Genomic DNA, 55,485 nt, shown 5'->3' with positions numbered 1-55,485 from the left:
GACCCGGCTCATCGACGATCTGGAAACGCCGGTCTCGGCCTATCTGAAGATCGCCCACGGTCGGCCCTACGCCTTCCTGTTCGAGTCGGTCGAGGGCGGCGCGCATCGCGGCCGCTACTCGGTCATCGCCATGAAGCCCGACCTCGTCTGGAGGTGCCGCGGCGACCAGGCCGAGATCGCCGTAGGCCCCGACATCGCCGCCGGCCGCTTCCAGGCCCAGGCGGGCGGCGCGCTGGATTCGCTGCGCGATCTCGTCGCCCGCTCCCGCCTGGACCTGCCGGAGGGCCTGCCGCCGATGTCGGCCGGCGTGTTCGGGGCCATCGGCTACGACATGATCCGGCTGGTCGAGCGGCTGCCGAACATCAATCCCGATCCGCTGGACCTGCCTGACGGTCTGATGATCCGCCCCTCGATGGTCGCGATCTTCGACGCCATCGCCCAGGAGATCATCCTGGTCACCACGGTCCGTCCGTCGGAAATCACCGCCAAGGCCGCCTACGAAGACGCCAAGGCCCGGCTGGCCGAGGTCGCCGCGGACCTGCGGGGCGCCGCCCCGCCGCTGACCGGCGCGGCCCAACCCGAGCCGGACCGCTTCACCACGCCGGTGAGCCGCGAGGACTATCACCGCATCGTCGCCCGGGCGAAGGACTACATCCTGGCCGGCGACATCTTCCAGGTGGTGCCCAGCCACCGCTTCCGCGCGCCCTTCGCGCACGACCCGTTCGCGCTCTACCGCTCGCTGCGGCGCATGAACCCCTCGCCGTTCCTGTTCTACCTGAACTTCGGCGACTTCCAGCTGGCCGGCTCGAGCCCGGAGATCCTGGTGCGGCTGCGCGACGGCAAGATCACCATCCGCCCGATCGCCGGGACCCGCCCGCGCGGCGCCACGCCTGAGGAGGACCGCGCGCTCGAGGCCGAGCTGATCGCCGATCCCAAGGAGCGGGCCGAGCACCTGATGCTGCTCGACCTCGGCCGCAACGACGTCGGCCGCGTGGCGATGCTCAAGAACCAGGGCTCCAACGAGCCGCAGCCGGTCTCGCGCGGGCCGCGGGTGCGGGTCACCGACTCGTACTTCGTCGAGCGCTACAGCCACGTCATGCACCTGGTCTCCAACGTCGAGGGCGACGCGCCCGAGGGACTGGATCCGATCGACGTGCTGATGGCCGCCTTGCCCGCCGGCACCCTGTCGGGCGCGCCGAAGGTGCGGGCGATGGAGATCATCGACGAGCTGGAGCTGGAAAAGCGCGGCATCGCCTATGCCGGCGCGGTCGGCTACTTCGGCGCCGACGGCTCGGTCGACACCTGCATCGTGCTGCGCACGGCCTGCTTCAAGGACGGCCAGATGTACGTCCAGGCTGGCGGCGGCGTGGTCGCCGACTCAGATCCTGACGCCGAGTACGACGAGACGCTGCACAAGGCCCGGGCGCTGCGCCGCGCGGCCGAGGAGTCCTGGCGCTTCGTCTAATGCGCGCGGTCGACCACGTGGGTGGTCGTCACGGGCGGGGCGGTGATCATGGCCGCGGCGAGCGCCAGCGCCGCCACAGCCGCGAACGCCGCAGCGCCCAGGGCCGGCCAGGCCCGCTCGCGCTGGACCGGGGCCTGCAGCAAGCTGCGCGCATAGGCCATCTGGTTCGGGTCGAGGGCGGAATCGGCAGGCGTCATGGACACAGCATCCCGCCAACATGCGGCCCAGGCAATCGGGGCTTGGCGTTGGAGCGGGCCAAGCCTAGAGAACCCTTATGATCTTGGTGATCGATAACTACGACAGCTTCACCTACAACCTCGTTCACTATCTGAACGAGCTGGGGGCTGAGACGCTCGTCTACCGCAACGACGCGCTGAGCGTCGAAGAGGCGCTGGGCCTGAAGCCGCAAGGCGTCCTGCTCTCGCCGGGCCCCTGCACCCCCAACGAGGCGGGCATCTGCCTGGACCTGCTGGCCGCAGCGCCCGACGACCTGCCGATCCTGGGCGTCTGCCTCGGCCATCAGTCGATCGGCCAAGCCTACGGCGGCCAGGTGGTGCGCGCCAAGGCGATCATGCACGGCAAGACCAGCCAGATCGAACACACCGGCAAGGGGCTCTTCGCCGGCCTGCCGAACCCGGTCACCGCGACCCGCTATCACAGCCTGTCGGTCGAACCGTCGACCATGCCGGACGTGCTGGAGGTGACCGCCTGGACCGACGACGGCGAGGTCATGGGCTTCCAGCACAAGACCAAGCCGGTGCACGGCGTGCAGTTCCACCCCGAATCCATCGCCACCGAAGGCGGCCACGCCATGCTGGCCAACTTCCTCAAGCTCGCGGGCGTCCCGCCCCTGGTCGACGCCTAAGACATGTCCGACGCCTTCAAGCCGCTCCTGGGCCGCCTCGCGGATGGCGGGACCCTGACCGAAGACGACGCCGGCGAGTTCTTCGCCGCCTGCCTGCGCGGCGAGCCGACCCCGGCCCAGGTCGCCGCCGCCGTCACCGCCATGCGCATGCGCGGCGAGACCACCGGCGAGATCACCGCCTGCGCCCGCGCCATGCGCAAGGCCGCCGTCACCCTGGACCATCCGTTCCAGGTGATGGACGTCTGCGGCACCGGCGGTGACGGCCTGCACACCCTGAACGTCTCCACCGCCGTCGCCTTCGTCTGCGCCGGCGGCGGCCTGAAGATCGCCAAGCACGGCAACCGCGCGGTGTCCTCGCGCTCGGGCGCCGCCGACGTGCTGACCGAGCTGGGCGTCAATCTGGCCGCCACCGCCGAACAGCAGCTGCGCGCCCTGGACGAGGCCAATGTCGCGTTCTTCTTCGCCCCGGCCCACCACAGCGCCATGCGCCACGTGGCCCCGATCCGCACCGACCTGGGCTTCCGCACCATCTTCAACCTGCTGGGCCCGCTGACCAATCCGGCCAACGCCCAGCGCCAAGTCATGGGCGTGTTCGCCGATCGCTGGGTCGAGCCGCTGGCCCGCGTGCTCGGCGCGCTCGGCGCCGAACGGGCCTGGGTCGTGCACGGCGGCGGTCTCGACGAGATGACCACCACGGGCGAGACCAGCGTCGCTGAATATCGCGACGGCCAAGTGCGGCTGTTCACGATCACCCCGGAGGCCGTCGGCCTGCCGCGTTCGGCGCTGGCCGACCTGACCGGCGGCGCGCCGGCTCACAACGCCGTCGCCCTGCGCGAACTGCTGGACGGCGCCCAGGGCGCATATCGCAACATCGTGCTGCTGAACGCCGCCGCCGCCTTTCTGGTCGGCGAACAGGTCGAGACGCTGCGCGAAGGCGTCGAACTGGCCGGCCAGATCATCGACGACGGCCGCGCCAAGGCCGCCTTGGACAAGCTGGTCGAGGTGACCGCGCCATGAGCGACATCCTCGACAAGATCGCCGCCTACAAGCGCGAGGAAGTCGCCGAGCGGAAAGCCCAGCGGACCCTGGCCGACCTCGAAGCCGCCGCCCAGGCCGCCTCTGCGCCGCGCGGCTTCCGCGCCGCGCTCGAGCGCGCCCACTCGCCCGGCAAGCTGGCGCTGATCGCCGAGATCAAGAAGGCCTCGCCGTCCAAGGGCCTGATCCGCGAGGACTTCGATCCGCCGGCGCTGGCCAAGGCCTACGAGGCCGGCGGCGCGGCCTGCCTGTCGGTGCTGACCGACGGACCGAGCTTCCAGGGCGCGGACGCGTTCCTGGCCGCCGCGCGCGACGCTGTCGCCCTGCCCGCCCTGCGCAAGGAATTCCTGGTCGATCCCTGGCAGGTCGTCGAGGCCCGCGGCTTGGGCGCCGACGCGATCCTGGTGATCATGGCCATGGTCGACGACGCGCTCGCCGCCGACCTGATGTCGGAAGCCGCCCGCCTGGGCATGGACGCGCTGGTCGAGGTCCACGACGAGGACGAGATGGTCCGCGCCGGCAAGCTCGGCGCGACCCTGGTCGGCGTGAACAACCGCAATCTGCGCACCTTCGAGACCGATCTCGCCATCACCGAGCGGCTGGCCGACGCCACGCCCGACAACGCCCTGCTGGTCACTGAGAGCGGCATCTTCACGCCACTGGACGTCACCCGGCTGGAACGCTGCGGCGCGAGCGCGATGCTGGTCGGCGAAAGCCTCATGCGGCAGGCCGACGTCGCCGCAGCGACCCGCGCCCTGCTCGGCTGAGTCGGGCTCCGGCCCCTTCAAGCGATCGAAAAAGCCTAGCTTTTCAAAGGCTCCACGGTAACTTGACATTAACCCAGAACACCTAGAGAACATTCGTGACGTTAGCGCTTTGTTCTCAAGGGCTCGACAGCCATGCTCACCCGTAAGCAACACGAACTTCTCATGTTTATCCATGAGCGGATCAAGGAAACCGGGGTCTCGCCGTCCTTCGACGAGATGAAGGAGGCGCTGGACCTGGCCTCCAAGTCGGGCATTCACCGGCTGATCACGGCGCTCGAGGAGCGCGGCTTCCTGCGCCGCCTGCCGCACCGGGCCCGCGCGCTCGAAGTCGTCAAGCTGCCGCAGCAGGCGACCACCGCGGCCCCGCCCAAGGGCCGCTCGCCGTTCAAGCCGCAGTTGGTCGAAGGCGCCGGCGACGCTCCGGTGATGCCGATCGCCAACGACACCCGCGAACTGCCGATCCTCGGCCGCATCGCCGCCGGTACGCCGATCGAGGCGATCCAGCAGGAACGCGACCGGATCCCGGTGCCGGAGACCATCCTCGGCGCCGGCGAGCACTTCGTGCTCGAGATCGCCGGCGACTCGATGATCAACGCCGGCATCCTCGACGGCGACTATGTGGTGATCCGCAAGACCGACACCGCCAATTCCGGCGACATCGTCGTCGCCCTGGTGATGGGCGAGGAAGCCACCCTCAAGCGCCTGCGCAAGAAGGGCGCGTCGATCGCCCTGGAGGCCTCGAACCCGGCCTACGAGACCCGCATCTTCGGTCCCGATCAGGTGCAGGTGCAGGGCCGTCTCGTCGGCCTGATTCGCCGCTACCACTGACGGCGTCAGCGGCTCCAGGGCCGCTGGCCGCGCAGGTCCTGCGCCCAGACGATCCGCCAGCCATCGGCCGTCCGATAGAGTTCGGCCGATCCTCCGCGTTGGAAGTCGGCGTCGGTGAGGGTGAGCGCCTTCGGACAGGGCGGCGCCTGACCGCGGATAACGACGATCTCAGCCCACTGGCAGAACAACGGCTGCTTCTTTTCGATCGTCGAGGCCCGGCGCGTGAAGATCGCAGCGATGCGCGCGTCCTTGCTCGCCTGCAGCGGCGCGCAGGACCAGCGGTCGCAGTCATAGCCGCCATCGCGAGCGTCGGCGTCCGCCACCGTCAGACCCCGCCGCCGCGACCAGAGTTCGGCGGCGAACAGCTTGGCGTCGGGACGTAGCAACACCGCCTCGTCGCCACGCCTCACGGCGACCGCCGAACCATCGGCGGAGATCCACGCGTCCGGCGCAGGCGGCCGCGGACAGAGCCATACGGCCAGCGCCAGCGGCAGCCCCAACCAGCGCAACGGCCCCTTCCACAGACATAGCCACAGCACCCCGACGAACGCCGCCGGCAGGGTCCAGGCCGGCGCGCTCGCGAAGATCCGCTGGCTGCCGGGCATCCCCGCGACCCACGAAGCGATCATGTTCATGGTGTCGATGGCCAGGCCGGCCGCCGCCAGAGGGAGGCCGCCCAATCCCAGCGGCGCGAGCACCGCCCCGATCGCCAGGGCAGGCATCATCAGGAACGAGGTGATCGGCGCGGTCAGCAGGTTGGCGACCAGGCCGAAAGTCGAGACCCGGTTGAAGTGCTGCATGGCGAACGGCCCGGTCGCCAATCCCGCCACGAAGCTCGCGCCGATGCTGGCCGCGGTCCACACGCCGAGCGCCTGCACCACGCGGATCGGCCAGGGCGTGTTGATTTCGGTCGGCGGCCTTGGCCAGGCCTCGGCCAGCGCGACGAGCGCGGCCGTCGCCGCGAACGACATCTGAAAGCCCGGGGCGGCCACCGCTTCAGGCTGCAGCGCCATGATCACCAGGGCGGCGATCGCCAGGGTGTGCAGGCTGATCGCGCGTCGATCGACGAGGATCGCCAGGAACGCCGCGCCGGCGGTGATCGCCGCCCGCTCGGCCGGCGCCGGCGCGCCGGAGATCACCAGATAGAGCGTGACGGCGGACAGGCCCGCGGCCGCCGCCACCTTCTTGGACGACACGCGCAACGCAGCCCACGGCCAGGCCGCGATTCCCAGACGCACCGCCGCGAAAGTGAAGCCGCCGACGATCGCCATGTGCAGGCCCGAGATCGAGATGATGTGCGCCAGGCCCGATGCGCGCAGATCCTCGACCTGCTCCTTCGGCACGAATGCCTCGTGACCGCTGATCATCGCCGCCGCCAGGCCGCCGCTCTCGACGCCCATCTCCTCGACGATCCGCTGGGCCAGCGCCCAGCGGATCGCGTTGACCTTCATCTCCAAGGCGAGACGCCACGGCGGCGGCGCTGCGGCGATCGGCTCGACCGACGTCAGCGCAAATCCGACGCCGCCGACGCCGTCGAAGAACGCGTCGCGGGCGAAGTCGTAGGACCCGGGGCTGGCGGGCGGCGGCGGCGCATTGACCATGCCCTTCAGCGAGATCGCGGAGCCAGGCGCCGGCAGAATATCGTCGTCGCGCAACGTCACGCGAATCCGGATCGGCGTTTCCTCCGGCGCCAGGCCGCTGATACGGATCGGCGCGATGAGCAGCCGCGGCCCGCCCTGGCCCGGGCTCGCCACATCGACGACGAATCCCTCGATCAGCCGCACACCGCCTCCAGCCGGCGCGATCGGCGCCCGAACCGCTTGGGTGCGAAGCTTGGCCGCGGCGAATCCGCCCAGCGCGAACGCCGTCAGTACGAGCAGCACGACCGCCGGCCGGCCGAGCGTCAGGCGCGATACGCCCGCCAGGATCAGCGCGGCCGCCGCCAGCAGCCCATAGGCCACCAACGCCAGCGGTTCGGATGGGAGCGCCAGATTGATTGCGGCCCCGGCGCCGAACGCGACGGGCGTCCAGAGACTGATCGGTTGCACGGAGGCTTGATCGACAAACCATGTTGCGATGCGGCGAAGGCTAGGACGTGGCGAAAAGGGCGTGTTAAGAGGCGCCGCGCGCACGTCAGGCGCGCCTGCTGCAGACATAGCTTCAATCTCGATGTCCGACCGTCCCGTCGTCACCCGGATCGCCCCCTCGCCCACCGGCTCCATGCACATTGGCACGGCCCGGACGGCGCTTTTCAACTGGCTTTATGCAAAGCACACCGGCGGCCAGTTCCTGCTGCGCATCGAGGACACCGACCGCGAGCGTTCGACCGAAGCCGCGGTGAAGGTCATTTTCGACGGCCTCGACTGGCTGGGGCTGAAGCCCGACGCCGCGCCGGTGTTCCAGTTCGCGCGCGCCGATCGCCACCGCGAAGTCGTGGCCGAGATGCTGGCCCGTGGCGGCGCCTACCGCTGCTACATGACCCCCGCGGAGCTTGAGATCGAGCGCGAAGCTGCGCGCGCCGAGGGCCGCGTGATCCGCTCGCCGTGGCGCGACCGCACCGACGCCGGCAACTACGACGAGGCCCAGCCCTACGTCGTGCGCTTGAAGAGCCCGCTCGAAGGCGAGACCGTGATCGCCGACGAGGTGAAGGGCCAGGTCACGTTCCAGAACAAGACCCTGGACGACCTGATCCTGCTGCGCTCGGACGGCACGCCGACCTACAACCTCGCCGTCGTGGTCGACGATCATGACATGGGCATCACCCATGTGATCCGCGGCGACGACCATCTGAACAACGCCGCCCGTCAGACTCTGATCTACCAGGCGATGGGCTGGGAAGTTCCGGTCTGGGCGCACCTGCCGCTGATCCACGGCCCGGACGGAACCAAGCTGTCCAAGCGCCACGGGGCGCAGGCGGTCAGCGAATTCGACGACATGGGCTACCTGCCCGAAGCCATGCGCAACTACCTGGCCAAGCTCGGCTGGGGCCATGGCGACGACGAGATCTTCTCCGACGAGCAGGCGATCAGCTGGTTCGACGTCAAGGACGTGGTCGGCGCCCCCGCCCGCCTCGACTGGGACAAGCTGAACCACCTGAACAACCACTATATCCGTCAGGCCGAACCGGCCCGGCTGGCCAAGCTGGTCGTCGGCATCCACAAGAGCCGCGACTTCCCGCTGCACGACGGCGACGAGGCGATCATCGAGCGCACCGTGCCGCTGGTGCGCGACGGCGCCAAGACGATGCCGGAACTGGCCGACGCGACGGTCTTCGCTCTCAAGCGCCGTCCGCTGGAACTTCCGGAAAAGGCCAAGGGCCTGCTGACCGACGAGACCCGCGCGCGGCTGAGCCGCCTGCGCGAGCACCTCGACGGCCAAGCCGATTGGACGGTTCCGGCGCTCGAAGCGGCGCTTCGCGGCTTCGCCGAATCCGAGGGCGTGGGCATGGGCAAGTTCGGCCCAGCCTTACGTGGCGTCCTCTCTGGAGGGTCCCCGGCTCCTGATCTGGCCGGAGCCCTTGTGAGCCTTGGAAAACCGGAAAGTTTGGGGCGCCTCGACGACGCGCTTTCACAGTCCGCATAAGGCGCTATAAGGCACCCTGAAACGGGCGTTTAACTCCTGCAAGACGGAAGGAATGGCATGGGCGATACGGCTAAGGTGAGTTTCGACGGCAAGTCGGTCGAGCTGCCGATCCTCAAGGGCACGGACGGCCCCGCCGTCGTGGATATCCGAAAACTCTACGCCGAGGCCGACGTCTTCACTTACGACCCGGGCTTCACGTCGACGGCGAGCTGCGAAAGCAAGATCACCTTCATCGACGGCGACAAGGGCGTGCTGCTGCATCGCGGTTACCCGATCGATCAGCTGGCCGAGAAGTCGAGCTTCCTCGAAGTCTGCTACCTCCTGCTGAACGGCGACCTGCCGAACGCCAAGGAGTTCGAGACCTTCGAGCACAACATCACCTATCACACGATGCTGCACGAGCAGTTCGATAGGTTCTTCATGGGCTTCCGTCGCGACGCCCACCCGATGGCCATCATGGTCGGCGCCGTCGGCGCTCTCTCGGCCTTCTATCACGACAGCACCAACATCGATGATCCGGAACAGCGGATGATCTCGTCGCATCGGCTCATCGCCAAGATGCCGACGATCGCCGCGCGCGCCTTCAAGTACTTCAAGGGCCAGCCGTTCGTGCATCCGCGCAACGACCTGTCCTACTCGGAGAACTTCCTGCGCATGTGCTTCTCGGTCCCGGCCGAGGACTGGAAGCCGAATCCGGTGCTGACCCGCGCCATGGACCGCATCTTCATCCTGCATGCGGACCACGAACAGAACGCCTCGACCTCGACCGTCCGCCTGGCCGGTTCGTCGGGCGCCAACCCGTTCGCCTGCATTGCGGCCGGCATCGCCTGCCTCTGGGGCCCGAGCCACGGCGGCGCGAACGAAGAAGCGCTGAACATGCTCAAGGAAATCGGCTCGGTGGAGAACATCCCCGAGTACGTCCAGGGCGTGAAGGACCGTCGCTATCGCCTGATGGGCTTCGGCCACCGGGTCTATAAGAACTACGACCCGCGCGCGACCGTGATGCAGAAGACCTGCCACGAAGTGCTCGCCGAAGTCGGCCACGGGGATGACCCGCTGCTGAAGGTCGCGATGGAGCTGGAAAAGGTCGCCCTGAGCGATCCGTACTTCATCGAACGCAAGCTCTACCCGAACGTCGACTTCTACTCGGGCATCACCCTGCGCGCCCTCGGCTTCCCGCCGGAGATGTTCACCGTGCTGTTCGCTCTGGCCCGCACCGTGGGCTGGATCAGCCAGTGGAAGGAAATGATCGAGGATCCGTCGCAGAAGATCGGCCGTCCGCGCCAGATCTACACGGGCGCCGGTCCGCGCGACTACGTCGCGGTCGACAAGCGCTAAGCGCGATCGACATCGAAAGACATCAGCCCCGTCCGGTTCGCCGGGCGGGGTTTTTGTTTGGCGCCTAGGTATACGCCTAGGTTGCGACGCACGGCGATGCTCGTAGGGTTTGCTCCGCCAACCCGCATGAGGAGCACGCCCATGGCGTTCATGGCGAAGCTGAACGAGCCCCAGATCACCCGCGACATGTACGAGCTGGTCCGGGCCGAGATCGATTGGGATCACAACCCGCCTGCCGGCTGCCTGCTGCACATCGCCTCGTTCGACGAGGCTGGAGCGCACACGGTCGACATCTGGGACAACGAGGAAGACCTGAAGGACTACCTGGAAGACCGCTTCATGCCGGCCTTGCGCAAGCTGGGTCTGGGGCCGGTCAATCCCACGTGGTCGGAGCTGCATGTCTGCGCGGCGGCCCCCGGGATCCAGCAGTACGTGCTGGACGCCGCGCCGCTACGCTCGCGACCCGAGCACTTCCAGAACGGCGTCGGCCGCCACGTCTGACGGGTCGGCCCCGCCGCGGCCCATCTTCTGCAGGGCCGCCGTCTGGGCTTCGATCTGCCGCTCGCGCAGCGCCGGATCGTCGAGGCGCAGCGCCACCTCGCGCGCGAGCGCCGGCCCGTTGCAGTCGTCCTGCACCAGTTCTGGCGCGACGAAGTCCTTCGCCGCGATGTTGAACAGGGTGATGTAGGGCGTGCGGATCAGCCGCTTGAGGATCGCGTGGGTCATTGCGCCCAGGCGGTAGCCGACGACGATCGGCACGCCGGCCAGCGCCAGCTCGGTCGTGACCGTGCCCGAGCAGGCCAGCGCCACGGTCGCGGCCTTCATGGCGTCGAGCTTGGCGCCCTCGCCTTCGACCACATGCGCCCAGCCTGACGCCTGTTCCTTGACGCTTGCGGCCACCGTCGGCGCCGCCGGGATGATCACCTGCAGGTCGGGGCGCGCGGCCTTGAGGATCGCCACGGCGTCGGCGAACGGCGGCAGCACCCGGCTGATCTCCCCCGGCCGGCTGCCCGGCAGCACCAGCAACACCGGCGCTTCGGAGGCGATCCCCAGTTGCGCCCGCAGCCGCCCGCCGTCCGCCTGCGAGAAGTCGAGCGTCAACGCCGAGTTGCCGACGAAGGTCACCGGCAGACCCTCGGCCTCGAAGTACGGCGCGTCGAACACATGGATCGACAGCAGATGGTCGACGGTCGCCGCCAGGGTCTTGGCCCGGCCCGGACGCGTCGCCCACACCTGGGGCGCGACGTACTTGATGAGCGGCAGTTTCGGGTCGAGCTTGCGCAGCTGCTGCGCCACCCGCAGCGTAAAGCCCCAGGAGTCGATCAGGACCACCACGTCGGGCTTCTCGCGCTTGGCCAGGGCGACGGTGTCCTCGACCCGCGCCACGACCTTGCGATAGGCCAGCAGGCCCTCCAGAAGCCCCAGGATCGACAGCTGCGCGATGTCGAACGGGCTCTGCACGCCCTCGGCCGCCATCTTGGCCCCGCCGACCCCGACGAAGCGCACGCCCTCGCCCAGCCGTGCGCGCAGCGCCCGCGCCAGGCCCGCGCCGCGGTCGTCCCCCGACGCCTCGGCCGCGACCAGCATGACGCACAGCGGCTTGCTCACGGCGCGATCGAGGGGTCGACGCCCACCACGAAGATGCCGAGCTCGTCGGCCAGGGCGATCACCGCCTCGCGGTCGAGCACCAACAGCCGCCCGACCTCCCCCGCCACGCCGGCCAGGCCCGCCTGGGCCGCCCGCTGGATGGTGTTGAGGCCGATGGTCGGCAGGTCGATACGCGTCTCCTGGATCGGCTTGGGCGCCTTGGCCAGCACGCCGCGCGGCGCGTCCGCGCTCCCGCGGATGTTGCGCGGCAGCTCGGCCACGCGGCGCAGCATGGCGTCGGTGCCTTCTTGCGCCTCGACCGCCAGCACCAGGCCGTCGCAGACGACCGCGCCCTGCCCCACGTCCAGCTGCCCGATGGCCCGCGCCACCCGCAGCGCATGCTGGACGTCGGCCATCTGCTCGTCGCTGGGCGTGACGGCGCCCAGCGCGCCGGCGGCCAGGGTCAGGTCGCCCATCACCTCGTGCGCGCCTTCGACGACGAAGCCTTCCTTCTCGAACTCGCCGAGCAACTGGCGCAGCAGCGCGTCGTCGCCCTGCCGCGCCGCAGCGATCACGCCAGGCAAAGCCATGAGGCCGCGAAGGTCGGGGGTCAGCGACTTGAAGTCGGGTCGGTCGACGGTGCCGACCAGCGTCACCGCCTGACAGCCGGCCCGCTTCAACGCCTTGAAGCACTTGCCGAGTTCAGCGATGCCGATGTCCTCACCCGGGAACCGGGCGATCTCTTCGCCGGCGAACCCCTTGAGACGGACGATGAAGAACGGGCGTCCGGCGCGTTCGCAGTACTGCGCGATCTCGACCGGCAGATTCCCGCCGCCCGCAATCAGCCCGAGCTTCTGCACGGACTAGACCTCCCGCTCCGGCAGGCAGAGCGGCCGGCTGGCGTCGGCGCGGATGAAGTCGACAATCTCCATGACCTCGGGGGAGCCCGAATAGGTCTCCACCGTGTCGTCGAGCCGCTCCTGGAAGGTGCCTTCGTCGGCGAACAGCATCCGATAGGCCGCGCGCATGGTGTTGATCGTCTCGCGGCTGAAGCCGCGGCGCTTCAGGCCCAGCAGGTTCAGGCCTTCGAGGTGGGCGTGGTTGCCCCACACCGAACCGTAGGGGATGACGTCCTTCACGACGGCGGCCAGGCCGCCGACCATGGCGTGCCGTCCGACGCGGGTGCGCTGGTGCACCGCCGCCAGACCGCCGACGATCACGAAGTCGGCGATGTCGCAGTGCCCGCCCAGCGTCGCCTGCTTGGTCAGGATCACCTGGTCGCCGACGATGCAGTCGTGCCCGACGTGGCTTTCGATCATGTAGAAGCCGTCGGAGCCGACCTTGGTCATTCCGCCGCCGCCGACGGTGCCCGTGTTCATCGTCGCGTGCTCGCGGATGATGTTGCGATCGCCGATGATCAGCTGCGTCGGCTCGCCTTTGTAGGCGGTGTGCTGCGGGGGCCCGCCCAGCATGGCGAACGGGTAGACCGCATTGCCCTCGCCGAGCGACGTCACGCCGTCGACGACGACATGCGAGAAGAGCTTGGTGCCCGCCCCGATCTTCACATCGGGCCCCACGGTGCAGAACGGACCGATCACGACCCCGTCGGCCAGCTGGGCCTTGGGGTGGACGACGGAGCTGGGATGGACGTCGATGCTCATGGGGTCTCCACCAGCATGGCCGCGAACTCCGCTTCAGCAGCGGTCTTGTCGCCGACCATGGCCTTGCCTTCGAACTTGAAGAGCCCCCCGCGGGCGCGCAGCACCTTGACGTGCATGCGCAGCACGTCGCCCGGCCGCACCGGCTGCCGGAAGCGGCAGTTGTCGACCGAGGTGAACAAAATCGTCTTGCCGGCGCGATCGACGTTCAGCGTCTTCGACATCAGCACCGCGCCGGTCTGGGCCATGGCCTCGACGATCAGCACGCCGGGCATCACCGCGTATTCCGGGAAGTGGCCCTGGAAGAACGGCTCGTTGATGGTCACGCACTTGATGCCGACGATCGACTCGTTGGGCCGATACTCTTCGGCGCGATCGACCAGCAGGAACGGATAGCGATGCGGGATCCGCTCCATGATCTCCGCGATGTCGATCGAGACCTCGGCTGTCGCCACGTCGTTGCTCATTTGTCGGTCCCCTTGCGGTTGGCGGAGCGCGACAGCCAAGCCACCTCCCGCATCCAGCGTCGAATGGGTTGTCCAGGAACCCCGCCCCAGGTTTCGCCGGCCGGAATGTCCCGGAACACGCCGGCCGCGGCGGCCACCTGGGCGCCGTCGCCGATGTTCACGTGGTCGGCCACCCCTGCGCGACCGCCGAAGGCCGCTCCGTCGCCGATCACGACGCTGCCAGAAATGCCGGTGTGCGCAGCCATGACGCAGTTCCGTCCCACACGCACGTTGTGGGCGATCTGCACCAGGTTGTCGATCTTGGTGTTCTCACCGATCACCGTGTCGTCGAACGCGCCACGGTCGATGCAGGTGTTGGCGCCGATGGTCACGCCGTCCTGCAGGATGACCCGGCCCAACTGCGGAATGTCGACGACGCCGGTGGCGCCTCCGGCCGCCCCGAAACCGGGCTCGCCGATCCGCGCGCCGGCCAGGATGCGGACCCGATCGCCGAGCAGCGCGAAGCCCAGGGTGACATTGGCGCCGATCACGCAGTCGCGTCCGATGGCGACGCCCGGACCGATGACGGTGTTGGCGCCGATCTCGGTCCGCGCGCCGATCCGCGCGCCCGGTCCGACGACGACGCCAGGCGCAAGGTGCACGTCGTCCTCGAGCACCGCGTCAGCGGCGATCAGGTCAGGGCCGGCGTAGCGGCGGGCGCGATGCAGCCGGGTCGCCGCCGCCGCGTAGGCGGCCTGAGGCGTGGGCGTGACGAGCGCCGCGCATCCTTGCGGAGCCAAATCCCTGTCACGCGGGGTGACGAACACCGCAGCGGCCTTGGCCGCGGCGAGCTCGGCCGCATACTTTTTGTCGGTCAGGAAGGTGACGGTGTCGGGCTGGGCGCTGGCCAGCACGGCGACGCCGCGGACCTGAACCTGGCCCTGGGCGGCGTCGGAGAGTTCGGCGCCCGTCAGGCTGGCCAGTTCGGCGAGCGTGACGGGGCCAAGGTCTTCAAAGAATCGGGGGTCGGGCATGGGAATCCTCAGCTCGACCCGCCTTTATCGCGAGTCGCGCCCTACTTGGTCGCCGCGGTCGGAGCGGCAGCCTGGTCGAGACGTTCACGGTCGAAGGTGAACTGGGTGATCTTCGCGTTCAGCGCGGTTACGACCGGCTGGCTGATGTCCATCGACGGGTTCGACAGCACGACGCTCTCGCGGTTGATCAGCAGGCTGCACTTGTTCTGCTGGTACACTTGGCTGACGATCGGGGTCAGCTCCTGGTACACGCGGCCCAGGGCCTTCTGCTGCGTGGCCTGCAGTTCGCGGCCGCGCTGCTGTTCCTTGCGCTGATAGGCGTTGGCCTTGACCTGCAGGGCGGCCGCGCGGGTCTCGAACGTGTTCTGGTCGAGCGTGGCGCGCTGACCTTCCAGCGTCTTGGCTTCGTTCTGGATCGCGGTCTGCTCGGCCTTCAGCTCGGCTTCGACCTGGGTCGCGATCTGCTGCAGGCGGGTCTGAACGTACTTCCCGACGGTCGAGGTCGCGATCGCACCTTCCACCGAGACGGTGCAGACGCCAGGCAGCGCCGGACCATGGGTCACCGCGGGAGCCGCCGGGGCGGCCGCTTGCGCGAAGGCCGCGCTGGAAGCGGAAGCAGTGATGACGGCGACACAGGTCGCCGCGACAAGGGCTTTGATCGTCATGTGGAAAATCTAGAACCTGGTTGAGGTTGAGAACCGGAAGGTTTCGGTCTTGTCGTAGTCTTCTTTGGCCAAAACTTGGCTGAAGTCGAATCGGATCGGGCCCATCGGCGAGCGCCAGAACACCGACAGACCGGCGGTCGCACGCAGCGACATGTCGTCATAGATCAACGGGTCGACCGTGCCGTCGGCCTTCAGCTTGTCCTTGTCGTCCAGCAGGCCGAGCGTACCGACGTCGGTGAACAACGCGGCCTTGATGCCGTACTGCTCAGGCAGCCCCGTGGGAATCGTCAGCTCGGCCGAACCGATGGCGTAGGCGCGGCCGCCGAGCGCGTCGGAGCGCCCGAAGTTCGTGTCACGCGGACCGATGCCGGCGGTCTCGAAGCCGCGGAAGCTGTTGCCGCCCTTGTAGAAGCGGCTGTTGACCCGAACCGTGTCGCCGTTCCAGCCGGCGATGTAGCCGCCCTGCCCGGTCAGGCTCAGGATGAAGTCCTTGTTGAAGCCGTAGTACCAGCCGCCGGTCACTTCGGTACTGATGTAGTTCACGTCGCCGCCGATGCCGGCCAGGTCCTGGCTGACGTCGAAGCGGAAGCCGCGGGTCGGATTGATCGGGTCGTTCCGGCGATCGTAGAGGTAGGTGTAGCCGATCAGCGAGGTCAGGTACTTGCCGCGCTGGGCGCACAGCGATAGCGAAACCAGCGGAGCGGTCGGATCGCAGTAGGCGTCGTCGATCTGGACGTCTTCCTGACGCAGCGTGTAGCGCGTCGACATCCGCGAATTCAGCGTCAGCGGGAACGCCATCCGGATGTTGCCGCCGACGGTCACGGTCTTATAGGCCGAGTATTCCGTCAGGTCGTAGCGGTACGAATAGAGGTCGACGCCGGCGCCCAGGTCGCGGCCCAGGAACCGCGGCTCGGTGAAGCCGAAGTCGATCTGCTGACGCAGCGAGCCGACCGACACCCGGGCGCGCAGACTCTGGCCGCGGCCGCGGAAGTTCCGCTCGGTGACGCCGAGGTCGAGGATCAGCTGGTCGACCGACGAGTAGCCGGCGCTGAACGACAGTTCGCCCGTCGGCTGCTCTTCGACCTTCACCGCCAGGCGGGTGCGGTCGGGCGCGGTGCCCGGCGTCTCGTCGATGGTCACGTCCTTGAAGAAGCCGAGCGCGCGGATGTTGTTGCGCGAGCGGTCGACCAGGGCGCGATTGTAGGCGTCGCCTTCCACCAGGTTCATTTCCCGGCGGATGACGTAGTCCAGCGTGCGGGTGTTGCCGGTGACGTCGATGCGTTCGACGTACACGCGCGGCCCTTCGCGAACCTGGAACACCACGTCGACCAGGCCGGTCTCGCGGTTCGGGGTGTAGCGCGGACGCACGTCCACCGCCGCGAAGCCGGCGGCGCCGGCCGCGAAGGTCAGCGAGTCGGTCGCCGCTTCGATCTTTTCGTCCTGGTAGAGCTCGCCCGAGCGGATCGGCACCAGCTGCTGCAGCACGTTCTTGTCGAGCTTCTGCAGTTCGGTTTCGACCGTGACCTTGCCGAACCGGTATTCCTTGCCCTCGTCGAGGGTGTAGGTGACGACGAAGCCGTTCTTGTCGGGGGCCAGCTCGGCGATCGCCGAGACGACGCGGAAGTCATAGAAGCCGCGGTTGCGGTAGTGCTTGCGCAGCTGCTCCTTGTCGTACTCCAGGCGGTCCGGGTCGTAGTTGGCGTTGTTCGAGAAGAACTTGTACCAGCTCGACTGCTCGGTCACGACGACGTCGCGCAGGTCGTTGTCCGAGAACTCGCTGTTGCCCAGGAAGTTGACCCGAAGCACCCCGCTCTTGGGGCCTTCGTTGATCTCAAAGATCAGGTCGACGCGCTTTTGCGGCAGCTCGACGATCTTCGGCGTCACGGTCGCGGAAATGCGGCCGGACCGGCGATAGAGCTCGACGATGCGCTGGACGTCCTGCTGCACCTTGGCGCGGGTGAAGATCCCCCGCGGGCGCACGGTCACCTCGTCGCGCAGCTTGTCTTCCTTGAGGCCCGAGTTCCCCTCGAACACCACCTTGTTGATGATCGGGTTCTCGACGACCGTCACGATCATGTCCGAGCCCTGCAGCTCGATCTTCACGTCGGCGAACAGGTCGGTGCGGAACAGGGTCTTCAGCGCCAGGTCGGCCTTGGCGGGGTCCAGGACCTCGCCCGGCTGGATCGGCAGGTAGGACAGCACGGTCGATTGCTCGATCCGCTCGTTGCCGCGCACGATGATGCGCTGAACGACGCCGGATTGCTGACCTTCCTGCGGCGCAGGCTGCGGCTGAGGCGGCGTCGCCTGTTCCTGGGCCAGCACGGCGCTGGGGATGACGATCGCCGTCGAGCCCATCAGCAAGGCAAGGCCGGAGGCGAGCGCGGCGCGGCTAGCGCGGGGTCTTTGCATCGTATCAGCCGTCAATGGAAAAGCGCGGGTTTCAGGAGAAAACGCCGCCGAGGATTTTGAACACACGCAGTTGCTGCAGATCGTTCCAGGTGGCGAACAACATCAATCCCAACAGCAGCGCAAGCCCCACCCGATAGCCCGCCGCCTGGACCCGCGCCGCCAGCGGACGCCGCGCCACCGCCTCGTAGGCGTAGAACAGCAGGTGTCCCCCATCCAGCACAGGGATCGGCAGCAGGTTCATGAAGCCGATGCTCACCGAAATGAACGCGGCCAGTTGGAGCAGATTGACGCTGCTGCCGAGGATCATCCCCCCGACATCAGGCGCGCCTTCGGCTCCAGCCTGCGCAACCTTGCCGGAGATTCGGGCGATTCCGAGAGGCCCGCTGAGCTGATCGGGCGAAACCTGGCCCGTCACCATGCGGCCCAGATAGTAGACGGTGGTCTCGAGCGTGCGCCACGTGCGCTGCACGCCGCCCGCGACCGCCTCGATCGGGTTATAGCGGACGTGCTGGAAGTCGTCGCGGGTCTGGGCCGGGACCAATCCCAGCATGCCCTGGCGACGGGTGCCGGCCACCGAGTCGGTGCGCTCCACCCAGCGGGGCGTCGCCTCGATGGTCAGTTCGCTTCCCGAGCGCTCGACCACGAAGGCGGTCGGGACGTTGGCGCGGACCTGAACGATTTCGGCGACCTCGTCGAAGCCGCGGATGCGGCGCCCGTCGGCCTCGATGATCAAGTCGCCCGGCCGGAAGCCCGCCTGCTCGGCCGGGCTGCCCGCCTGCACCGAAGCGATCTTGGCCGGCAGCACGTACTGGCCGAACGCCATCAACAGCGAGGCGAACAACGCGACGGCCAGCACGAAGTTGGCGATTGGGCCTGCGGCGACGACGATCGCGCGCTGCCACAGCGGTTTGAAGTGGAAATAGCGGGCGACCGCCTCGTGTCCCTCGCGCCGCTCGATCGTGCGACGCATGGTGTCGAGATCTTCGGAGTCCGGCACGCTCGAAGCGTTCTCGTCGCCGGTGAAGCGGACATAGCCGCCCAGCGGAATCCAGCCCACGCGCCATTCGACGCCGGACTTGTCGGTCCACGAGGCGATCGCCTTGCCGAAGCCGATCGAGAAGCGGTCGATGGCGACGCCGAACATCTTGGCGGCCAGGAAGTGGCCCAGCTCGTGGATCGTGACCACGAGCCCCAGGACCAGCACGAAGGGAACGACGAAGGTCAGGGCGGTGAGGATGAAATCGAGCATCTGCTGTTACTCCTCCGCGCGGCTAGCGCCCTAGGCCGCCGACGACCTCGCCGGCGACGCGACGCGCCTGCGTATCCGTCTGCCGAGCCCTTTCGAGCGTGTCGCCGTCCGCCGCCCCCGCGACAAGGCCCTGCGCTTCGACGCGCTCGAGGGTCTCAGACACCGTCGCGGCAATATCGAGAAAGCCAATCTTGCGGTCAAGGAAGGCGGCCACGGCGACCTCGTTGGCGGCGTTCATCACCGCGGGCGCGGCCCCACCGGCCGCCAGAGCTTCTTTGGCGATCTTCAAGGCGGGAAAACGGCGCAGGTCCGGTTCTTCGAAGGTCAATTGGCCGATGGCGGCCAGATCCAGCCGCGGCGCCGGCCACGGCAGGCGGTCCGGCCAGGCGAAGGCGCAGGCGATCGGCGTGCGCATGTCGGGCGCGCCAAGCTGGGCCAGCGTCGATCCGTCGCTGTATTCCACGAGCGAGTGGATGATCTGCTGATGGTGGATCAGCACGTCCACGTGCTCGTCGGTCATCCCGAACAGGTAGGCGGCCTCGATGATCTCCAGGCCCTTGTTCATCATCGTCGCCGAGTCGACGGAGATCTTCGCGCCCATGCTGAAGTTCGGATGGGCGATGGCCTGCTCGGGCGTGGCGTGCGCCATCTGTTCGGCCGACCAGGTGCGGAACGGCCCGCCCGACGAGGTCAGGATCAGACGATCGACCCGCTGGGCGTTCATCGGGTCGAGCACCTGGAAGATCGCCGAGTGCTCGGAATCCACGGGGATCACCGCCCCGCCGGCCAGTTTGGCGGCGCGCAGCAGCGAAGGCCCTGCGCAGACCAGGCTTTCCTTGTTGGCGAGACCGATGACGGCGCCGGCGCGGGCGGCGGCCAGGGTCGGCGCGAGGCCCGCGAAGCCGACGATCGACGACATCACCCACTGGGCGTCGGCGGCGGCCGCCTCGACCACGGCGTTGTGGCCCGCGGCGGTCTTGACGCCCGAGCCCTCGAGCCGCTGGCGCAGCTCAGGCAGCTTGGTCTCGTCCTCGATCACCGCCAGGGTCGGGCGCCAGCGCAGCGCCTGTTCGGCCAGCCGCTCGGCGTTGCGCCCCGCGGTCAGGGCGGTCACCTCGACCTCGACGCCGGCCTTCTCCAGGAGGTCGAGAGTCGAAACGCCGACCGAGCCCGTAGAACCCAGAACGCTGACGCGGCGAGGCAAAGTCAATGCGCCCATCCCCAATAGTTGACCAGTCGGGCGGCGGCCAGCACGACCACGGCGAACATCAGGCCGTCCACTCTATCCAACAAACCGCCGTGACCCGGGATGAGGTCCCCGGAATCCTTCACGCCGAAGCGTCGCTTGAGCATCGATTCCCAGAGGTCCCCGGCCATGGTCGCCAGACCGCCGAGCAGACCGATCAGCGCCCCGGCCGGCACGCTCAGCACAATGGCGCTGAACGCGGCCATCGCCGCGCCTGCCCCTGCCGCCGCGACCAGGCCGCCGACGAAACCGGACCAGGTCTTGTTGGGTGAGAATTTCGGCCAGAGCTTGGGGCCCTTCAAGGCGCTGCCGACCGCGAAGGCGGCGATGTCGGCCGCCCAGGCCACGGCGAACAGCAGTATCGTCCACTGCCGTCCCTCGGGCATGCCGCGCAGCCACACCAGGCAGACGACGGGGATGGCCAGGTAGATCACCCCGAACGCGGCGTTGGTCGGCCGTTCCGCCACGCCCCGCGCCACCAGGGCCGCGGCGACCGCGCCCAGTCCGGCTGCGGTCCAGGCGAGCGGCATCTGCTTCTGATGGGCCAGGAACGCCGCGGCCAGGATCGCCACGGTGAGCGCGGTGGAGACGCGGATCGGGGCCGTCGGCGCGGTCATCGCGCCCCACTCGATGGCCAGCAGCGCGACGGCGACCGCCACCAGCACCAGGAACAGCCATCGCAGCCCGGGCATGTCCGAGAACCACACCGCGCCCAGCACCGCGGGCACCAGAACGGTGGCCGAAGCGACCCGTACGCCCAGATTGGCCCAGTCGAAACGCCTAGCCTGCGGCAAGGACGTCATCGGCCACGGCGCCGCCGTAGCGCCGCTCGCGCTTTTGGAATTCTTCGATCGCGGCGCGCAGATAGTCGGCGCCGTAGTCGGGCCAGAGCACGTCCTGGAAGACGAACTCCGAGTACGCTGTCTCCCACAGCAGGAAATTCGAGAGCCGCTGCTCGCCGCTGGTGCGGATCACCAGGTCCGGATCGGGGATGCCGGCGGTCGACAGCTTGTTCTGCAGCAGGTCCTCGGTGATGTCCTCGGGCCGCAGGCGTCCGGCGGCGACCTCGGCGGCGAGCGCCCGGGCGGCGTCGGCGATATCGGCCCGGCCGCCATAGTTGAACGCGACCTGCAGGAAGAACTTGTCGTTATGGGCGGTCTGGCGTTCGGCCCGCTCGACGATCTCGGCGACGTCGGGCGGCAGGCCCGCGCGCCGTCCGAGGATCCGCACCTTCACGCCCTCGCGCGTCAGCTTGTCGAGGTCGGAGTTCACATAGAGCTTCAGCAGCCGCATGACCTCGGCCACCTCGCCGGCAGGACGCCGCCAGTTCTCGGTCGAGAACGCATACAGCGTCAGCCAGCGCACGCCCTGGGCGGGCGCCGCCTCGACGACCCGCCGGATCGCGTCGACGCCCTTGGGGTGCCCGACCTGGCGCGGCAGGCCGCGGCGCTTCGCCCAACGGCCGTTGCCGTCCATGACGATCGCCACGTGCAGGGGCGCATGCGGCGCGGGCTGCTGTTGATCGATCGTAGCCATGGGTTCCCGTTCGTCCTCGCTCCTGGTGGGACGATTAGACCTGCATGATCTCTTGTTCTTTGGTTTTCAAGGCTTCGTCGACGCGCTTGATCGCTTCGTCCGTAAACTTCTGAACCTCGGTCTCCATCCGCCGCTGCTCGTCCTGCGTGATGGCGCTGTCCTTCTCGGCCTTCTTGAGGTCGTCGTTGGCCTCGCGGCGGACGTTGCGGATGGCGATTTTCTGCTGCTCGGCGTACTTGCCGGCGATCTTCGCCAGGTCCTTGCGGCGTTCCTCGGTCAGCGGCGGAATCGGCACGCGCAGGCTTTGGCCGTCGACGACCGGGTTGAGGCCCAGGCCGGCGTTGCGGATCGCCTTTTCGACCGAGACCACCAGGCCGCGATCCCAGATGTTGACGCTGATCGAGCGCGGCTCCGGCACGCTGACCGAGCCGACCGTGTTCAGCGGCACCGTGGAGCCGTAGGCGTCGACCATGACCTGGTCCAGCAGGCCGGCCGAGGCCCGCCCGGTCCGCAAGCTCGAGAACTCGTCCTTCAAAGTCGAGATCGCCTTGTCCATGCGATCGCGATACTTGCTGAGAACCGGCTTTTCCGCAGCCATAGGATCTTCTCCTAAGATATTGGTCTAATTCGGTGACTGGTCAGGCGATCGTCGTAAAGACGCCCTGCCCTTTCAGCACTTTGAAGAAGTTGCCCCGCTCGCGGATCGAAAACACCACGATCGGGATTTGATTGTCACGCATCAGGGCGATGGCCGAGGCGTCCATGACCCGCAGGTCCTTGGCCAGGACTTCCTGATAGCTCAGCGTCTCATAGCGCTGGGCGCTCGGGTCCTTCTTGGGGTCGGCGGTGTAGACGCCGTCGACGCTGGTGCCCTTGAACAGCGCATCGCAGCCCATCTCGGCCGTGCGCAGCGCCGCCGGGGTGTCGGTCGTGAAGAACGGCGCGCCCAGGCCGGCGGCGAAGATCACCACCCGGCCCTTTTCCAGGTGCCGCAGCGCGCGGCGGCGGATGTAGGGTTCGCAGACCGCTTCCATCGGGATCGCCGACTGCACGCGGGTGTAGACGCCGATCTTCTCGAGCGCGCCCTGCAGCGCCAGGGCGTTCATCACCGTGGCCAGCATGCCCATATAGTCGGCGTTGGCCCGGTCCATGCCCTTCCCGGCCAGCGAGACGCCCCGGAAGATGTTGCCGCCGCCGATCACCAGGCAGAGTTCGATCCCATGATCGACCACTTCCTTGATGTCCTCGGCCACCGCTTCGATCGTCTTGGTGTCGATGCCGAAGAGCGAGTCGCCCATCAGGACCTCGCCCGACATCTTCAAGAGGATCTTCTTGTAGCGGGGCTTGGTTTCGGACATGGCGGCTTCCGTCGAGAATCTGGCTGGGTACTACATAAACCAAGGGCGCCGTGTGCGTCGAACACACGGCGCCCTTGGGGCGTCCTAAATCAGGCGGATCAGCCTTGGCCGGTCATCGACGCCACTTCGGCGGCGAAGTCGTCCTGCTTCTTTTCCACGCCTTCGCCCAGGGCGAAGCGCACGAAGCCCTTCACGGCGACCGGCGAACCGGTTTCCTTGGCGGTTTCGGCGATCAGCTGCTCGATGGTCTGATCCGGGTTCATGACGAAGGGTTGCTTCAGCAGCACCACTTCTTCCTGCCACTTGCGGATCCGGCCTTCGATCATCTTCTCGACGACGGCCAGCGGCTTGCCCGATTCCAGAGCCTGGTCGGTCAGGAACTTCTTTTCCTTCTCGACGGCGGCCGGATCGAGGTCGCCCTCGTTCAGGGCCAGCGGCGGGGTCGGGGTGCCGGCGACGTGCAGAGCGATCTTGCGGCCGACTTCCTTCAGCACGGCTTGATCGCCAGCGCCTTCCAGAGCCACGAGCACGCCCAGGCGGCCGACGCCTTCACCCTGCGCATTGTGCAGGTAGAGGGCCACGGCGCCTTCGCTGACCGACAGACGGGCCGAACGACGCAGACGCATGTTCTCGCCGATCGTCGCGATCAGGTTGGTGATCACGTCGCTGACGACTTCGCCCTTGGCCGTCTTGGCCGCGGTGATGGCGTCCACGCCTTCGATCTCCAGGCCGACGTCCGCGAAATCGCGGGCGGCGTTCTGGAACAGCTCGTTCTTCGACACGAAGTCGGTTTCGGCGTTCAGCTCGACCAGCACGCCGGTCTTGCCGTCGGCGCTCAGCTTGCCGGCCACCAGGCCTTCAGCCGCGGCGCGGTCCGACTTCTTCGCGGCCTTCGAGAGGCCCTTGGTGCGCAGCCAATCGACGGCCGCTTCCATGTCGCCGTTGTTTTCCTGCAAGGCCTTCTTGCAGTCCATCATGCCAGCGCCGGACTTTTCGCGCAGGTCCTTGACCAGCGCAGCGGTGATCTCCGCCATGGTCAGCTCCTTATCAGTCAGAATGGGTTTGACCGGACCCTGATAGGGCCCGGCCATGATCGTTTTTCGTCAAGCTGAGTAAGACGCCGGGAAGGCGTCTTAGCCGGCTTGTTCTTGGTCCGCGGCCGGAGCCTCGGCGACGGGAGCCTCGGCGGGTTGCGCCTCGGCGACCGGGGCCGCTTCGGGCTCCGGCGTCAGCTCTCGGGCCAGGGTCGGCTCGACCGGCGCCACCGAAGCGCCCAGGTCCACGCCAGCGGCCGATTGGCCGGCGGCCAGACCGTCGAGCACGGCGTCAGCCATCAGATCGCAGTACAGCTGGATCGCGCGGGCGGCGTCGTCGTTGCCCGGGATCGGGTAGGTGATGCCGTCCGGATCGCAGTTGGTGTCCAGGATCGCGATGACCGGGATGTTCAGCTTGCGGGCTTCCTGGATGGCGATCGACTCCTTGTTGGTGTCGATCACGAACATCAGGTCGGGAATGCCGCCCATTTCCTTGATGCCGCCCAGGCTCAGCTCGAGCTTGTCGCGCTCGCGGGTCATCTGCAGCAGTTCTTTCTTGCCGCGCCCCTGGCCCTGGCTCTGACCGTCGAGCATGCCTTCCAGCTCGCGCAGGCGTTGGATCGAACCCGAGACGGTGCGCCAGTTGGTGAGCGTGCCGCCCAGCCAACGGTGGTTCACGTAATACTGGGCGCTGCGCTTGGCCGCCGTCGCGATCGGTTCCGAGGCCTGACGCTTGGTGCCGACGAACAGCACGCGACCGCCGCCGGCGGCGACTTCACGAACCTTCACCAGGGCTTGGTGCAGCAGCGGGATCGACTGCGAGAGGTCGATGATGTGGATGTTCGACCGCGAGCCGAAGATGTAGCGGTCCATCTTCGGGTTCCAGCGGTGGGTCTGGTGGCCGAAGTGGGCGCCAGCTTCCAGGAGCTGACGCATGGAGAATTCAGGAAGCGCCATCGCTTTTTCGTCCTTTTTCCGGTTAACCGCCGCAGGCAAACCCTCCAGATGGAGGACCGGAATGGGTATGGCGGGATGTCTCCCCGCACATCGCCAAACACCTGCGTGTGGAATGACGCGCCAAATAGGGGCTGAACGCGGGAATTGCAAGCCTTTGCGCGCTGCGGCCCCGCTCCACGCTTGCGTGCGCGCCCGCCCCGCCGCATCCTCCAATGGCAGGAGGGGCCCATGACACCTATCGTAGCGCTCGGCGTCGGACTCGGCGTTCTAGCCCAGGGGACCTTCGGGGGGCCGAGCGGCACGCTGAAGCCGCAGCCCGGCACGTGGGGCCCCGCGCCCGCCGTCCGTCCCTACACGCCGCCGATCTACGGCGCTCCGCCACCGACGCAACGCAGGGCCAATCCCGGCGCGGCGCCGCCGGCGTTTCCGTCCGCGCCGCAACCGCCCAAGCCGCCGGAGATGTACCAGCCGCCGGCCTTCAAGCCCTACAAGCCCGGCGTCTCGCCCTACTCCGACCGCGGCGGGCTCAACGCGCACCCCAAGCCGGCGAAGCCGCCCGGCTATATCGAGCTGCCCTAGATATCTTCGACGAAGACCACGCCCGGCGCGGTCTTCAACGCGCCACGCACGGAGACGTCCAGGCTGAACCGCCCCGGCAGCTTCAGCTCGATCTCCCGCCCGCGCTCGATATTGGCGACCAGGATGATCTCGCCGCCGCGCGGATTGGCGACGTGCTCCAGCCGCTTCTTCAGCGCGTCGATCTCGGCGCTGCGCGGGGCGACGTGGACGCGCAGACCGGCCACCGCGTTCTCCACGGCCTTGTCGACCGGCTCGGCGTCGTCGCCGAAGAACCGCACCTCGCCGTCCCGCGCCTTGGCTCGGACCTTGAGGGCGACCGCCTTGCCCGGCTCCAGCAGGTCGCGGCACTTGCGCAGCGACTCGGGCGGGAACAGCACCTCGTATTCGCCGGTCGGATCCGAGAGCGTCACGAACGCGAACTTCTCGCCGCTCGACTGCGAGGCGCGCTCCTGCTTGCGCCGCACGACGCCCGCCATCCGGAACGCTTCGGCGCCCGCCTCGGCCTTGGGAATCACGTCGGCCAGCAGATCGGTGCGCCGCCGGCGCAGCGCCGTGACCATGTCGTCCAGCGGGTGCCCGGACAGATAGAACCCCACCGCGGCCAGTTCTTCGTCCAGGCGCTGGACCGGCGTCCACGGCTCGGCCTTGGGCAGCTTCTTGCGCACCTGATCGACAAGGTGGTTGGTCCCGTCCGAGAACAGCGCGCCCTGCTGGGAGCTCTCCTGGGACGACACGCTTTGGCCAAGGCCGGTCAGCAGCTCGGCGGCGGCCAGCAACTGGGCCCGATCGGGGTGGATCGAGTCGAACGCACCGGCCCGCGCCAGCGTCTCGAACGTCCGCTTGTTGACCTGCTTGGGATCGACCCGCGACGCGAAGTCGAAGATGTCCTTGAACGGGCCGCCCGCCTTGCGGACCGCCACCACGTGTTCCATCGCCTGTTGGCCGACATTGCGAATGCCGCCCAGCGCATAGAGCACCTCGCCGTTCTCGACCTCGAAGTCGGCGGACGAGAGGTTGACGTCCGGGCTGCGCACCTTGACCCCGAACCGCTTGGCGTCCTGGTAGAAGACCGCCAGCTTGTCGGTGTTGGAGATATCGAGGCTCATCGAGGCCGCGAAGAACTCGACCGGAGTATTCGCCTTCAGCCAGGCGGTTTGGTACGACACATAGGCGTAGGCGGCCGCGTGGCTCTTGTTGAAGCCGTAGCCCGCGAACTTGTCCACCAGGTCAAAAATTGAGCCAGCCTGCTCGGCCGGCACGCCCTTGGCCTCGGCGCCAGAGACGAACCTGGCCCGCTGCAGGTCCATCTCCTCCTTCTTCTTCTTGCCCATCGCCCGGCGCAGAAGGTCGGCTTCGCCCAGCGAATAGCCGGCCAGGATCTGGGCGATCTGCATCACCTGTTCCTGGTAGACGATGATGCCGTAGGTCTCCTTCAGCACCGGCTCCAGGCTCGGGTGCATGTAGTCGATGGGCTTGCGGCCGAACTTGCAGTCGATGAAGGCCGGGATGTTGTCCATCGGGCCCGGCCGGTACAGCGACACGACGGCGGTGACGTCTTCCAGCGAGCCGGGGCGCAGCTGGCGCAGGGTGTCGCGCATCCCCTGCCCTTCCAGCTGGAACACGCCGACCGTGCCGCCGTTCGACATCACTTCGTAGGCCGGCGCGTCGTCGACCCCGATCGCCGCGAAGTCGACCTCCTCGCCGCGCTTGCGCAGGAACTTCAGCGCCCGGTCGATCACCGTCAGCGTCTTCAGGCCCAGGAAGTCGAACTTCACCAGGCCGGCGCTCTCGACCCACTTCATGTTGAACTGGGTGGCGGGCAGTTCCGAGCGCGGGTCGCGATAGAGCGGGGTCAGTTCGGTCAGCGGCCGGTCGCCGATCACCACGCCGGCGGCGTGGGTCGAGGCGTTGCGGTACAGCCCCTCGAGCTGCAGCGCCGTCTCCAGCAGCTGCTTGACCGCCTCGTCTTCGTCCTTGGCCTGGCGCAGCCGCGGCTCGATCTCGATCGCCTTGGCCAGCGTCACCGGGTTGGCAGGGTTGGCCGGCACCATCTTGGCCAGACGGTCGACGAGGCCCAACGGCAGTTGCAGCACCCGGCCCACGTCACGCAGCACGGCGCGCGCCTGCAGGGTGCCGAAGGTGATGATCTGCGCCACCCGGTCACGGCCGTAGTGCTTCTGCACGTAGCTGATGACCTCTTCCCGACGCTCCTGGCAGAAGTCGATATCGAAGTCGGGCATCGACACCCGCTCCGGATTCAGGAAGCGTTCGAACAGCAGGCCGTAGCGCAACGGGTCGAGGTCCGTGATGGTCAGGGCGTAGGCGACCAGCGACCCGGCCCCCGAGCCCCGTCCCGGCCCGACCGGAATGTCGTGCGCCTTGGCCCACTTGATGAAGTCCGAAACGATCAGGAAGTAGCCGGGGAACCCCATCTGGGTGATGACCCCGATCTCCCGCTCCAGCCGCGCCTCGTACTCATCGAGCGGCAGCGCGTTGGCCTGACCGGCCGCGACCCGCGCCCTCAGCCCCTCGCGCGCCTGGTGCGCCAGTTCGTCGGCCTCCGAACGCCCCGCCCCGGTGTCGAAACGCGGCAGGATCGGGTCGCGCTTCTTGACCATGAAGGCGCAGCGGCGGGCGATATCGAGGGTGTTGTCGCAGGCTTCCGGCAGGTCGGCGAACAGCGCCCGCATATCGGCGGACGGCTTGAACCAGTGCTCAGGCGTCACGCGCCGGCGCTCGTCCTGCATGATGAACGCCCCGTCGGCGATGCAGAGCAGCGCCTCGTGCGCCTCGTACATGGCCTGCTTGGCGAAGTAGACGTCGTTGGTCGCGACCAACGGGATGTCGTTGTCATAGGCGAACGCCACCAGCTCGCCTTCGGCCGCGGCCTGCGCCGGCAAGCCATGCCGCTGGAGCTCCACGTAGAACCGATCGCCGAACACCCGGGCCATCTCGGCCAGCGCGGCCTTGCCTTCGGGTATCTTGCCGGCCGCCAGCAGCGGATCCACGGGCCCATCGACGCCGCCCGACAGCAGGATCAGACCCTCGGCGCGTTCGGCCACCTTCGACCAGGGGACCGAGACGTCCTCGCTGCCGTCCGCCTCAAGGTAACAGAGCGACGAGAGCTCGCTGAGATTGAGGTATCCGACCTCGCTCTGGGCCAGCAGGACGATGGTCGGGATCTTGGCCCAGCGCTCGGTCTGGCCGCCGCCGATGCCCGTGACCGGCAGCGCGCAACCGATGATCGGCTGGACGCCGGCGTCCTTGCTGGTGACGGAGAATTCGAGCGCGCCGTAGAGATTGGCCCGGTCGGTCAGCGCCACCGCCGGCATCTCCGACGCCTTGGCCAGCCCGCTGACCTTGTCGGCCTTGATCGCGCCTTCGAGCAGCGAATAGGCGGAGCGAACCCGCAGGTGGACGAAGCCGTCGTTCCCCGCGTCGCTCACTCTCGCACCTCCGAAGTCAGGCCGCGTACTGGGCCACCGCGCACATCATCCAGACAAAGCCTGCAACCGACACAAAGGCCAGCGATTCCCGAGCCAAGCGAACCATCTGCGACGTCCTCACTGTGGATGTTCTATAAGTGTTCTTATTTCCCGTTTTGTTCTCATCGTCAAGCGGTTTAGTCTCGCGCCGGCACGGAGGTCCGAATGGAACAACGACTGTCCCTCATCACCCTGGGCGTGGACGACCTCGCCCGCTCGCGCGCGTTCTTCGAACAGGGCTTGGACTGGCGTCCGGGCACGGTCGCGGAGGGCGTCTGCTTCTACCAGCTGCCGGGCCTGGGGCTGGCGCTGTTCGGCCGCGAGGACCTCGCCGAGGATGCGCAGAGGCCCGTCGACGGCCGCTTCTCCGGGATCACCCTGGCGATCAACGAGCGCTCACGCGCCGACGTCGACGCCACCTTCGCCCAGGCGCTGGCCGCCGGCGCCACGGCGCTCAAGGCCCCGCGGGAAGTCTTCTGGGGCGGCTATTCGGGTTACTTCGCCGACCTCGACGGCCACACCTGGGAGGTCGCGCACAATCCGGGCTGTACGATCCACGCCGACGGCGCGACGACCTTCGCCGACGACTAGAGCTTTTGCTCTTCCAGGTGGCCGTCCTTCAGCGCCAGCACCCGGTCCATGTGCCTGGCCAGTTCCAGGTTATGGGTCGCGACCAGAGCGGCGACGCCTTCCTGGCGAGCCAGGGCGTAGAGGCTGTCGAAGACGGCGGCCGACGTGTGCGGATCCAGGTTCCCGGTCGGCTCGTCGGCCAGCAGCAGTTTGGGCGAATTGGCCAGCGCCCTTGCGATCGCCACCCGCTGCTGCTCGCCGCCTGACATCTGCGCCGGCTGATGGTCCACGCGTTCGGCGAGGCCGAGGCTGGCCAGCAGATCGCGGGCGCGGTCCCGCGCGGCCTTGCGCGACCGGCCGGCGATCATCTGCGGCAGGGCGACGTTGTCGAGCGCCGTGAACTCGGCCAGCAGATGGTGCGCCTGATAGACGAAGCCGATGGTCGCCAGCCGCACGCGCGTTCGCTGGCGGTCGCTGAGGTCCGAACAGTCGCGGCCTTCGATGACGATGCGCCCCTCGTCGGGGTGCTCGAGCAGCCCGGCGGCGTGCAGCAGCGACGACTTGCCCGAGCCAGACGGGCCGATCAGCCCGACGATCTCGCCGGGGCGGACGTCGACGTCGGCGCCGTTCAGGACGGTCAGGGTCTTGTCGCCGCTCTTGTAGGTGCGGCGCAGGCCCCGGATGGACAGCACGGGGTCACTCATAACGAAGCGCTTCCACCGGATCGAGACGCGAGGCCCGCCAGGCCGGCGGCAAGGTCGCCAGGAACGACATCGCCAGGGCCCAGAACGTGATCACCGACACCTCCTGCCAGTCGATCTTCGCCGGGATGCGGGTCAGGAAGTAGATATCCGAATTGAACACCTCGGCGCCGGTGACCCACTCCACGAACTGCTGGATCTCGCCGATGAAGATGCAGAACAGCGAGCCGATCAGCAGGCCGGCGATGGTGCCGAGCACCCCGACCGCCGCGCCGGACATGAAGAAGATGCGCAGGATCGAGCCCTGCCCGGCTCCCATGGTGCGCAGGATCGCGATGTCGCGGCCCTTGTTCTTCACCAGCATCACCAAGCCCGAGATGATGTTCATCGCCGCGATCGCCACCAGCATCATCAGGATCAGGCGCATGACGTTGCGCTCGACCTTCAGCGCGCCCCAGTAGGCCGAGTTCTTCTCCGTCCAGTCAGTGACCAGCGCCGCCCCGCCGGCCGCCTTGGCGACATCCCCCTTCAGCGCGATCGCCTTGTCCGGGTCGCGCAGCTTGATCTCGAGATAGTCGATGCTGTTGTCGCGGCCGAAGAACAGCTGCGCCTGCTCCAGCGGCATGTAGATGAACGCCTGGTCGTACTCGCTCATCCCGACAGTGAAGGTTCCTGCGACGGTGTAGGTCTTGCGCAGCGGCGTCGCCCCGAACGCGGTCGCCCCGCCGCTCGGCGAGATCAGGCTGAGCTCGTCGCCCGGACCGACGCCCAGCGCCTGTGCGAGCCTGTCCCCGACCATGACGTAGTCGCCGCCGTACTCGCCCTCGTCGAACCCGGCCATCGACCCGCGGGTGATGTTGTCGGCGACGATCTTGGTGGCCTTCAGGTCTTTGGCCGTCGTGCCGCGGACGATCGCGCCGCTGATCTGGCCGGCGCCCAGCGCCATGGCCTGGGCCTCGACGACCGGCGTCACCTGGACGACGCCCGGCAGGTCGGCGATGCGCTTGATCACCGCGTCGCGGTCCGGGTCGGTCAGCACCCCGCCGGTGACATAGAGGTGACCGCTGAAGCCCAGCATCCGCGACAGGAGCTCGGCCCGGAAGCCGTTCATGACGCTCATCACGATGATCAGCACCGCCACGGCCAGCATGATGCCGACGAACGAGATGATCGAGATCAGCGCCACCCCGCCCTGGCTGCGCTTGGCGCGCAGATAGCGGGCCGCCACGGAGCGTTCCCATTGGCCGAACGGCGGCGCGCGCCCGTTCAGCGTCCCGTTGGTCGACGACGTGGTCACGCGGCGACCGCTCCGGCGGACGAAGGACTCGATAGATGCATGCCTGGGAAGATGTCCCGATCCTGTGCGGCCGTCACGGCCCGTTCGCCAGCTTTGCCATGTAAGCGGTGCGAAAAGAAGGCCGCCCAGTGACTGGGCGGCCTTCAAGTTATCGGGGAAAACGCCACGGGCGGCCTGACGGCTGCCTGTGTCTGCGTCCAGGGGTAACCGAAGTTACGCCCTCGTCCCCGCTCCCTCCGCGCAGGCGGCCGGGCAATTTCTCATTCGCCTAAAACTTGTGCGGGCGTGCCGGGGCGCCGCCCAATCTCCGCTCGCGCCTAGCGCCAGCTGTCCGGCACCGGCGGCAGGCTGATCAGCTTGAAGTGGATGACCAGGAACAGGATCACCCAGAGGATCGTCGCGACGATCGTCGTGGTGATGAACTTCTTCTTGAGCTTGGGGTCCACCGGCGCGCCCGGATCGCCGCCGTCGCCCTTGTCGATCCCGGCCTCGGCATGGCTGGTGACGCCGATCGGCAGGACCGAGAACAGCACGGTCCACCAGATGGTGAAATAGATCGCGATGCCGGTGAAGACAGTCATCAGTGCGCGTCCTTAGGGGTTTCCATCAGTTCGACCAGCACCCCGCCCATGTTCTTCGGGTGGACGAAGATCACCGGCGTGCCGTGCGCGCCGATCCGCGGCTCGCCGGTCCCCAGCACCGTCGCCCCCTTGGCCCGCATGTCGTCGCGCGCGGCAATGATGTCGGGCACTTCGAAGCACACGTGGTGTTGGCCCCCGGCGGGATTCTTCGCAAGGAAGCCAATGAGCGGCGAATCGTCGCCGAGCGGCTCGATCAGCTCGATCTGGCTGTTCGGCAGGTCGACGAAGCAGACATAGACGCCCTGCTCCGGCATCGCTTTGGTCTCGGTGATGTTGGTCGCGCCGAGCACGTCGCGATAGAGCTTCACGGACTCGGCGATGGAGGGGGTCGCGACCCCGACGTGGTTCAGTCTTCCGATCATGACAGCCGTATAGACCTCTCCGTGGCGCCGCGCGAGATCACGCTACGGCGCCCGGCGCGCTAGATCCGCAGGACCGTCGACTCGACGACCGGCCGCTTGCCCCAGATCCGCTGGCTGGCCTTCTTCACGGCGCGGGACATCACGGTTTCGATCTCGTCGTCGATCTCGCGCTGCTCGCCCTGCAGGCGGGCCAGCGCCTGGCGCGCTTCCTTGGCCAGGTCCTCGAGCACCTCGTCCATCGGATAGTCGTCGTCCGCCGGCAGGCCCAGCGCCCGCACCTGCGGCCCAGCCGCGACCTTGCCGCGACCGTCCAGCACCACGCTGACCGCCAGCACGCCGTTGTAGGCGGCGTGGCGACGCTCGCGCAGCGCATCGCCGTTCTCAGGCGTCAGCACGCCAGCGTCGACATAGATCCGCCCCGCCGGCACTTCGTCGATGACCTCGGCGCGTCCGGGCGCCAGGCGCACCATGTCGCCGTTGCGCGGCGCCACCGACTGCGGGACCTGCAGGTCCTTGGCGAAGGCGGCGTGTTCGAGCAGGTGACGGCGCTCGCCGTGGGTCGGCACCGCGATCTGCGGCCGCGCCCAGGCGTACATTTGCGCCAGCTCGTCCCGGCACGGGTGCCCCGAGACGTGGATCCCCGGATGATCGCGCTCGGTGTAGAGCCGCACACCGCGGTCGGCGAGCCGGTTCTGCAGGTTGCGGATCGGGATCTCGTTGCCCGGGATGACCCGCGAGGAGAACACGCAGGCGTCGCCCGCCCCCAGCTTCACATGCGGGTGCGAGCCGTCAGCGATGCGCGACAGCGCCGCACGCGGTTCGCCCTGGCTGCCGGTGCACAGGTACAGCACCTGGTTCTCCGGCATGGAGGCGGCCTGTTGCTCGGACAGGAACTCGCGCACGCCTTCCAACAGACCGACAGACTTCGCCGCGGCCGCCATGCGGTGCATCGAGCGGCCGACCAGGCAGACGCTGCGGTCAGCCGCCTCGGCCGCGCGGATGACGCTGTCCATGCGGGCGACGTTGGAGGCGAAACACGCCACCGCCACCTTGCCCGACAGGCCGCCGATCAGGCCGGCCAAAGCCTCCTTCACATCGGCTTCGGAGCCGGACTCCCCGTCCACGAAGACGTTGGTCGAGTCGCAGACCATGGCCAGGACGCCCTCGTCGCCCAGCTTCTGGATCGCCGCGTCGTCGGTGACCGAGCCCAGCACCGGGTCCGGATCGATCTTCCAGTCGCCCGTGTGCAGCACCGTGCCCAGCGGCGTGCGGATCGCCAGGCCGTTCGGCTCCGGGATCGAGTGAGTCAGGGTGATCAGCTCGACCTCGAACGGCCCGAGCTGGATCTTGCCGCTCAGCGGGACCTCGGTGATCTCGGCGTCCGCGCACTCCTCGTTCTCGCGCAGCTTCTCGCGCAGGAGGAAGGCGGTGAACGGCGTCGCATACAGCGGCGCGCGCAACTGCGGCCACAGCCAGGCCACCGCGCCGATATGGTCCTCGTGCGCGTGGGTCAGCACGATGCCGACGATGTTCTTGGCGTACTCCCGGATGAATTCCGGGTCGGGCAGGATGATCTCCACGCCGGGCGTGGTCTGGTCACCGAAGGTGACGCCCAGATCGACCACGATCCATTTGCGCGCGTGCGCCGGACCGTAGCCGTAGAGATTGAAGTTCATACCGATCTCGTTCGAGCCGCCGAGCGGCAGGAAGACGAGTTCGTCTTGGTCTTTTGCTTTCATTACGTCCTTGCCGCCGTGTTCCGGCGGTGAATTTCAAGTAGGCCCCGGATCGTCAGATCCGGGTCAAAATGGTCGATGGCCGTGGTGGCGCCGTGGAACAGCGAGGCGACGCCGCCCGTCGCGATAACGGTCATCGGCTTGTCGCGTTCAGCCTTGATGCGGGCGATCAGGCCCTCGATCAGGGCGACATAGCCCCAGAAGACTCCCGACTGCATGGCGCCGACCGTGTCGGTCCCGACCACGCGCTGCGGCTTCTGGATCGCGACCCGCGGCAGCTTCGCCGCCGCCGAGTGCAACGCTTCCATAGATAGGTTGATGCCGGGCGCGATGACACCCCCCTCGAAGCCGCCGTCCGCGGCGATGACATCGAAGGTGGTCGCCGTGCCCGAGTCGATGACGATCAGGTCGCCCGGATAGACGATGTGCGCGCCCAGGGCGTTCACGAGACGGTCCGCGCCCGCTTCCGACGGCTTGTCGATCCGCACCTGGATGCCGAGCTCAGCGTTCTCGCCGATCACCAGCGGTTCGACGTGCAGATAGCGTCGCGCCAGGTTGCGCAGGTTGAAGATCGACTGCGGCACCACGCTGGAGATGATGCAGGAGTCGAGCACCCCGAACTGCAGTCCCGCCATATGCAATAGTTGCGACAGCCAGACCGCGTACTCGTCAGCCGTGCGGCTGGAGTCGGTGGCCGCCCGCCACTGAGCGATCCAGGACTCGCCGTCGTGGACCGCGAACAGGGTGTTGGTGTTGCCTTGCTCGATCGCCAGAAGCATCGCTTCACGCCTCTCCGAAGAAAACGTCCCCGGCGGTGATGCGAAGCACCGCCCCGTCGTCCAGTCGCAGCCGCAGCGCCCCGTCCAGGTCGAGGCCTTCGGCGATGCCGGTGTGGGTCTGATTGGGCAGCCGCGCCACGCACGTCTCGCCCAGGCCCTGCGCAACGTCGGTCCAGCCACGCGCGATCGGCGCGAAGCCTTCGGCCTGCCAGAGCTTGCGCCAGTGTTCGAAACGGGTCGCCAGGACTTCCAGCGCGTCGGCCGGCGCGGGCGGCGGACCGGCCATGTGGTCGGCGAAGGCTGTCGCCGGCCGTTCCACGTCGGTCGGCGCATGCGCCAGGTTGATGCCGATGCCGACCGCCAGCCACAGCGTCCCATCGGGACGGCTGCCGGATTCGACCAGGATCCCGACCGCCTTGCGGCCGTGGATCATCACGTCGTTGGGCCACTTCAGCCGCGCCGCGCCGGGCCCCAGGCAGGTCTGGGCGAGATCGGCGGCGGCCAGCGCCGCCACGAACGACAGCTGCGCCGCCTCCGCGGCCGGCTTGTCGGTGGTCAACAGCAGCGTAGCGGCCAGGTTGCCGGTGGACGTCGTCCACGGCCGCCCCCGCCGACCATGGCCGGCGGTCTGGCGCAAGGCGGTGATCCAGACCGGACCGCCCGCCCCCGCCTCGGCGCGCCTGCGCGCCTCGGCGTTGGTGGAGTCCAGTTCGTCGTAGGCTTCGATCGGGGGGTGGGCGCCCACCTAGGAGGCGAGCCCGAACGCAGCCGCAGCGGCCTTGGCGAGCGGGTCGATGAACACCAGCGCGCCCATCACCACGGGGAAGGTGAACAGCGCCGCGGTGATCGCCACCACCTGGGCCTCGCGCGGCAGCTCGTCGGTCCCGCTCGGGGCGGTGTCGAACCACATCACCTTGATCAGGCGCAGGTAGTAGAACGCCGCCACGACGCTGCCGACCAGGCCGAGCACGGCCGCGATCACGATCATCGGCTCGCCCACGCTCAGGGCCGCCTTGAAGACGTAGAACTTGGCCCAGAAGCCCGAGAACGGCGGCAGGCCGAGCGCCGACAGCGAGAACGCCGTCATCGCCAGCGCGATGCCCGGGCGCTCCTTGAACAGCCCCGCCATGTCCGAGATCGTCTCCATCGGCCGCCCGTCCCGCGACAGCGCGGTCAGGCAGGCGAAGAAGCCGGTCACGTCGATCATGTAGAGGACCATGAACACCAGCATCGCCTGCATGCCCTCGGGCGTGCCCGCGGCCAGACCGAGGACGGCGTAGCCGACGTTCGCGATCGACGAATAGGCCCACAGGCGCTTCAGATTCTGCTGCGCCAGGCCGGCGAACGCGCCGACGAAGATCGACAGCAGCGCGATGACCACCAGGACCTGACGCCATTGATCGACCGCGCCGGCGAAGCCTTCGGCCAGCACGCGGGCGAACAGCACCATGGCGGCCAGCTTCGGAGCGCCGGCGAAAAAGGCCACGACCGGGGTTGGGGCGCCTTCGTAGACGTCCGGGGTCCACATGTGGAACGGCGCGGCCGAGACCTTGAACGCCAGGCCGCAGATCAGGAACACCAGGCCGAACAGCACGCCGGTGCTGGCGCCGCCCTGCACGACCAGCGCGATCTCGTCGAACTTGGTCGAACCGGCGAAGCCGTAGATCAGCGAGGCCCCGTAGAGCAGCAAGCCCGACGACAACGCGCCGAGCACGAAGTACTTCAGGCCCGCTTCCGACGCCTTGGCGTCTTCACGGTGCATGGCCGCCAGCACGTAGAGCGCCAGCGAGTGCAGCTCGATGCCCATATAGAGCGAGATCAGGTCGCCAGCCGAGGCCATCATCCCCATGCCGAGCGCGGCCAGGAGGATCAGGATCGGGAACTCGAAATTGCGGATCGCCTTGCGCTCGAACCACTTCTGGCCAAGCACGATGGCCACCGCGCTGGCCAGGTAGATCGCCACCTTGGCGAAGGCCGAGGCGTTGTCGGCGATCAGGCCCCCCGAGAAGCCGCGGCCGATCGGGCCGACCGCAGCGGCCCAGGCCGCGACGATCAGCGCGCCGACCGAGGCGAGCATCAGGGCCGTCGTGGCGCGCGGCGCAAACGCGCCGATCACCAGCAGGCCGAGGGCGCCGATGGCCAGGATCAGTTCCGGCGCGGCGAGAGCGAGGTCTTGGGAAAAGGTCATGTGACTTTAGGTCCTCACCCGCCGATGGCCGCGCGGTAAACCGCGGCGAGATTGTCGACCGAGGCTTGGGTCAGATCGAAGACGGCGGCCGGATAGACGCCGAGGTACAGGGTCATGGCGATCAGCGGCGCGAAGATCGCCACCTCGCGCCAGTCGAGGTCGGTGATGTCGGCCAAGGCCGGGTTGGTGATCTCGCCGAACACGACGCGCTTGTAGAGGGTCAGCGCGTAGACCGCCGAGAAGATCACGCCGGTGGCGGCGACGACCGCCGTCCAGGTGGAGATCTCGTAGACCCCGACCATGGTGGTGATTTCGCCGATGAAGCCCGAGGTGCCCGGCAGGCCGACATTGCCCATGGTGAACAGCAGGAAGGTCGCGGCGTACCAGGGCATGCGGTTCACGAGGCCGCCGTAGAAGGCGATCTCGCGGGTATGCATGCGATCGTAGACGACGCCGACGCAGAGGAAGAGCGCGCCCGAGATCACCCCGTGGCTCAGCATCTGGAAGATCGCGCCCTGCACGCCGATGGCGTTGCCGGCGAAGATGCCCATGGTCACGAAGCCCATGTGGGCGACCGACGAATAGGCGATCAGCTTCTTGATGTCGGTCTGACGGAAGGCGACCAGCGAGGTGTAGACGACGGCGATCACGCTGAGCGCGAAGACCAGCGGCGTGAACAGGTCCGAAGCCTGCGGGAACATCGGCAGCGAGAAGCGCAGGAAGCCGTAGCCGCCCATCTTCAGCAGGATGCCCGCCAGGATGACCGAGCCGGCGGTCGGCGCCTCGACGTGGGCGTCAGGCAGCCAGGTGTGCACCGGCCACATCGGCATCTTCACCGCGAAGGAGGCGAAGAATGCGAGCCACAGCCAAGTCTGCAGGTTCTGGTCGAACTTGTAGTTCATCAGTTCGGGGATCGAGGCGGTGCCCGCGACGCTGATCATGACCAGGATGGCCGCCAGCATCAGCACCGAGCCGAGCAGGGTGTAGAGGAAGAACTTGTAGGCCGCGTAGACCCGGTTCTTGCCGCCCCAGATGCCGATGATCAGGAACATCGGCACCAGGCCGAATTCGAAGAACAGGTAGAACAGCACCAGGTCCAGCGCGCAGAACACGCCGATGACCAGGGTCTCGAGGACCAGGAACGCGACCATGTAGGCCGGCACCCGCTTGTCGATCGAGAACCACGAGGCCGCGATACAGATCGGCATCAGGAACGCGGTCAGCAGCACGAACAGGATCGAGATCCCGTCCACGCCCATGCGGTAGTGCAGGCCCGCGAACCAGGCATGGTCTTCCACGAACTGGAAGCCCGCATTGGTCGGGTCGAACCGCAGCACCAGCAGCACCGACAGCGCGAAGGTCGCCAGCGTGGTCACCAGGGTGATCCACTTCACGGCGCGGATGGTCTGCTCGTCCTCGTGCGAACGGAAGAGACGGAGCAGCAGGATCGCCGCCACACCGATCAGCGGCGTGAACGTCGTCAGGGAGAGAATACCGGTCATAGGATCGCCCTCCCCCTTAAGCCTGCCAGGCCCACAGCGCGTAGGACAATAGTCCCGCCACGCCGAGCAGCATTACGAACGCATAGTGATAGACGTAGCCGGTCTGCAGCCGCCCGGCCCGACGGCCGAGGGTGTAGGACAGCGCCGAGACCCCGTTCGGCCCAAGGCCGTCGATGATCTTCTGGTCGCCGACCTTCCAGAACACGTCGCCCAGGAACTTGGTGGCCCGCACGAAGGTCGCCTCATAGATCTCGTCGAAGAACCACTTGTTGTAGAGGAAGGTCCACATCGGTCCCTTCCGCGCCGCGATCGCTGCGCCCATACCTTCACGCATGATGTAGACGTAGTAGGCGCTGGCGAAGCCGATCGCCGACACCGCCAGCGGCGCCCACTTCACCCAGGTCGGGACGTGGTGGGCGTGCTCCAGGACGTGGTTGTCCGCACCGTTGAAGATCGCGCCGCGCCAGAACTCGGTCCAGCCCTCGCCGACGAAGTGGTCGACGAACACGTAGCCGGCCGCGACGGCGCCGAACGCCAGCAGCAGCAGCGGCACGAGCATGATGACGGGGCTCTCGTGCGGCTTGTGGTCGTGACCATGACCGTGGTCGTGGTCGGCCAGCGGCTCGTCGTGGGTTTCGATCTGCGCCGAGGAGGCGTGATCGTCGTGGCCATGGCCATGCGCATGATCGTGCGCGTGGTCATCGTGGTGGCCCCACTTGGCGGTGCCGTGGAAGGTCATGAACGCCAGGCGCCACGAGTAGAAGGCGGTCAGGCCGGCGGCGAAGATGCTGACGACGAAGGCGAAGTAGGCCGCGCCGCCGTACAGCTGTCCGGCCGCGAAGGCGCTCTCGATGATGGTGTCCTTCGAGTAGAAGCCCGCGAAGCCCAGGTGCAGGTTCGGCAGACCGAAGCCCGTGATCGCCAGGGTGCCGATGGTCATCACCGCATAGGTGACCGGCAGGTACTTCCACAGCGCGCCCATCTTCCGCATGTCCTGCTCGTGGTGCATGCCGTGGATCACCGAGCCGGCGCCCAGGAACAGCAGGGCCTTGAAGAAGGCGTGCGTGAACAGGTGGAACATGGCCGCCTGGTAGGCGCCCACGCCGGCGGCGAAGAACATGTAGCCGAGCTGCGAACAGGTCGAGTAGGCGATGACGCGCTTGATGTCGTTCTGCGCCAGGCCGACCGTCGCGGCGAACAGAGCGGTGACCGCGCCGATGATCGTGACGATCTGCTTGGCGTACGGCGCATACTCGAACATCGGCGACAGCAGGCAGACCATGTAAACGCCGGCGGTGACCATGGTCGCGGCGTGGATCAGCGCCGACACCGGGGTCGGGCCTTCCATGGCGTCCGGAAGCCAGGTGTGCAGGAAGAACTGCGCCGACTTACCCATCGCGCCGACGAACAGCAGGGCGCAGGCCAGATCGACCGCGTGCCAGTAGGAGCCGGCGAACCACCAGCCCTCGTTGGACATCGAGGCGATCTTCGGGAACAGCTCGGCGAACTGGATCGTGCCGAACATCCAGTAGACGGTCATGATGCCGAGCGCGAAGCCGAAGTCGCCGACCCGGTTGACCACGAAGGCCTTGATCGACGCGGCGTTGGCGGTCGGCTTCTTGAACCAGAAGCCGATCAGCAGGTAGCTCGCCAGGCCCACGCCTTCCCAGCCGAAGAACAGCTGCATGAAGTCGGCGGCGGTGACCAGCGCCAGCATGGCGAAGGTGAACAGCGAGAGGTACGCGAAGAAGCGCGGCTTGCTGTCGTCCTCGGCCATGTACCCCCACGAGTAGACGTGGACGAGCGAGGAGACGCTGGTGACGACCACCAGCATGACCGCCGACAGGCCGTCGAGGCGGATCGACCAGTTCGACTGGAAGTCGCCGATGTTGATGAACGGCAGAAGCTTGATGGTGAAGGCTTCGAGGCCGCCCCAGGTCCACTGGCTGAAGATCGTCCACGACAGGACGGCCGACAGCAGCAGCAGGCCGGTGGTGATAGATTGAGACGCGACGTTGCCGATGCGGCGGCCGAACAGGCCGGCCACGATCGCGCCGATCAGGGGCGCGAAGACGACGGTGGTGATCAGAGACTGCGGTGTCATGTTCAGGTCCGTCAGCCCTTCATCATCGAGACGTCGTCGACGGAGATGTCGCCGCGGTTACGGAAGAAGGTGACAAGGATGGCCAGACCCACGGCGGCCTCGGCGGCCGCCACGGTGAGGACGAACATGGCGTAGATCTGCCCCACGACGTCGTGGAGATAGACCGAGAACGCCACGAGATTGATGTTCACGGCGAGCAGGATCAGCTCGATCGACATCAGGATGACGATGATGTTCTTGCGGTTCACGAAGATCCCGAACACCCCGATGGTGAACAGGATCGCGGCCACCGCGAGATAGTGGGTGAGCCCGATCATTGGTCGATCCCCTGCCCCGGCTTGATCTGAACGACGCGCATGCCGGTCTTCGGCGTGCGGGCGACCTGGTCGACGATGACCTGGCGGCGCACGCCCGGCTTGTGGCGCAGGGTCAGGACGATGGCGCCGATCATGGCCACCAGCAGCACCAGCCCCGCGGCTTGGAAGAAGTAGACGTAGTCGGTGTAGAGCACCCGGCCGATCGTCTCGATGTTGGAGACGTCGGCGTAGACCTGAGGCGTATCGGCCTTCGGCTTGCCGCTCGTCGCCACCGCGGTCGCGACCACGATCATCTCGACCACCAGGACGCCGGCGACCAGGCCGCCCAGCGGCATGTAGCGCGCGAAGCCCTGCCGGAGCGCGGCGAAGTCGACGTCCAGCATCATGACGACGAAGAGGAAGAGCACCGCGACCGCGCCGACGTAGACGACGACGAGGAGCATCGCGAGGAACTCCGCGCCCATGGTCACGAAAAGGCCCGCGGCCGAGAAGAAGCTGAGGATCAGGAACAGCACCGAGTGCACGGGATTTCGGGAGGAAACCACCCCGAACCCTGCGCCTACGGTCACCGCCGCCAGCAGGTAGAATGCGATCGCCAAGGCCATGACGGCTTTTCTCAGCCCCTTAGTTTACTTGGTCCGCCCGCCGGAAGCCCGACAAGGCGAAGGTGGTCGTCTCACGGATGCGCCGGCGCTTACCGGTAGGGCGCGTCCAGTTCCAGGTTCTTCGCGATCTGCCGTTCCCAGCGGTCGCCGTTCGAGAGCAGGCGCTCCTTGTCGTAGTAGAGCTCCTCGCGGGTCTCGACGGCGAACTCGATGTTCGGGCCCTCGACGATGGCGTCCACCGGGCAGGCCTCCTGGCACAGACCGCAGTAGATGCACTTGACCATGTCGATGTCGTACCGGGTCGTACGGCGGCTGCCGTCGTCGCGCGGTTCGGCTTCGATGGTGATGGCCTGCGCCGGGCAGATCGCCTCGCAGAGCTTGCAGGCGATGCAGCGCTCTTCCCCGTTGGGATAGCGGCGCAGCGCGTGCTCGCCACGGAAGCGCGGCGATTGCGGGCCGCGCTCGTGCGGGTACTGCACGGTCGCCTTCGGCTTGACCATGTACTTCATCGCCAGGCCGAAGGCCCCGACGAAGTCCATCAGGGCCGCGCCCCTGACTGCTTGTGAAATTCGCTGCATCATTTCGCGGTTACTTTCTCTTGCAGGCGTAGTCGGTCATGCGCTTGCCCGAGCCCTCGGGGCTGCGAACCAGCTCTCCGCCCTTGGCCGAGCAGGCCGCGCTGGCGGACTTCAGGGCGTCGTAGCTGGCGACGCCCCCGGTCACATCGGGGCCGCCCGCCGCGCTGGCGCAGGACGAAAGGGAAATCAGGAGGATGCTGGCCATGACCGTCCTCATGCGCCCCCCGGACCGAAAACGCGCCAGCCGGCGACCAGGACCACCGCGACCAGCGAGGTCGGCAGGAAGACCTTCCAGCCCAGGCGCATCAGTTGGTCGTAGCGGTAGCGCGGCACGATCGCCTTCACCATCCCGATCAGGAAGAAGAAGAAGCAGATCTTCATGACGAACCACATCAGGCCGTAGAAGCTCTGCACGGTGGGCGGCCAGCTGGCGACCCACGGCAGGTCGATCGGGGCCTGCCAGCCGCCGAAGAACATCACCGAGATCAGGGCGCACATCAGCACGATGTTCACCAGCTCGCCGATCATGAACAGCAGGAACGGGCTGGACGAGTACTCGACCTGATAGCCGGCCACGAGTTCGGATTCGGCTTCCGGCAGGTCGAACGGCGGGCGGTTGGTCTCGGCCAGGGCCGAGATGAAGAAGATCACCGCCATCGGGATCATGATCAGCGCCAGCGGCAGGTTGTGCAGACCCTGGCCGCCGAACACGTTCCAGTTCCAGAAGCCGCCGGATTGCAGCTCGACGATCTTCTGCAGGTTCATCGTGCCGGACAGCAGGATGACCGTGACGATGACGAAGCCGATCGAGACTTCGTACGACACCATCTGCGCCGCCGACCGCAGCGAGCCGAGGAACGGGTACTTCGAGTTCGAAGCCCAGCCGCCCATGATGATGCCGTAGACGCCCAGCGAGCTGATCGCGAACAGGTACAGCACGCCGACATTGATGTCGGAGACCACCCAGCCCGGCGCGAACGGGATCACCGCCCAGCCGACCATGGCCAGGACGAAGGTCAGAACCGGGGCCAGCAGGAAGACGAACTTGTCGGCCCCGTCGGGGATGACGATTTCCTTCAGCACGAACTTGATCAGGTCGGCGAAGGACTGCAGCAGGCCGAACGGCCCGACCACGTTGGGGCCTTTGCGCATCTGCACGCCGGCCCAGATCTTCCGGTCGGCGAGCATGAAGAAGGCGAGCGCGACCAGCAGCGGCAGCACGACCGCCAGGATCTGCGCGACCGTGATCAGGGTCCAGCCGCCCGGCGTAGCCCAGAAGTTGTTGGCGACAGCGTCCATGCCCCTACTCCGCCGCGATCTTGGCGGCGCCGGAAGCGACGGCGGCGCACTCAGCCATCGTCACGCTGGCGCGGGCGATGGCGTTGGTCAGATGGAAGGTCTTCACCGCGCTCTCGAACGGAGCGTCGGAGACCTCGCCCTTCGCGCCCAGCGAACCGAAGTCCAGGGCCGCGCCGGCCGAGCCAGGCGCATAATCCACCTGGCCGAAGGTCGGGTGGTCGGCGAAGAGCTTGGCCCGCAGTTGGGCCAGGGTGTCGTACGGCAAGGTCACGCCCAGACGATCGGAGAGCGCGCGGAACACCGACCAGTCCTCGCGGGCCTCGCCCTTGGGGAACACGGCGCGGTAGCCGAACTGCACGCGGCCCTCGGTGTTGACGTAGATGCCGTCCTTCTCGGTGTAGGTCGCGCCCGGCAGGACCACGTCCGCCGAATGCGCGCCGGCGTCGCCGTGCGTGCCCAGATAGACCTTGAAGGCGTCCGAGCCCTTGGCGTCGATCTCGTCCGCGCCCAGCAGGAACAGCACGTCCAGAGCGCCCGGCTGCACCATGTCCTTGGCGCTCTTGCCGCCCTCGCCCGGCACGAAGCCGAGGTCCAGGCCGCCGACGCGCGAAGCGGCGGTGTGCAAGACATTCCAGGTCAGGCCGAAGCTCTTGGCGGCGGCCGCGGCGGCGGCGAGCACGGCCTGGCCGTCCTCACGCGACAGGGCGCCGGCGCCGACGATGATCGCCGGGTTCTTGGCGGTCTTGAGCGCCGCCACGAAGTCGTTCTTGGCGCGGCTCAGACCCGAGAGGGTCGCGGCGCCGGCGCCGAGATAGTCGTACTTGTAGGTCAGGTCGGCCTGCTCGCCGATCACGCCGACCCGAAGCGCTCCGGCCAGCCAGCGCTTGCGCAGGCGGGCGTTGAACACCGGGGCCTCGACGCGCGGATTGGTCCCGACCAGCAGGATCACGTCGGCCTCTTCGATGCCGGCGATGGTCGAGTTCATCAGCCAGCTCTCGCGCGGACCGGCGCCGAGCGCCATGCCGTCCTGGCGGCAGTCGATGTTGGCCGAGCCGAGCGCCGTGAACAGGTCCTTGGCCGCGGCCATGGATTCCACGTCCTGGACGTCGCCGGCGATGACGCCGATGCGCTCGCCGCTGGCAGCTTTCACCTTGGCGGTGATCAGCTCGAACGCCTGCGCCCAGGTCGCCGGCTGCAGGCGGCCGTCCTTACGGACGAACGGCTGGTCCAGGCGCTGACGCGACAGGCCGTCGACGGCGTAGCGCGTCTTGTCGCTGATCCACTCTTCGTTGATCTCTTCGTTCAGGCGCGGCAGCACCCGCAGCACGGCAGGGCCGCGGCTGTCGACGCGGATGGCCGAGCCGAGCGCGTCCATGACGTCGACGCTCTCGGTTTTCTTCAACTCCCACGGACGCGCATTGAAGGCGTACGGCTTGGAGGTCAGAGCGCCGACCGGGCACAGGTCGATGACATTGGCGGACAGTTCCGACCCGACCGACTTGTCGAGATAGGTCGTGATTTCAACGTCTTCGCCGCGCGAGATGAGACCGATGTCCGGCACCCCGGCCACTTCGGTGATGAAGCGGACGCAGCGCGTGCACTGGATGCAGCGGGTCATCACCGTCTTGATGAGCGGACCCATGTACTTTTCTTCGACGGCCCGCTTGTTCTCGGCGTAGCGGCTGTCGTCGCGGCCATAGCCCATGGCCTGGTCCTGCAGGTCGCACTCGCCGCCCTGGTCGCAGATCGGGCAGTCCAGCGGGTGGTTGATGAGCAGGAACTCCATCACCCCTTCGCGCGCCTTCTTCACCATCGGCGTGTTGGTGAAGATTTCCTGGCCTTCGGCGGCCGGCAGCGCGCAGGACGCCTGCGGCTTCGGCGGGCCGGGCTTCACCTCGACAAGGCACATGCGGCAGTTGCCGGCGATGCTGAGGCGCTCGTGGTAGCAGAAGCGCGGGATTTCTTCCCCAGCCAGTTCCGCCACCTGCAGAACCGTCATGCCGGGTTCGAACTCGACCTCAGCGCCGTTGACTTTAGCCTTGGGCATTAGGGGTTACTCCGCCGCTTGCAGGGACGCGCCCTGCACATGCGGCCTTCCGGCCCGATATTGGGTGATGCGGTCTTCCACTTCGTGGCGGAAGTGGCGGAACAGGCCCTGGATCGGCCAGGCCGCCGCGTCGCCGAGACCGCAGATGGTGTGGCCTTCGACCTGGCTGGCGACGTCCAGCAGCATGTCGATCTCGCGCATTTCGGCTTCGCCGGTGACCATGCGCTCCATGACCCGCCACATCCAGCCGGTGCCTTCGCGGCACGGCGTGCACTGGCCGCAGCTCTCATGCTTGTAGAAGTACGAGAGGCGCGCGATCGCCTTCACGATGTCGGTGGACTGGTCCATCACGATCACCGCGGCGGTGCCGAGGCCCGACTTCAGCGCCGAGAGGCTGTCGAAGTCCATCAGCGCGGTCTCGGCCTCGTGGGCCGGGATCATGCGCACCGACGAGCCGCCGGGGATGACCGCCTTCAGGTTGCCCCAGCCGCCGCGAATGCCGCCGCAGTGGTCTTCCAGAAGCTGCTTCAGCGGGATCGACATCGCCTCTTCGACGACGCACGGCTTGTTCACGTGGCCCGAGATGGCCATGAGCTTGGTGCCGGTGTTGTTCGGGCGGCCGAAGCCGGCGAACCACTCGGCGCCGCGGCGCAGGATGGTGCCGACGACCGAGATCGACTCGACGTTGTTGATGGTGGTCGGGCAGCCGTAGATGCCGGCGCCGGCCGGGAACGGCGGCTTCAGGCGCGGCTGGCCCTTCTTGCCTTCCAGGCTTTCCATCAGCGCTGTTTCGTCGCCGCAGATATAGGCGCCGCCGCCGTGGGTGACGTGCAGGTCGAAGTCCCAGCCGTGGACGTTGCCCTTGCCGATCAGCTTGGCCTCGTAGGCCTGCTTTATCGCCGCTTCCAGGCGCTCGCGCTCGTGCACGTACTCGCCGCGGATGTAGATGTAGCAGGTGTGCGCGCGGATCGCGTAGCTGGCGATCAGGCAGCCTTCGATCAGCAGGTGCGGATCATTGCGCATGATCTCGCGGTCCTTGCAGGTGCCCGGCTCGGATTCGTCGGCGTTGACCACCAGATAGTGGGGACGCTCGCTCTCCTGCTTGGGCATGAAGGTCCACTTCAAGCCGGTGGAGAAACCCGCGCCGCCGCGGCCGCGCAGCCCCGACGCCTTGATCTGGTCGCAGAGCCATTCCGGCGTCTGCTTCAGCATCTCACGCGTGCCGTTCCAGGCCCCACGCTTCTTCGCTCCCTCGAGGCCCCAGTCGTGCAGGCCGTAGAGGTTCGTGAAGATGCGGTCCTTGTCTTCGAGAATACCGACCAAGGCCCCTAAACTCCTCTGTCCGCGCCCGCCGGGCGCGCGATCGCATTCATTCCGCTCACTGCGCCGGCTCCTTGGCGCCCTTCGAAGGCTTGGGCGCGTTGGGGAGCGACTTGATCGGCTTGGCGCGGGTCCCGTCGAAGAGCGACGGATCGCTCAGCGTCAGTGGGCCGCCCTCAGGGGCCGAACCGCTGCGGCCGATCACCGAACCCGGGGCGCGCGGCTTGCCGGCGGCGAACTCGTCGAGAATCTGGTCGAGCGTCTCGACCGTCAGGTCCTCGTAGTAATAGTCATTGATCGCGGCCATCGGCGCGTTCGAACAGGCGCCGAGGCATTCGACTTCCTGCCAGTAGAACTTGCCGTCCGCCGACAGGTGATCCTTCGGGCCAAGCCGCTTCTTGCAATGGGCCATCAGCTCGTTGGCGCCGCGCAGCGCACACGGCGTGGTGCCGCAGACCTGCACCAGCGCGTGGCTGCCGACCGGCTCGAGCATGAACATGGTGTAGAAGGTCGCGACCTCCAGCACCCGGATCTGGGCCATGCCCAGCATTTCGGCGATCAGTCGGATCGCGGGCTCGGAGACCCAGCCTTCCTGCTTCTGCACGAGCCACAGAATCGGAATGACCGCCGATTGCTGGCGGCCGGCCGGGAACTTGGAGATCCACCATTCCGCCGTCTTCTTGGTCTCCGCGGAGAACTCGAAGCTGGCGGGCTGGTTCGGAGAGAGGCGGCGAACGCTCAAGCGATCCTCACTTCACGAAGTCGACACGGACGATCTTGGCGTCCGAGACGGTGTATATGGCGGCGACCTCGAACGGATCGGCGTCAGGCGAACGCTTCACTCGCTCATGGTCGATGACCCGATTGCCGACCACGATGCGGTTCAGCAGCTCGGCATGATTGTGCGGGAAGTCGGCGAAAACCTGCTGGTACTTGGCGCGATACGCCTCGATTCCAGAGATCGTCACCGCGCCGTTCAGGTCGGCGACGATGATGTCGTCGGCGAAGCAGGCGCAGTGCCCGTCCAGATCCTGGGCGTTGTAAGCCTCGAGCTGGGCCTCGGCCACGTCGAACGGGGCGATGCAGGCAGGCGCGCTCACCGGTCGATCTCCCCGAACACGATGTCCAGCGAGCCGAGGATGGCCGACACGTCGGCCAGCATGTGACCGCGGTTCAGCCAGTCCATCGCCATCAGGTGCGGATAGCCCGGCGCGCGGATCTTGCAGCGATACGGCTTGTTGGTGCCGTCCGACACGACGAACACGCCGAACTCGCCCTTCGGCGCTTCCACGCAGGCATAGACCTCGCCCGGGGGCGTGCGGAAGCCTTCGGTGTAGAGCTTGAAGTGATGGATGAGCGCTTCCATCGAACGCTTCATCTCACCGCGGCGCGGCGGCGCGAACTTGTTGTCTTCCGTCAGCACCGGGCCCGGCGTTTTCTTAAGCCGATCAGCGCATTGGATGATGATCTTCGCGCTCTGACGCATCTCTTCCATACGGCAGAGATAGCGATCGTAGCAGTCGCCGTTGACGCCGAGCGGGATGTCGAACTCAAAGTCGTCGTAGCACTCGTAGGGCTGGCTGCGGCGCAGGTCCCAGGCGATGCCCGAACCGCGCACCATGACGCCCGAGAAGCCCCAGTTGATCGCCTCTTCCTTGGACACCACGCCGATGTCGACGTTGCGCTGCTTGAAGATGCGGTTGCCGGTGATCAGCTTGTCGATGTCGCTGATCGGACGCTCGAAGGCGACGGCCCAGTCGCGGATGTCGTCGACCAGCGCGTCGGGCAGGTCCTGGTGGACGCCGCCCGGGCGGAAGTAGTTGGCGTGCAGGCGAGCGCCGCAGGCGCGCTCGTAGAACACCATCAGCTTCTCGCGCTCTTCGAAGCCCCACAGCGGCGGCGTCAGCGCGCCGACGTCCATCGCCTGCGTGGTGACATTGAGCAGGTGATTCAGGATCCGGCCGATTTCCGAGAACATGACCCGGATGATCGAGCCGCGGATCGGCACGTCCAGCCCGAGCAGCTTCTCGATGGCCAGGCAGAATGCATGTTCCTGGTTCATCGGCGCCACGTAGTCGAGGCGGTCGAAGTACGGGATGTTCTGAAGGTAGGTCCGGTACTCCATCAGCTTTTCGGTGCCGCGATGCAGCAGGCCGACGTGCGGGTCGACCCGCTCGACGACTTCACCGTCCAACTCGAGCACAAGGCGCAGAACGCCGTGCGCCGCGGGGTGTTGCGGACCAAAGTTGATGTTGAACTTGCGGACCGGGGTTTCCGGGATCGCGACCGGGTTCGATGCGTCGTCGGCCATTATTTCGCCTCCGCCTTTTCATCGCCCGGCAGCACGTACTCGGCGCCTTCCCAGGGCGACAGGAAGTCCCAGTTACGGAATTCGACCGACTTCACCGGCTCGTAGACCACCCTCTTCAGCTCGTCGTCGTAGCGAAGCTCGACGTAGCCGGTCATCGGGAAGTCCTTCCGCAGCGGATGTCCGTGGAAGCCGTAGTCGGTGAGGATGCGGCGCAGGTCCGGGTGCCCCTCGAAGAAGATCCCGTACATGTCGAACGCCTCGCGCTCGAACCAGTCGGCGCACGGATAGACGCCGGTGACGGTCGGAACCGGGGTGTCCTCGTCGGTCTGCACCTTGATGCGGACGCGCTGGTTCTTGGTCATCGACAGCAGGTGGAAGACCACGTCGAAGCGCTGGGCGCGCTCGGGATAGTCGACGCCGCACAGATCGATCAGCTGATGAAAGCCGAACTGGTCGCGCAGCTGGGTCAGCGCCTCGACGATACGGTTGGCCGGCCCCGTGAGGGTCAGCTCGCCGTACTCGACATGAAAACCGGCGATCGCGCCGGTTCCCGAGGTCAGGATTTCGTTGCCCAGCGCCTGCAGGGCGTCTTCGGTCAGGGGCCAGCTCATCGCTCGATGGTCCCCGTCCGGCGGATCTTCTTCTGCAGCTGCAGCACGCCGTAGACCAGCGCTTCAGCCGTCGGCGGGCAGCCCGGGACATAGATGTCGACCGGAACGATGCGGTCGCAGCCGCGCACCACCGAATAGGAGAAGTAATAATAGCCGCCGCCGTTGGCGCACGAGCCCATCGAGATGACGTAGCGCGGCTCCGGCATCTGGTCGTAGACCTTGCGCAGAGCCGGGGCCATCTTGTTGCACAGCGTGCCGGCGACGATCATCACGTCCGACTGGCGCGGACTGGCGCGCGGCGCGAAGCCGTAGCGCTCCAGGTCGTAACGCGGCATCGACGCCTGCATCATCTCGACCGCGCAGCAGGCCAGGCCGAACGTCATCCACATGAGCGAGCCGGTGCGCGCCCAGGTGATGAGGTCGTCGGCGGCCGCCGTAATAAAGCCCTTGTCGGCCAGTTCATTCGACACGCCGTCGAAGAAGGGGTCGTGGAGCTTGGGGTCGTAGCCTTCGACCGTCGAACGGCCGGCCGAACCCGCGGGAACGATCACTCCCATTCCAGGGCGCCTTTCTTCCATTCGTAGATGAAGCCGACGGTCAGCACGCCCAGGAAGGTCATCATCGACCAGAAGGCGAACTGTCCGAGCTCCTGCGGCAGCTTCATGAGCGACACCGCCCACGGGAACAGGAACGCCACTTCAAGGTCGAAGATGATGAAGAGGATCGACACCAGATAGAACCGGACGTCGAACTTCATTCGCGCATCGTCGAAGGCGTTGAAGCCGCACTCGTAGGTGGACAGCTTCTCGGGATCCGGGGCCTGCGGCGACAGCGTGGCCGAAGCCACGATGAATGCGAGGCCCAGGGCGGTCGCGATCCCAAGGAAGATCACGATGGGCAGATACTGCAAAAGAAAGGCGTTCATGGAATCCTCGAAGGAGTCGCGCGCCCTTCTAGACCAGCATCGCTCAGGGTTCAAACGGCGTGGTGCGACCGGTGGTATCGCAAATACGCGCAACCTGCATTGTCTGTGAATTCGGAGGCCGGCGCCCGTGATCCAGGCTCACACATCTTCGGGTCGACAGAAATTACGATTGATAATCACTCGCAACACTTGAGGCCCCTCGCCCGCCCTTCGAGCAAGAAAATGCAGGTCTGGGCGCTTTATCCACAGCTGCGCGCAATTGGCCGTTGACACGATTCCGGGTCGGTCATATCAGACGCCCCTCGCGGCGACGTCGCCGTCACGCGGATGTAGCTCAGTTGGTTAGAGCGCCGGCCTGTCACGCCGGAGGTCGCGGGTTCGAGCCCCGTCATTCGCGCCACTTCTTCCCGAAATCTCAAGAAGATAGCGCAAAGCGCCCCCCCGCTTGCGCGCGCGCCGCACCCGCAAAAAACTTGAAATGGCTCCGCTTGACTTGAGGTGGCGCCGGGCGTCCGCTGCCGCCAATGAGGGAGGACGCTATGCCAAGAGCTTATGCGCCGGTTGTCGCCTTCGCGGCGGCTGCCTGCTTCTGGTCCGGTTCGGCCCACGCCGCGCGCTTCTACGAAGTCACGCTGCAAGGAGAGCTGGTCAACGAGTTGGGCTACAGCCCGTGGGAACTCAACACCGGGGTCGACCAGAAGCTCGCCGTTGGGGATGTCGTCACGCTGACCGCGCGATTCAGCGCCGACCGGGTATTCAATCAGGGCGGAGGTTTTGTCGCGGGGCTGTACGGCCTGCCGACCGACGGCGAGGAATTCTGGAAACTCGACGTCGGGGGCCTGACCTGGAACTCCATCCACGAGATGTACGACGGATTTCCGATCTACGTGGATGACGAGAACTACTATGCCGACCCGTCGATCCGCTTCTCCGGCGGCAAGGTGACCGGGATCTCGGGCGAGATGGTGCCGACCTGGACCGACACGGTCCCCGTCTTCCGGCTGTCCGAGTTCCGGATCGAGCCCGGCGAGGGGCTTTACGGAAACACCTACGGGACCCAGGGCTTCAAGGGGACCTGGGATTACGCAAACTCCTCGGCGGTGCTGTCCGGCGTTCCGGAACCCACGACCTGGGCGATCATGATCGTCGGCTTCGGCATGACCGGAGCGGCGATCAGGGCCGCGCGACGCGTCCGCAAGGGCGCGGCGTCGGCCTGACGGACTTGGCGAGGCGCTCCGCCCCGTGCGGGGCGCCTCCCCCTCCTCAGGGCTTGACCATACCCGACGACGCGCGGTCCCCTGGCCCGTCGCTGGGAGGATGACGCCATGAGGGCCTACCGCAGTTTTGCAGCGCTGGCGGCCTGGTTCGGGCTGCTGCTGCAGTACTATCTGCTCGTGCGGGGCCAGGCCGGGGCGGAGTTCGCCACGCGCACCGTCAATTTCTTCAGCTACTTCACGATCCTCAGCAACCTGCTGGCGGCCGTCGCCCTGTCGGCGCCGACCACCGCGCCGGCCAGTCCGCTGGGCCGCTTCTTCGCCGCCCCCGCCGTGCGGACTGCGGTCGTGCTCTATACGAGCGTCACCGCCGTCACCTATGTCGTCGTGCTGCAAGCGCTCTGGAGCCCGCAGGGCCTGCAATGGGTCGCCGACACCACGCTGCACTACGTGACGCCGGCGCTGTTCCTGGTGGACTGGCTGGCCTTCACGCCCAAGGGCACGCTGCGCGCCAAGGCGGTGGCCGGCTGGCTGATCTTCCCGCTCGGCTTCGGAATCTACAGCCTGGCGCGCGGCCCGATCTCGGGCTTCTACCCGTATCCCTTCCTCGACGCGGGCGCTCTCGGCTACGCCAAGGTGCTGACGAACATGGCCGTGATGAGCGCCTTCTTCCTGGCGGTCGGGCTGGGCTTCGTGCTGCTCGACCGCCTGCTGCGCCGGCGCGCCTAGGCGGACGCTTCGCGCATCCCCTTCAGCGCCCCGCCCCAACGGACCAGTTCATCCAGCATCGCCTTGGCCGAGGCCAGATGGATGTCGTTCGGAGTGAAGCGCTTCTCCTCGTCCAGGTGCTGGCTAAACATCGGGATCATCACCTGTTCGGGCAGCGGCATGATCTTGAAGCTGGTCATCATCAGCTTCTCGGCCTGGGTGGCCCGGATGCCGCCAGAGACGCCGCCATAGCTGACGAAGCCAGCGACCTTGTTGTGCCACTCGAGCACCAGATAGTTCATCGCGTTCACCAGCGAGGGCGGCGGCCCAAAATTGTACTCCGGCGTCACGAAAACAAAGGCGTCGGCGCTCTCGACGCTCTTGCTCCAGGCCTTGGTATGGTCGTGCTCGTACTTGCGCAGGCGCGGATGGTGCGGCTCGTCGAACACCGGCAAGGCGTAGTCCGCCAGGTCCTCCAGGCTCACCTCGAAGCCGCCGTGAGCCTTGGCGTATTCCTCGAACCAGCGGCCGATCGAAATGCCGACGCGTCCGGGCCGGGTCGAACAGACGATGACGTTGAGCTTCAGGGCCATGGGGAATCTCCGAGCGGTAAATCGCTCGCCAGCATAGCCACGCCTGCGGGCCGAAGTCGCCCGGCAGTACGCCCCTCCGTCTATCCAGGCGGTCCGCGCTCGAACACGGGCAGCCCTGGCGTCATCTGGTGCCAGGACGGCGCCTCGACAGTCCAGATGTGCATGCCGGGCGACAGCGCCGACGGATCATCCAGTCCGCCGAGCTTCACCGCCAGGAACGGCAGCACCACCGGATCGGAATAGAGCGGCGTCCCGCAGTCGGGGCAAAAGGCTCGCTGCACATCCTGGCCGCTGCCGCCTGGACTGGCGAAGGACTTGGGAGCGCCGCTCGTCACCTCGAAGGCGTCACGCATCACGAGCGCCACATAGTTCGGGCCGCCGCCGGAGCTGTACTGGCACTGCCGGCAGTGACAGACGCCCACGCCCATCGGCGCCTGGCTGACCTTGTAGCGGACCTTGCCGCAGGCGCAGCCGCCCAGAAGTTCGCTCATCGGCCCCTCCCCTAGCTCACCAACTCGGCGCTCTTGGTCAGCACGAAGTCGTTGGGGTCAGGCGACAGGGTCGCGCGCCAGTAGTCGACCAGAGCGAACGGCCAGTTCTGGCTGACCCGGCCGCTCTCGCTCTTGTACCAACTGCTCACCTGCGGCGCGCCCCAGGCCATCAGGCTGTTGCCGGCGTCCACCCGCGCGTTGAAGGCGTCATGCACGTCACGGCGCGGCTCCATCGCCACCGCCCCCGTCTGGGCCAGCAGCTTCAGGCACCCGACGATGTAGCGGACGCTGCACTCGGAGAAGAAGATGATCGAGCCGTTGACCACGATGTTGGTGTTCGGCCCGTAGATCATGAACAGGTTCGGGAACCCCGGCGTCGTCATGCCCAGATAGGCGCGCGCGTCCCCGCCCCAGGTCTCGTGCAGGTCCGCGCCGTCGCGGCCCTTGATCTTCATCGGCCATAGGAACTTCGAGGCGTAGAAGCCGGTGCCGTAGATGATGACGTCGAAGTCGCGCGCCTTGCCATCCGCGGTGACCACGCCGGTCTCGGTGATCTCGCTGATGCCCTCGGTCACCAGTTCGACGTTCGGGCGCTGGAGGGCCGCCATCCAGACGCCGTTGTCGAGCAGCGAGCGCTTGCCGCCAACGGGATAGGTCGGGATCACCTTCTCCACGAGGTCGGGGCGGTTCGGCGCCTGCTCGGCGATGGCCATCGCGATCATGTCGCGGAAGCCCTGGTTGAGCTCGCTCACGGCCGTCGGCGGGCCGTTCCAGCCGGGATCGGCGGTGACCATGGGCAGCAGCCCGTCGGTCACCATCCAGAACATCCAGAAGCGGTACCATTTGTCGTAGAACGGCACGTGCTCCATCAGCCAGTTCATCCCCTCAGGGACGTCCTCGTGATAGTGCGCGACCGGGAAGCCCCAGGGCGGCGTGCGCTGGAAGACGGTCAGGCTGGCGACCTTGCCCGCAATTTCAGGCACGAACTGATAGGCGCTGGCCCCAGTGCCGATCACCGCCACGCGCTTGCCGGTCAGGTCGACGTCGTGGCGCCACTCGGCCGAATGGAAGGCGGGCCCCGCGAAGCGCTCCCGCCCCTTGATCTCCGGGAAGCGCGGGCGGTTGAGCTGACCCACCGCGGTGACGACGGCGTTCGCCTCGACATGCTCGATGCCCTCAGGCGTCTTGAGGCGGATCTTCCAGACGCCCCGGCGATCGTCCCAGACCATCTCCTCGACCGTGGTCGAGAAGCGGACGTGCTTCTTCAGGTCGTGCTTGGCCGCGACGCCGCGGAAATAGTCCAGCAGCACCGGTTGGGTGGAGAAGTGCTGCGGCCAGAAGTGGTTCGGCTCGAAGCTGTACGAGTACATGTGGTTGGAGGAGTCCACCCGGCAGCCGGGATAGGTGTTCTCCAGCCAGGTCCCGCCGACGTCGGCGTTCTTGTCGACCACCTGGAACGGCAC

Annotated in this window: 57 protein-coding genes and 1 tRNA gene (2 of these 58 only partly in view); 13 read left to right on the top strand and 45 right to left on the bottom strand. The window is 67.3% G+C overall.

Translation table 11 applies throughout. The annotated features are described in order from the left end of the window. Positions 1-1,465, top strand: the 3' portion of a protein-coding gene (trpE, locus tag AC1Q87_RS03125) for an anthranilate synthase component I (RefSeq protein WP_492607532.1). The gene continues 68 nt to the left of window position 1, outside the view; the window shows 1,465 of its 1,533 coding nt (coding positions 69-1,533); the start codon falls outside the window, past its left edge; it ends in the stop codon at positions 1,463-1,465. Here trpE and AC1Q87_RS03120 read toward each other — a convergent pair. Next, the gene (locus AC1Q87_RS03120) at positions 1,462-1,662 is read right to left on the bottom strand and encodes a hypothetical protein (protein ID WP_492607531.1); all 201 of its coding nucleotides are present in this window, start codon (positions 1,660-1,662) and stop codon (positions 1,462-1,464) included. The two genes, trpE and AC1Q87_RS03120, sit on opposite strands and share 4 nt — an antisense overlap. Positions 1,663-1,739: 77 nt before the next feature. Here AC1Q87_RS03120 and AC1Q87_RS03115 point away from each other — a divergent pair, with 77 nt between their 5' ends. The 4 genes from AC1Q87_RS03115 (at position 1,740) to lexA (ending at position 4,960) form a co-directional block, all read left to right on the top strand. Next, positions 1,740-2,330, top strand: a complete 591-nt coding sequence (locus tag AC1Q87_RS03115) for an anthranilate synthase component II (protein ID WP_492607530.1) — start codon at positions 1,740-1,742, stop codon at positions 2,328-2,330. Positions 2,331-2,333: 3 nt separating this feature from the next. Continuing rightward, the gene (gene trpD, locus AC1Q87_RS03110) at positions 2,334-3,347 is read left to right on the top strand and encodes an anthranilate phosphoribosyltransferase (RefSeq protein ID WP_492607529.1); all 1,014 of its coding nucleotides are present in this window, start codon (positions 2,334-2,336) and stop codon (positions 3,345-3,347) included. Next, positions 3,344-4,132: an indole-3-glycerol phosphate synthase TrpC gene (trpC, locus tag AC1Q87_RS03105; RefSeq protein ID WP_492607528.1), complete on the top strand. Its 789-nt coding sequence runs from the start codon at positions 3,344-3,346 to the stop codon at positions 4,130-4,132. Before trpD ends, trpC begins: the two co-directional genes overlap by 4 nt. A 132-nt stretch (positions 4,133-4,264) precedes the next feature. Next, the gene (lexA, locus tag AC1Q87_RS03100; RefSeq protein ID WP_492607527.1) at positions 4,265-4,960 is read left to right on the top strand and encodes a transcriptional repressor LexA; all 696 of its coding nucleotides are present in this window, start codon (positions 4,265-4,267) and stop codon (positions 4,958-4,960) included. A gap of 5 nt (positions 4,961-4,965) precedes the next feature. Here the strand turns inward: lexA and AC1Q87_RS03095 are convergent, their stop codons facing one another. Beyond that, entirely contained in the window at positions 4,966-7,008 is a 2,043-nt protein-coding gene (locus tag AC1Q87_RS03095) for a ComEC/Rec2 family competence protein (protein ID WP_492607526.1), read from the bottom strand. Between the two features lie 121 nt (positions 7,009-7,129). On the opposite strand from AC1Q87_RS03095, the gene gltX reads away from it, so the two are divergent. From gltX to AC1Q87_RS03080, 3 genes are all read left to right on the top strand, one after another. Then, on the top strand, positions 7,130-8,542 hold the full coding sequence (gene gltX, locus AC1Q87_RS03090; RefSeq protein WP_492607525.1) for a glutamate--tRNA ligase: 1,413 nt from the start codon (positions 7,130-7,132) through the stop codon (positions 8,540-8,542). Positions 8,543-8,599: 57 nt separating this feature from the next. After that, positions 8,600-9,880, top strand: a complete 1,281-nt coding sequence (gene gltA, locus AC1Q87_RS03085) for a citrate synthase (RefSeq protein WP_436061278.1) — start codon at positions 8,600-8,602, stop codon at positions 9,878-9,880. Positions 9,881-10,021: 141 nt separating this feature from the next. Then, entirely contained in the window at positions 10,022-10,381 is a 360-nt protein-coding gene (locus AC1Q87_RS03080) for a hypothetical protein (RefSeq protein WP_492607524.1), read from the top strand. Here AC1Q87_RS03080 and lpxB read toward each other — a convergent pair. The 15 genes from lpxB to rpsB all read right to left on the bottom strand — a co-directional run bounded on the left by lpxB (position 10,331) and on the right by rpsB (position 25,059). Further along, a complete protein-coding gene (gene lpxB / locus AC1Q87_RS03075; protein WP_492607523.1) occupies positions 10,331-11,488 on the bottom strand; it encodes a lipid-A-disaccharide synthase in 1,158 nt (385 codons plus the stop codon). The genes AC1Q87_RS03080 and lpxB overlap by 51 nt on opposite strands. Continuing rightward, positions 11,485-12,327 carry a UDP-2,3-diacylglucosamine diphosphatase gene (lpxI, locus tag AC1Q87_RS03070; protein WP_492607522.1) on the bottom strand — a complete coding sequence of 281 codons (843 nt, stop codon included), beginning with the start codon at positions 12,325-12,327 and terminating at the stop codon, positions 11,485-11,487. Before lpxI ends, lpxB begins: the two co-directional genes overlap by 4 nt. Before the next feature lie 3 nt (positions 12,328-12,330). Beyond that, positions 12,331-13,128 (bottom strand): acyl-ACP--UDP-N-acetylglucosamine O-acyltransferase, encoded by a 798-nt coding sequence (lpxA, locus tag AC1Q87_RS03065; RefSeq protein WP_492607521.1) that lies wholly within the window; start codon positions 13,126-13,128, stop codon positions 12,331-12,333. Continuing rightward, positions 13,125-13,592 carry a 3-hydroxyacyl-ACP dehydratase FabZ gene (fabZ, locus tag AC1Q87_RS03060; RefSeq protein WP_492607520.1) on the bottom strand — a complete coding sequence of 156 codons (468 nt, stop codon included), beginning with the start codon at positions 13,590-13,592 and terminating at the stop codon, positions 13,125-13,127. The genes lpxA and fabZ overlap by 4 nt, the downstream gene beginning before the upstream one ends. Next, positions 13,589-14,605 carry a UDP-3-O-(3-hydroxymyristoyl)glucosamine N-acyltransferase gene (gene lpxD, locus AC1Q87_RS03055; protein WP_492607519.1) on the bottom strand — a complete coding sequence of 339 codons (1,017 nt, stop codon included), beginning with the start codon at positions 14,603-14,605 and terminating at the stop codon, positions 13,589-13,591. The genes fabZ and lpxD overlap by 4 nt, the downstream gene beginning before the upstream one ends. 41 nt (positions 14,606-14,646) lie before the next feature. Beyond that, positions 14,647-15,270, bottom strand: a complete 624-nt coding sequence (locus AC1Q87_RS03050) for an OmpH/Skp family outer membrane protein (protein ID WP_492607518.1) — start codon at positions 15,268-15,270, stop codon at positions 14,647-14,649. A 9-nt stretch (positions 15,271-15,279) separates the two neighbouring features. Further along, positions 15,280-17,679: an outer membrane protein assembly factor BamA gene (gene bamA / locus AC1Q87_RS03045; RefSeq protein WP_492607517.1), complete on the bottom strand. Its 2,400-nt coding sequence runs from the start codon at positions 17,677-17,679 to the stop codon at positions 15,280-15,282. Positions 17,680-17,710: 31 nt separating this feature from the next. Next, positions 17,711-18,928, bottom strand: coding sequence for an RIP metalloprotease RseP (rseP, locus tag AC1Q87_RS03040; protein ID WP_492607516.1), 1,218 nt, complete (start codon positions 18,926-18,928; stop codon positions 17,711-17,713). Between the two features lie 22 nt (positions 18,929-18,950). Further along, positions 18,951-20,147: a 1-deoxy-D-xylulose-5-phosphate reductoisomerase gene (locus AC1Q87_RS03035; protein WP_492607515.1), complete on the bottom strand. Its 1,197-nt coding sequence runs from the start codon at positions 20,145-20,147 to the stop codon at positions 18,951-18,953. Then, complete coding sequence (locus AC1Q87_RS03030; protein WP_492607514.1) at positions 20,135-20,977, bottom strand: phosphatidate cytidylyltransferase; 843 nt, start codon at positions 20,975-20,977, stop codon at positions 20,135-20,137. Before AC1Q87_RS03030 ends, AC1Q87_RS03035 begins: the two co-directional genes overlap by 13 nt. After that, a complete protein-coding gene (uppS, locus tag AC1Q87_RS03025) occupies positions 20,955-21,710 on the bottom strand; it encodes an undecaprenyl pyrophosphate synthase (protein WP_436061266.1) in 756 nt (251 codons plus the stop codon). Before uppS ends, AC1Q87_RS03030 begins: the two co-directional genes overlap by 23 nt. A 34-nt stretch (positions 21,711-21,744) precedes the next feature. Continuing rightward, positions 21,745-22,308 carry a ribosome recycling factor gene (frr, locus tag AC1Q87_RS03020; protein WP_183770082.1) on the bottom strand — a complete coding sequence of 188 codons (564 nt, stop codon included), beginning with the start codon at positions 22,306-22,308 and terminating at the stop codon, positions 21,745-21,747. Between the two features lie 40 nt (positions 22,309-22,348). Further along, positions 22,349-23,068 (bottom strand): UMP kinase, encoded by a 720-nt coding sequence (gene pyrH, locus AC1Q87_RS03015; protein ID WP_293402685.1) that lies wholly within the window; start codon positions 23,066-23,068, stop codon positions 22,349-22,351. Between the two features lie 98 nt (positions 23,069-23,166). Further along, on the bottom strand, positions 23,167-24,102 hold the full coding sequence (tsf, locus tag AC1Q87_RS03010; protein ID WP_492607513.1) for a translation elongation factor Ts: 936 nt from the start codon (positions 24,100-24,102) through the stop codon (positions 23,167-23,169). 99 nt (positions 24,103-24,201) lie between these two features. Continuing rightward, positions 24,202-25,059, bottom strand: coding sequence for a 30S ribosomal protein S2 (rpsB, locus tag AC1Q87_RS03005; RefSeq protein ID WP_492607512.1), 858 nt, complete (start codon positions 25,057-25,059; stop codon positions 24,202-24,204). Positions 25,060-25,287: 228 nt separating this feature from the next. Here rpsB and AC1Q87_RS03000 point away from each other — a divergent pair, with 228 nt between their 5' ends. Further along, the gene (locus AC1Q87_RS03000; protein ID WP_492607511.1) at positions 25,288-25,638 is read left to right on the top strand and encodes a hypothetical protein; all 351 of its coding nucleotides are present in this window, start codon (positions 25,288-25,290) and stop codon (positions 25,636-25,638) included. Here the strand turns inward: AC1Q87_RS03000 and dnaE are convergent. Both dnaE and sidA read right to left on the bottom strand, forming a co-directional pair. Next, positions 25,635-29,084 (bottom strand): DNA polymerase III subunit alpha, encoded by a 3,450-nt coding sequence (gene dnaE, locus AC1Q87_RS02995; protein WP_492607510.1) that lies wholly within the window; start codon positions 29,082-29,084, stop codon positions 25,635-25,637. The genes AC1Q87_RS03000 and dnaE overlap by 4 nt on opposite strands. A gap of 16 nt (positions 29,085-29,100) precedes the next feature. Beyond that, positions 29,101-29,190 (bottom strand): cell division inhibitor SidA, encoded by a 90-nt coding sequence (sidA, locus tag AC1Q87_RS02990; protein ID WP_183770094.1) that lies wholly within the window; start codon positions 29,188-29,190, stop codon positions 29,101-29,103. 98 nt (positions 29,191-29,288) lie between these two features. Here sidA and AC1Q87_RS02985 point away from each other — a divergent pair, with 98 nt between their 5' ends. Then, on the top strand, positions 29,289-29,714 hold the full coding sequence (locus AC1Q87_RS02985; protein WP_492607509.1) for a VOC family protein: 426 nt from the start codon (positions 29,289-29,291) through the stop codon (positions 29,712-29,714). On the opposite strand, the gene AC1Q87_RS02980 is transcribed toward AC1Q87_RS02985, so the two are convergent. The 23 genes from AC1Q87_RS02980 to AC1Q87_RS02870 all read right to left on the bottom strand — a co-directional run bounded on the left by AC1Q87_RS02980 (position 29,711) and on the right by AC1Q87_RS02870 (position 51,016). After that, complete coding sequence (locus AC1Q87_RS02980; protein ID WP_492607508.1) at positions 29,711-30,397, bottom strand: ABC transporter ATP-binding protein; 687 nt, start codon at positions 30,395-30,397, stop codon at positions 29,711-29,713. The genes AC1Q87_RS02985 and AC1Q87_RS02980 overlap by 4 nt on opposite strands. After that, complete coding sequence (locus AC1Q87_RS02975; protein ID WP_492607507.1) at positions 30,390-31,691, bottom strand: lipoprotein-releasing ABC transporter permease subunit; 1,302 nt, start codon at positions 31,689-31,691, stop codon at positions 30,390-30,392. Before AC1Q87_RS02975 ends, AC1Q87_RS02980 begins: the two co-directional genes overlap by 8 nt. A 317-nt stretch (positions 31,692-32,008) precedes the next feature. Then, positions 32,009-32,272, bottom strand: coding sequence for a DUF1467 family protein (locus tag AC1Q87_RS02970; protein WP_492607506.1), 264 nt, complete (start codon positions 32,270-32,272; stop codon positions 32,009-32,011). After that, on the bottom strand, positions 32,272-32,694 hold the full coding sequence (mce, locus tag AC1Q87_RS02965) for a methylmalonyl-CoA epimerase (protein ID WP_056018675.1): 423 nt from the start codon (positions 32,692-32,694) through the stop codon (positions 32,272-32,274). The genes AC1Q87_RS02970 and mce overlap by 1 nt, the downstream gene beginning before the upstream one ends. Positions 32,695-32,753: 59 nt before the next feature. Next, a complete protein-coding gene (locus AC1Q87_RS02960; RefSeq protein WP_492607505.1) occupies positions 32,754-34,433 on the bottom strand; it encodes a ribonuclease J in 1,680 nt (559 codons plus the stop codon). Then, entirely contained in the window at positions 34,433-35,209 is a 777-nt protein-coding gene (locus AC1Q87_RS02955) for a type III pantothenate kinase (protein WP_183770106.1), read from the bottom strand. The genes AC1Q87_RS02960 and AC1Q87_RS02955 overlap by 1 nt, the downstream gene beginning before the upstream one ends. Before the next feature lie 4 nt (positions 35,210-35,213). Further along, entirely contained in the window at positions 35,214-35,954 is a 741-nt protein-coding gene (locus AC1Q87_RS02950) for a biotin--[acetyl-CoA-carboxylase] ligase (protein ID WP_492607504.1), read from the bottom strand. Next, positions 35,955-37,397, bottom strand: a complete 1,443-nt coding sequence (nuoN, locus tag AC1Q87_RS02945) for an NADH-quinone oxidoreductase subunit NuoN (protein WP_492607503.1) — start codon at positions 37,395-37,397, stop codon at positions 35,955-35,957. It lies immediately after the preceding gene. A gap of 14 nt (positions 37,398-37,411) precedes the next feature. Beyond that, positions 37,412-38,899 (bottom strand): NADH-quinone oxidoreductase subunit M, encoded by a 1,488-nt coding sequence (locus AC1Q87_RS02940; protein ID WP_492607502.1) that lies wholly within the window; start codon positions 38,897-38,899, stop codon positions 37,412-37,414. Positions 38,900-38,915: 16 nt separating this feature from the next. Continuing rightward, complete coding sequence (nuoL, locus tag AC1Q87_RS02935; RefSeq protein ID WP_492607501.1) at positions 38,916-41,003, bottom strand: NADH-quinone oxidoreductase subunit L; 2,088 nt, start codon at positions 41,001-41,003, stop codon at positions 38,916-38,918. An 11-nt stretch (positions 41,004-41,014) separates the two neighbouring features. Continuing rightward, entirely contained in the window at positions 41,015-41,320 is a 306-nt protein-coding gene (gene nuoK / locus AC1Q87_RS02930; protein WP_056018653.1) for an NADH-quinone oxidoreductase subunit NuoK, read from the bottom strand. Next, positions 41,317-41,925, bottom strand: coding sequence for an NADH-quinone oxidoreductase subunit J (locus AC1Q87_RS02925; RefSeq protein ID WP_492607500.1), 609 nt, complete (start codon positions 41,923-41,925; stop codon positions 41,317-41,319). The genes nuoK and AC1Q87_RS02925 overlap by 4 nt, the downstream gene beginning before the upstream one ends. Positions 41,926-42,014: 89 nt before the next feature. Next, positions 42,015-42,506 (bottom strand): NADH-quinone oxidoreductase subunit NuoI, encoded by a 492-nt coding sequence (gene nuoI, locus AC1Q87_RS02920; protein ID WP_492607499.1) that lies wholly within the window; start codon positions 42,504-42,506, stop codon positions 42,015-42,017. Between the two features lie 7 nt (positions 42,507-42,513). Further along, positions 42,514-42,708, bottom strand: a complete 195-nt coding sequence (locus tag AC1Q87_RS02915) for a hypothetical protein (RefSeq protein ID WP_492607498.1) — start codon at positions 42,706-42,708, stop codon at positions 42,514-42,516. A gap of 8 nt (positions 42,709-42,716) precedes the next feature. Then, positions 42,717-43,802 carry an NADH-quinone oxidoreductase subunit NuoH gene (gene nuoH / locus AC1Q87_RS02910; RefSeq protein ID WP_492607497.1) on the bottom strand — a complete coding sequence of 362 codons (1,086 nt, stop codon included), beginning with the start codon at positions 43,800-43,802 and terminating at the stop codon, positions 42,717-42,719. 4 nt (positions 43,803-43,806) lie between these two features. Then, positions 43,807-45,849: an NADH-quinone oxidoreductase subunit NuoG gene (gene nuoG, locus AC1Q87_RS02905; RefSeq protein ID WP_492607496.1), complete on the bottom strand. Its 2,043-nt coding sequence runs from the start codon at positions 45,847-45,849 to the stop codon at positions 43,807-43,809. Positions 45,850-45,855: 6 nt separating this feature from the next. Next, on the bottom strand, positions 45,856-47,172 hold the full coding sequence (gene nuoF / locus AC1Q87_RS02900; protein WP_492607495.1) for an NADH-quinone oxidoreductase subunit NuoF: 1,317 nt from the start codon (positions 47,170-47,172) through the stop codon (positions 45,856-45,858). Positions 47,173-47,227: 55 nt separating this feature from the next. Next, on the bottom strand, positions 47,228-47,911 hold the full coding sequence (gene nuoE, locus AC1Q87_RS02895) for an NADH-quinone oxidoreductase subunit NuoE (RefSeq protein WP_436061245.1): 684 nt from the start codon (positions 47,909-47,911) through the stop codon (positions 47,228-47,230). A 7-nt stretch (positions 47,912-47,918) separates the two neighbouring features. Then, positions 47,919-48,269 carry a nuclear transport factor 2 family protein gene (locus AC1Q87_RS02890; RefSeq protein WP_492607494.1) on the bottom strand — a complete coding sequence of 117 codons (351 nt, stop codon included), beginning with the start codon at positions 48,267-48,269 and terminating at the stop codon, positions 47,919-47,921. Beyond that, complete coding sequence (locus AC1Q87_RS02885; protein WP_492607493.1) at positions 48,266-49,480, bottom strand: NADH-quinone oxidoreductase subunit D; 1,215 nt, start codon at positions 49,478-49,480, stop codon at positions 48,266-48,268. Before AC1Q87_RS02885 ends, AC1Q87_RS02890 begins: the two co-directional genes overlap by 4 nt. Beyond that, complete coding sequence (locus AC1Q87_RS02880; RefSeq protein WP_436061242.1) at positions 49,480-50,091, bottom strand: NADH-quinone oxidoreductase subunit C; 612 nt, start codon at positions 50,089-50,091, stop codon at positions 49,480-49,482. The genes AC1Q87_RS02885 and AC1Q87_RS02880 overlap by 1 nt, the downstream gene beginning before the upstream one ends. Next, positions 50,088-50,669 carry a NuoB/complex I 20 kDa subunit family protein gene (locus tag AC1Q87_RS02875; protein ID WP_267233039.1) on the bottom strand — a complete coding sequence of 194 codons (582 nt, stop codon included), beginning with the start codon at positions 50,667-50,669 and terminating at the stop codon, positions 50,088-50,090. Before AC1Q87_RS02875 ends, AC1Q87_RS02880 begins: the two co-directional genes overlap by 4 nt. Next, on the bottom strand, positions 50,639-51,016 hold the full coding sequence (locus AC1Q87_RS02870) for an NADH-quinone oxidoreductase subunit A (RefSeq protein ID WP_056018620.1): 378 nt from the start codon (positions 51,014-51,016) through the stop codon (positions 50,639-50,641). Before AC1Q87_RS02870 ends, AC1Q87_RS02875 begins: the two co-directional genes overlap by 31 nt. A gap of 323 nt (positions 51,017-51,339) precedes the next feature. On the opposite strand from AC1Q87_RS02870, the gene AC1Q87_RS02865 reads away from it, so the two are divergent. From AC1Q87_RS02865 to AC1Q87_RS02855, 3 genes are all read left to right on the top strand, one after another. Then, positions 51,340-51,416, top strand: a tRNA-Asp gene (locus AC1Q87_RS02865). Between the two features lie 139 nt (positions 51,417-51,555). Beyond that, positions 51,556-52,233: a PEPxxWA-CTERM sorting domain-containing protein gene (locus AC1Q87_RS02860; protein WP_492607492.1), complete on the top strand. Its 678-nt coding sequence runs from the start codon at positions 51,556-51,558 to the stop codon at positions 52,231-52,233. 108 nt (positions 52,234-52,341) lie between these two features. Next, positions 52,342-52,959, top strand: a complete 618-nt coding sequence (locus tag AC1Q87_RS02855; protein WP_492607491.1) for a Pr6Pr family membrane protein — start codon at positions 52,342-52,344, stop codon at positions 52,957-52,959. Here AC1Q87_RS02855 and AC1Q87_RS02850 read toward each other — a convergent pair. The 3 genes from AC1Q87_RS02850 to AC1Q87_RS02840 all read right to left on the bottom strand — a co-directional run. Further along, on the bottom strand, positions 52,956-53,531 hold the full coding sequence (locus tag AC1Q87_RS02850; RefSeq protein ID WP_492607490.1) for an NADPH-dependent FMN reductase: 576 nt from the start codon (positions 53,529-53,531) through the stop codon (positions 52,956-52,958). The genes AC1Q87_RS02855 and AC1Q87_RS02850 overlap by 4 nt on opposite strands. Before the next feature lie 80 nt (positions 53,532-53,611). Next, positions 53,612-54,022, bottom strand: a complete 411-nt coding sequence (locus AC1Q87_RS02845) for a GFA family protein (protein ID WP_492607489.1) — start codon at positions 54,020-54,022, stop codon at positions 53,612-53,614. Positions 54,023-54,033: 11 nt separating this feature from the next. Further along, on the bottom strand, positions 54,034-55,485 hold the 3' portion of the coding sequence (locus AC1Q87_RS02840; RefSeq protein ID WP_492607488.1) for a flavin-containing monooxygenase. Its footprint extends 468 nt past the window's final position; only the last 1,452 of its 1,920 coding nucleotides appear in the window; the start codon falls outside the window, past its right edge — the gene reads right to left on this strand; it ends in the stop codon at positions 54,034-54,036.

This window comes from Phenylobacterium sp. GW823-FHT02A09 (assembly GCF_058797775.1).
This window is presented reverse-complemented; position numbering and strand designations above follow the sequence as displayed.

Bases quoted from the DNA above. Each gene is read 5' to 3' on its own strand.
- AC1Q87_RS03120 (WP_492607531.1), bottom strand. From the start codon at position 1,662: ATGACGCCTGCCGATTCCGCCCTCGACCCGAACCAGATGGCCTATGCG.
- AC1Q87_RS03115 (WP_492607530.1), top strand. From the start codon at position 1,740: ATGATCTTGGTGATCGATAACTACGACAGCTTCACCTACAACCTCGTT.
- trpD (WP_492607529.1), top strand. From the start codon at position 2,334: ATGTCCGACGCCTTCAAGCCGCTCCTGGGCCGCCTCGCGGATGGCGGG.
- trpC (WP_492607528.1), top strand. From the start codon at position 3,344: ATGAGCGACATCCTCGACAAGATCGCCGCCTACAAGCGCGAGGAAGTC.
- lexA (WP_492607527.1), top strand. From the start codon at position 4,265: ATGCTCACCCGTAAGCAACACGAACTTCTCATGTTTATCCATGAGCGG.
- gltX (WP_492607525.1), top strand. From the start codon at position 7,130: ATGTCCGACCGTCCCGTCGTCACCCGGATCGCCCCCTCGCCCACCGGC.
- gltA (WP_436061278.1), top strand. From the start codon at position 8,600: ATGGGCGATACGGCTAAGGTGAGTTTCGACGGCAAGTCGGTCGAGCTG.
- AC1Q87_RS03080 (WP_492607524.1), top strand. From the start codon at position 10,022: ATGGCGTTCATGGCGAAGCTGAACGAGCCCCAGATCACCCGCGACATG.
- lpxA (WP_492607521.1), bottom strand. From the start codon at position 13,128: ATGAGCATCGACGTCCATCCCAGCTCCGTCGTCCACCCCAAGGCCCAG.
- fabZ (WP_492607520.1), bottom strand. From the start codon at position 13,592: ATGAGCAACGACGTGGCGACAGCCGAGGTCTCGATCGACATCGCGGAG.
- lpxD (WP_492607519.1), bottom strand. From the start codon at position 14,605: ATGCCCGACCCCCGATTCTTTGAAGACCTTGGCCCCGTCACGCTCGCC.
- AC1Q87_RS03050 (WP_492607518.1), bottom strand. From the start codon at position 15,270: ATGACGATCAAAGCCCTTGTCGCGGCGACCTGTGTCGCCGTCATCACT.
- bamA (WP_492607517.1), bottom strand. From the start codon at position 17,679: ATGCAAAGACCCCGCGCTAGCCGCGCCGCGCTCGCCTCCGGCCTTGCC.
- rseP (WP_492607516.1), bottom strand. From the start codon at position 18,928: ATGCTCGATTTCATCCTCACCGCCCTGACCTTCGTCGTTCCCTTCGTG.
- AC1Q87_RS03035 (WP_492607515.1), bottom strand. From the start codon at position 20,147: ATGGGCGCATTGACTTTGCCTCGCCGCGTCAGCGTTCTGGGTTCTACG.
- AC1Q87_RS03030 (WP_492607514.1), bottom strand. From the start codon at position 20,977: ATGACGTCCTTGCCGCAGGCTAGGCGTTTCGACTGGGCCAATCTGGGC.
- uppS (WP_436061266.1), bottom strand. From the start codon at position 21,710: ATGGCTACGATCGATCAACAGCAGCCCGCGCCGCATGCGCCCCTGCAC.
- frr (WP_183770082.1), bottom strand. From the start codon at position 22,308: ATGGCTGCGGAAAAGCCGGTTCTCAGCAAGTATCGCGATCGCATGGAC.
- pyrH (WP_293402685.1), bottom strand. From the start codon at position 23,068: ATGTCCGAAACCAAGCCCCGCTACAAGAAGATCCTCTTGAAGATGTCG.
- tsf (WP_492607513.1), bottom strand. From the start codon at position 24,102: ATGGCGGAGATCACCGCTGCGCTGGTCAAGGACCTGCGCGAAAAGTCC.
- rpsB (WP_492607512.1), bottom strand. From the start codon at position 25,059: ATGGCGCTTCCTGAATTCTCCATGCGTCAGCTCCTGGAAGCTGGCGCC.
- AC1Q87_RS03000 (WP_492607511.1), top strand. From the start codon at position 25,288: ATGACACCTATCGTAGCGCTCGGCGTCGGACTCGGCGTTCTAGCCCAG.
- sidA (WP_183770094.1), bottom strand. From the start codon at position 29,190: ATGGTTCGCTTGGCTCGGGAATCGCTGGCCTTTGTGTCGGTTGCAGGC.
- AC1Q87_RS02985 (WP_492607509.1), top strand. From the start codon at position 29,289: ATGGAACAACGACTGTCCCTCATCACCCTGGGCGTGGACGACCTCGCC.
- AC1Q87_RS02980 (WP_492607508.1), bottom strand. From the start codon at position 30,397: ATGAGTGACCCCGTGCTGTCCATCCGGGGCCTGCGCCGCACCTACAAG.
- AC1Q87_RS02970 (WP_492607506.1), bottom strand. From the start codon at position 32,272: ATGACTGTCTTCACCGGCATCGCGATCTATTTCACCATCTGGTGGACC.
- mce (WP_056018675.1), bottom strand. From the start codon at position 32,694: ATGATCGGAAGACTGAACCACGTCGGGGTCGCGACCCCCTCCATCGCC.
- AC1Q87_RS02960 (WP_492607505.1), bottom strand. From the start codon at position 34,433: ATGAAAGCAAAAGACCAAGACGAACTCGTCTTCCTGCCGCTCGGCGGC.
- AC1Q87_RS02955 (WP_183770106.1), bottom strand. From the start codon at position 35,209: ATGCTTCTGGCGATCGAGCAAGGCAACACCAACACCCTGTTCGCGGTC.
- nuoN (WP_492607503.1), bottom strand. From the start codon at position 37,397: ATGACCTTTTCCCAAGACCTCGCTCTCGCCGCGCCGGAACTGATCCTG.
- AC1Q87_RS02940 (WP_492607502.1), bottom strand. From the start codon at position 38,899: ATGACCGGTATTCTCTCCCTGACGACGTTCACGCCGCTGATCGGTGTG.
- nuoL (WP_492607501.1), bottom strand. From the start codon at position 41,003: ATGACACCGCAGTCTCTGATCACCACCGTCGTCTTCGCGCCCCTGATC.
- nuoK (WP_056018653.1), bottom strand. From the start codon at position 41,320: ATGATCGGGCTCACCCACTATCTCGCGGTGGCCGCGATCCTGTTCACC.
- AC1Q87_RS02925 (WP_492607500.1), bottom strand. From the start codon at position 41,925: ATGGCCTTGGCGATCGCATTCTACCTGCTGGCGGCGGTGACCGTAGGC.
- nuoI (WP_492607499.1), bottom strand. From the start codon at position 42,506: ATGATGCAGCGAATTTCACAAGCAGTCAGGGGCGCGGCCCTGATGGAC.
- AC1Q87_RS02915 (WP_492607498.1), bottom strand. From the start codon at position 42,708: ATGGCCAGCATCCTCCTGATTTCCCTTTCGTCCTGCGCCAGCGCGGCG.
- nuoH (WP_492607497.1), bottom strand. From the start codon at position 43,802: ATGGACGCTGTCGCCAACAACTTCTGGGCTACGCCGGGCGGCTGGACC.
- nuoG (WP_492607496.1), bottom strand. From the start codon at position 45,849: ATGCCCAAGGCTAAAGTCAACGGCGCTGAGGTCGAGTTCGAACCCGGC.
- AC1Q87_RS02885 (WP_492607493.1), bottom strand. From the start codon at position 49,480: ATGGCCGACGACGCATCGAACCCGGTCGCGATCCCGGAAACCCCGGTC.
- AC1Q87_RS02880 (WP_436061242.1), bottom strand. From the start codon at position 50,091: ATGAGCTGGCCCCTGACCGAAGACGCCCTGCAGGCGCTGGGCAACGAA.
- AC1Q87_RS02875 (WP_267233039.1), bottom strand. From the start codon at position 50,669: ATGGAAGAAAGGCGCCCTGGAATGGGAGTGATCGTTCCCGCGGGTTCG.
- AC1Q87_RS02870 (WP_056018620.1), bottom strand. From the start codon at position 51,016: ATGAACGCCTTTCTTTTGCAGTATCTGCCCATCGTGATCTTCCTTGGG.
- AC1Q87_RS02860 (WP_492607492.1), top strand. From the start codon at position 51,556: ATGCCAAGAGCTTATGCGCCGGTTGTCGCCTTCGCGGCGGCTGCCTGC.
- AC1Q87_RS02855 (WP_492607491.1), top strand. From the start codon at position 52,342: ATGAGGGCCTACCGCAGTTTTGCAGCGCTGGCGGCCTGGTTCGGGCTG.
- AC1Q87_RS02850 (WP_492607490.1), bottom strand. From the start codon at position 53,531: ATGGCCCTGAAGCTCAACGTCATCGTCTGTTCGACCCGGCCCGGACGC.
- AC1Q87_RS02845 (WP_492607489.1), bottom strand. From the start codon at position 54,022: ATGAGCGAACTTCTGGGCGGCTGCGCCTGCGGCAAGGTCCGCTACAAG.